Source organism: Methylobacterium sp. P3_A11 (assembly GCF_056403155.1).
On record NZ_JBFUGA010000036.1, the window covers coordinates 1 to 48,570 of the forward strand.

Below are 48,570 nucleotides of genomic sequence, written 5' to 3' on the forward strand. Positions count from 1 at the left end.
CCGCGAAGCCGGCAGCCGCCGGCCCCGCCGCACCCCGGCCCCACGCCGCCGCCGAAGCGAAGCCCGCCGCCGTGCCGGTTGCGACGGCCAAGCCCGCATCGAAGAAGCCCGGTCCGGTCAGTCCCGCGGCCGAACATCGGGCGTTGGAAGCCGTCGAGCCGGTCCGCTAGCGCCTCGGTCCAAACGACAGCGGCCGCGAAGTCACTGCGTCCGAGCCCTCAGAGCCGCCTGGGAATGCTCCGTCCGGGGCGCCCCACCGGCCGGTCGAGGGCCGGCCTGCCCTCCCCCACGGGCGTGAGCCGGCGCAGCCGGAACGGGTGGGCTTCCCCGATCCTCGGCTGGAGCCGTTGCCGATCGAGTCGGGAGGGGGGCGCGGCCCTCGCGACCGGCGTCGCCGTCCTTCCAAACCGGTGCAGCACGATCGGGAACGGCTCTAGGTCACGGCGAGGTCGAGGCGCACCTTGACGAGGCCGGGATCGTCCGGGTCGCGCCCCTGCGCGAAGCCGAGGCGCCGGCAGACCGCCAGCATCGGCCGGTTCTCGGCCAGCACYGTCCCCTCGACCCGGCCGATCCCTTCGGAGCGCGCCCAGTCGATCATCAGGCGCATCAGGGCGAAGGCGAGGCCGGTCCCGCGGGCGTCGCGGCCCACCGCGATGGCGTATTCGCCGCTCTCATGGTTGGCGTCGGCGTGCAGCCGCACGGCCCCGAGCATCCGCTCGCCCCCCGCCGGATCGATCTCGGTGGCCACGAAGGCGATGGCCCGGGCGTAGTCGAGCTGGGTCAGACGGGCCAGGAAGGCGTGGCTGAACTCGCGCACCGGACCGAAGAACCGCAGCCGCAGGTCCTCCGGGTCGAGACCCTTGAAGAAGGTCAGGAACAGGCCTTCGTCCTCGGGGCGCACCGGGCGTACCCGCACCGTCCGGTTCTTGAGGTTGAGCGTCCGGACCCATTCCGCCGGATAGGGCCGGATCGCAAAGCGCGGGTGGCCGCGTCCGCTCTTGCCCTGCTCGGCGCGCCCGATCCGGACCCGCGCGTCGAGCGCCAGCACGCCGGTCTCGTCGGCCAGGAGCGGGTTGATGTCGAGTTCGCGCACCTGCGGCAGGTCGGCGGCGAGCTGGGACAGCTTCACCAGCGTCAGCGCGATCGCCCCGAGGTCGGAGGCGGGCACGTCGCGGTAGGCCTCGAGGCGCCGCGCGACCCGGGTGCGGGCGATGAGGTCGCGCGCCAGAGTCAGGTCCAATGGCGGCAGTCCCAGCGCCCGGTCGTCGATGACCTCCACGGCGGTGCCGCCGCGGCCGAAGACCACCACGGGGCCGAACACCGCATCCTCGGCGAGCCCCGCGATCAGTTCGCGGCGCTGCCCGCGGCGGATCATCGGCTGCACGGCGAAGCCGGTCACCCGGGCGTCGGGTCGCTCGCGGCGGGCACGGGCCAGGATGCGGCCCGCGGCCGCGCGGACATCGGCCTCGCTGGTCAGGTCGAGATGGACGCCGCCGATGTCGGATTTGTGCACCACGTCCGGCGAGACGACCTTGAGCGCCACCGTGCCGCCCGCCGCGATGATCGGCCACGCGGCGGCGGCCGCCGCGTCCTTGTCGGGGGCCAGCGTGATCGGAACGGTCGGGATCCCGTAGGCCTCCAAGAGGCCGGTCACCGCCAGCGGGTCGAGCCAGGCGGCCCCCTGCCGCAGGGCGCCGGCGATGATCGAGCGGGCGCGCGCCGTGTCGGGGGAGAAGTCGCGCGGCAGCGAGTCGGGCGTCCGCATCAGGTCGTCCTGCGCCTCGCGGTAGCGCACGAGGTGCAGGAAGCCCTCGATCGCCTCAGAGTCGGTGGTGAAATGCGGAATCCCGGCCTGCGCGAAGGCCTCGCGCCCCGCTTCCGCATCCCCCAGCGAGACCGCGAAGACCGGCTTCTTGCGGGTCTGGCCGGCGCGGGCGGCCTTGACCGTCTCGGCGATGGCACCGGCCACCGCAGCCGCCTCCGAACGGATGGTGGGCACGTGGATCGCCAGGACGGCGTCGCTCGACCGGTCGGTCAGCAGCGGCGCGAGCGCGGTCGCGAAGGCCGGCCCGGCCGCGTCGATGCCCAGATCGAGGGGGTTGCCGGCGGCGCGGTCCTCCGTTTCGGCGGGCACCGCCAGGGTGCCGGACCGCTCGATCAGCCGGTCCGCGGCGAGGAGGCCGATGCCGCGACCGTTCGACACGATCGCGAGCCGGTGGCCCGGAAACGGCCGCTGGCGCCCCAGGGTCTCCACAGCCGAGAACATCGCGTCGAGGTCCGGCACGGCCAGCAGGCCGGCCCGCCGGAACGCCGCCGCGTAGACCGCGTCCGGACGGGCCAGGGCGCCGGTATGGGTGGCGGCGGCACGCGTATCCGAACGGTGCCGCCCGGCCCGCAGCACCACGACGGGCTTGGCCCGGGCGGCCGCGCGGGCAGCCGACATGAAGCGACGGGCATCCGCGACCCGGTCGAGGCAGAGCAGGATCGCGCGGGTGCGAAAATCCGCGGCGAAGTGGTCGAGGCAATCGGCCACGCCGATGTCGAGCACGCTGCCGAGCGACAGAACCGCCGAGAACCCCGTCCCGTGCCGCGCCCCCCACGCGACGATGGCAGCCGCGACCGTGCCGGATTGCGAGACGAGGGCGAGGTCGCCGGCCTCGGGCGCTGCGGCGAACAGGCTGGCATTGAGCCGGGCGCCCGGAACCGCGAGGCCGGCGCTGTCGGGGCCGAGCAGGCGCAGGCCATGCGCGCGGGCGATCCGGTGGGCGACCGGTCCGGGATCGTCCGGCCCGGATCCGAGCCGGGCCGTGAGGATCACGGCGGCCCCCGCACCGATCGCGGCGGCCTGCGCGACGACCTCGGGGACGCTGGGGGGCGGCACCGCGATCAGGACGAGGTCGGGAATGGCGGGCAGATCCGCGACCTGCGGCACGCAGGGCAGGCCCTCGACGATCGCGTGGTCGGGCTGGACCGGCATGATCGTGCCGGGAAAGCCCGCGCCGCGCAGGCTGTCCAGCACGCTGCGCCCCAGGGAGCCGGGGCGCGCCACCGCCCCGACCAGGGCGATCGAGCGGGGCGCGAGCAGCTTGTCGAACCGGTAGGTGCTCACGGCCGGCGGCTCACGGTACCGCCGTCACGGGATGAGGTCCCGCAGGCCGTTCGTGCCGGCACGCATCTGGTCCCCCTCGCTCATGTCGGGTCGAACGCGGCGCAGCGCGCGCTCACCGTCCTCTCAGATGGCGCGCTCAGACGCGGATGCCAGATGGCGCGCTCAGACGCGCATGCAACACCCGACCGTCGACCGGCACTCGGAAACCGGCCGACCGACCAGAGGCACGGCCCGCAACGTCCATTTGTCCAATATCCAGCACCGTTTATCCATCCTAAGACGTCAGTTGTGGGCGCGTGTAAATTGGTCTTGCCATTAAATTCGTATCACCATAGTAACTGCTCATTAACTACCCTGTATCGGGTCGAGCAGAGACAGATTCCGGCTGGCCGCCCCTCCGACGGGCGGTGGCTCGCCGGGATCGAGAGGAGGTTTTGGGATGGACGCCACGGGTGAAGGGCAACCGGACTATCTCGCGCTGTCCGTCGACATCGTGTCGGCCTTCGTGAGCAACAATCCGGTGCCCGCGCCGGAATTGCCCAGCCTCATCGCGGCCATTCACGCGACGTTGCACGGTCTCGGCGAACCGGCTGCCCCGCCGACCGAGGACCTGCGGCCGGCTGTGCCGATCCGGCGTTCGGTCCAGCCCGACTTCATCGTCTGCCTGGAGGACGGCAAGAAGTTCAAGTCGCTCAAGCGGCATCTGCGCACGCACTACAACATGACGCCCGAGGAATACCGGGAGAAATGGGGCCTCGCCCCAGACTATCCGATGGTGGCCCCGAACTACGCGGCCGCACGGTCCAGCCTCGCCAAGAGCATGGGCCTCGGCCACCAGCGCCGGAAGGTCTGAGGAGCGCGCGTCCGCGTCCACAGCTTTCGGATCGGGGTTAGGTATCGGGCAAGCCGCGCTTGCGAGGGTCACAGGCCCGTCAGCGCTCCCGAGACCCGATGCCCGGCAAGCCCAGCCCCGTCGCCCGCCTGTTCTGGACGGCCGTGATCGGCCTTCCCTTCGGGCTCTGGTACGGCCCGCCGGCCCTGGCGGCGACCGGACTCGCCCTGATCCTTGTCCTGCTCCGGCATCTTGGGCGCCGCCGCCGCTTCCGAGCCCGGGTTCGGCGCATCGCCCGGGCGCACGGCGAGACGCTGGCGCTGCGGCGGCGCCAGGAGAGCTACTGCGACCCCTACGGCAACTGGATCGAGGACGGCTGGCTGCGCGAGCGGGACTATTTCCTGGACCGGACCATCCTGCCGCAGATCGCCTCGCGCTACGCGGACCTCGCCCTCTCGGAGCGCGCGCGGATGCTGGCGATCGTGGAGGCCGAGGCGGCGGCTGTGGCTCTGCCCGAGGAGGACGAGGCACCAGGGGACGGGCTCGCTTACGAGCGCTACTGTGCCGACCGCCTGACCCGGGCGGGATGGCGGGCGCACCGGACGCCGGCGAGCGGCGACCAGGGCGCCGACATCGTCGCGGTGCGGGACGGCCTACGCTTGGTGGTTCAGTGCAAGCGGCTGAGCAAGCCCGTCGGCAACGCCGCCGTGCAGGAGGCCGCCGCGGCGCTCCGCTACTGGGCCGGGGATCGGGCCGCGGTGGTCTCGAATGCCGGCTTCACGCCGGCGGCGCGCCGGCTCGCCACGGCCACCGGCGTCCTCCTCCTGCACCACGACGCCCTCGACGCGATCGACCTGGCGGAGGCGTGACGCGTCAGGCGAGCGGGCCGGGGATGGCGATCTCCGCCTCATTGAGCAGGCGCGCCTCGTGGCGGCGCACGAACAGCCACAGGGCCAGGCCGCCGAACACCACCAGAGCCAGCAGCGTCAGGCCGACCGGACCGACGATGTGTTCGATCTGGCGGCCGCAATAATACGACCCGATGCCCATGCTGCCGGCCCAGACGATGCCGCCGAGGGCGTTGAAGGCGAAGAACCGCCGGGCGTCCAGGCGGTTCACCCCGGCCAGCAGGGCCGCGTAGGCGCGCAGCATCGCGGTGAAGCGGCCGAAGAACACGATCTTGCCGCCGTGCTGGCGAAACAGGTACTGGCCGAGCTTGAGACGCCCGTGATCCAGGGCGATGAGGTGGCCGTAGCGCAGGAGCAGGGGCATGCCCCAGCGCCGCCCCGCCCAGTAGCCGACATTGTCCCCGAGGATCGCCGCGCCCGCGGCCGCGGCGATGACCAAGCCGATGTTCAGGTTGCCGGTGCTGCCGGCATAGACAGCGGCCGAGATCAGCACCGTCTCGCCCGGGCACGGCACCCCGGCGCTCTCGAGGGTGATGATCACGAAGATCGCGATGTAGCCGTAGTTCGCGATCAGCTCGGCGATAGGTAGGTCGTTCAGGAAGGCCATGCGGTCCTCAGGGCCGGTCTCCGGGCAAAGCCCGGCGACACAAGCCGATGGAACGTGGCCTTAAGAGGGCGATCCGGTGCGCGATGCGCTCAGAGGACCTTGAGCAGGGCCTCGGCTCCCGAGGCTTCCGCCTTCGACGGCGTCTCCTCGACGTTCAGGATCCGGACGATGCCGTCTTCGACCAGCATCGAGTAGCGCTTCGAGCGCATCCCGAGGCCGAAGCCCGTGCCGTCCATCTCCAGGCCGATGGCCTTGGCGAAATCGGCATTGCCGTCGGCGAGGAATTCCAGCCCCTCGGCGCCGCTCGCCTTCGACCACGCGTCGAGCACGAACACGTCGTTGACGCTCGTCACCGCAATGGCGTCGATGCCGCGCCCGAGGATCGCGTCCTTGTGGGTGACGAAGCCCGGCAGGTGATTGCGGTGGCAGCTCGGGGTGAACGCGCCGGGCACGCCGATCAGGACCACGCGCCGGCCCTTGAACACGTCGTCCGTGGTGCGCGCGATCGGGCCTTCGGGGCCGATCACCCGGAAGGTGGCCTGGGGCAGGTGGTCGCCGACCTGGATCATCGCGGGTCCCTCGTTGGCGCGCGCTGGAATGGCACGCGTGAGCAGCGCGCCTGACCTAGCGTGGCAGGGGGTGCCTGTCGAGGATCCGGCACGCTCCGGCGTGAACCACCCTCCCGGTCCGATCGGCGGGATGAAGGCTGCCCCCGAGGGCGACGCGGACCGACCTTGGTCTTGTGAGGCAAGGATCGAGACGCGCACAATCTTGGAAGAGGCTTGCTGCGTCCCTTTTGCCCGCTGGACAACCGGAGGACGGGGCGTAGCATGTAGGGATGGCGCATCCTCCGCACCGCAGGCCCGATCCCTCATCGGCAGCGTCGTCGCTGGCCGGGAAAGCCGCGTCGCCGCGCCAGACGGAGATGTCGGGCCCGGACTTCCTCGACGGGCAGTTCCTGGTGGCCATGCCCGGCATGGCGGACGAACGTTTCGCCCGCTCGGTGATCTATGTCTGCGCCCATTCCGCCGACGGCGCGATGGGCATCATCGTCAACAAGGCGGCGACCGACATCAGCATGCCGGATCTGCTGGTCCAGCTCGACGTGGCGCCCGAGGCCGACGCGATTCGCCTGCGCGAGCGGGTCGGCCACATGCCGGTCCTGATGGGTGGCCCGGTCGAAGGACGGCGCGGCTTCGTGCTCCATAGCGACGATTTCCACATCCAGCAATCGACGCTGATCATCGACGACGGCATCTGCCTGACCGCGACCGTGGAGATCCTCCGCGCCATCGCCAGCGGCGAGGGGCCGGCGAGCGCCGTGCTGGCGCTGGGCTATGCCGGCTGGCAGGCGGGGCAGCTTGAGAGCGAGATCATGGCCAATGGCTGGCTCAATTGCCCGGCCGACCCGGCGCTGATCTTCGACGCCGACCTCGATGCCAAGTACGACCTTGCCCTCAGGGCCAACGGCATCGACCCTGCGATGCTGTCGATGACGGCCGGCCGAGCCTGATCCGGCGACCCGGGCCGGAGGCTCGGACGCGCCGTCCGTCCGAGCGGAGCGCAACGACCCGGCAACGCCACGTGGAACGTGGTCCCGCCGGCCAGGCTTACAGTGACGGCCGGTTTACGGCGCCATCCGGGCCGACCGGCGCGGCCGCCTATTCCGGCATCCCGTCGCCGCCGACCGCATCCGGATTCAGGCCCTCGACAGCCGGCTTGGGCCGCGGCCGGCGGGGCGCCACGGCGGCAGTGGGCGCGGCCGTGTTGGCGCCGAGCCGGGTGGCCAGGGCCAGAGCCCGGTTCTCTGTCACCCGAAGGTGGCAGAACCCGTGGGTCCCCTCGCGGGCGTAGGTGCGGCAGAGCTGCTCCCGGTCCGACGAGAAGGCGGCCTGCTCGCTCACGATCGGCCGCACGTCCTCGCGCCGGGCGCGTTGGGTCATCAGCTTGTAATTGTCCCGGACGGCCTTGTCGGCGACGCCCCGGGCCGTGTCGAACTCGCCGGCCCGCGGGATCAGTGTGGCGGCGGCCGGTCCCCACAAGCCCACCGGCGTCGTGGCGCAGTCGGCGGCCGAGAAGGAGCAGACCGGGCTCGACCCAAGGCTCGAGACGAGCACGCCGCCCTCGGTCACGTCGAAGCGCAGCGGGCACTCGGCCCCGGCGGCCTCGAACCGCGGCACGCCCTCGGGCTTGCCTTCGGCGGTGAGCGTCACCGGATTGCCGCCGGCGAGCGGCACCGCACAGGACTCCGCCGGCTGCGAGATCTTGGTGCCCGGCAGCTTGATCCGCGCCGTGACCGCGGTGCCGGACCGTTCGAGCTTCAGGGCCCCGGACAGGCCGTTGAGCTGCAGGTCCTGGCCGATCACGCTGTCCTCGGAGGGCGTCTTCAGCACCACCGGACGGGCCGGCACGGGGGCCGGCCGGGGGGCCTCGGGCGCGGCGGGCTGTCCAGGCTCGCCCGGCGCCGCCGGAACCGGCGTGGGGGCTTCGGGCAGGCCGCGGGGCGGCGCCGGCGGCCGCTCCGGCTTGATGCCGAACAGGCGCTCGAAGAAGTTCTGGGCCTGCGCGGGGGGCGCGGCGAGCATCCCGGGCGCCGCGAGGGCGGCCACCAGGATCGGGAGCAGGAGGCTGCGGGTCGGGCGCATCGGACTCTACGGAGGGGAACACGAAGTGGCGGGGCCACGTGCAACCCCTTGTCGAAACGTTAACACGCCGTCGATGGCGCCGACGTGGCAGCAGAGCAACAAAATGCAGCCACGCCGCCCGGCCGATGGCGGCCGTGCGGCGAGATCCTGCCGGAATGACAAGGAGATGGCACGCGCCGGCGTGCGAAGCCCCGGCGCGCCGGCTTCGCCTTGCGAGCCTGGAACCGGCTTCTTATATCGCCCTCGACGCGGGATTGCGCGCTGGGTTTCAGCCGTTCACGGCCCTTGATCCGGCCCGGGTCCCATACTCACATCACCTCCGTATACCGCCATGGGCCGAGCTGCTTCGGGGCTCGGCGGTCTGCTTGAACGCGACGAAAAGAGGGATCCCGCCATGGGTAAAGTCATCGGCATCGACCTGGGCACGACCAATTCCTGCGTGGCCGTGATGGAAGGCACGCAGCCCAAGGTCATCGAGAATTCGGAAGGCGCGCGCACCACGCCGTCCATCGTCGCCTTCACGGACGACGGCGAGCGGCTCGTCGGCCAGCCGGCCAAGCGCCAGGCGGTCACGAACCCCGAGCGCACGTTCTTCGCCATCAAGCGGCTCATCGGCCGGACCTACGACGATCCGATGACCCAGAAGGACAAGGGCCTCGTGCCCTACAAGATCGCCCGCGGCGATAACGGCGACGCCTGGGTCGAGGCGGACGGCAAGAAGTACTCCCCCTCGCAGATCTCCGCCTTCACCCTGCAGAAGATGAAGGAGACCGCCGAGTCGCATCTCGGCCAGCCGGTCACGCAGGCGGTCATCACGGTTCCGGCCTACTTCAACGACGCCCAGCGTCAGGCCACCAAGGACGCCGGCAAGATCGCGGGCCTCGAGGTGCTGCGCATCATCAACGAGCCGACCGCGGCGGCGCTCGCCTACGGCCTCGACAAGAAGAAGGCCGGCACGATCGCGGTCTACGACCTCGGCGGTGGCACCTTCGACGTGTCGATCCTGGAGATCGGCGACGGCGTGTTCGAGGTGAAGTCCACGAACGGCGACACCTTCCTGGGCGGCGAGGACTTCGACAACCGCATCGTCGAGTACCTGACGGCCGAGTTCAAGAAGGAGCAGGGCATCGACCTGACCAAGGACAAGCTCGCCCTTCAGCGCCTCAAGGAGGCCGCCGAGAAGGCCAAGATCGAGCTGTCCTCGGCCACCCAGACCGAGATCAACCTGCCCTACATCACCGCCGACAACACCGGCCCGAAGCACCTCGCGCTGAAGCTCAGCCGGGCGAAGTACGAGTCGCTGGTCGACGATCTGGTGCAGCGGACGATCGAGCCCTGCCGCAAGGCGCTCAAGGATGCCGGCGTCTCGGCCTCCGAGATCGACGAGGTGGTGCTGGTCGGCGGCATGATCCGCATGCCCAAGATCCAGGAGGTGGTGAAGGCCTTCTTCGGCAAAGAGCCCCACAAGGGTGTCAACCCGGATGAGGTTGTGGCCATCGGCGCCGCCGTGCAGGCCGGCGTGCTCCAGGGCGACGTCAAGGACGTCCTGCTCCTCGACGTGACCCCGCTGTCGCTGGGCATCGAGACGCTGGGCGGCGTGTTCACCCGGCTCATCGACCGCAACACCACGATCCCGACCAAGAAGTCCCAGACCTTCTCGACGGCCGAGGACAACCAGAACGCCGTCACGATCCGGGTCTTCCAGGGCGAGCGCGAGATGGCGGCCGACAACAAGCTGCTCGGCCAGTTCGACCTCGTCGGCATCCCGCCGGCGCCCCGCGGCATGCCGCAGATCGAGGTGACCTTCGACATCGACGCCAACGGCATCGTCAACGTGACGGCCAAGGACAAGGCGACCAACAAGGAGCACCAGATCCGCATCCAGGCCTCGGGCGGCCTCTCGGACGCCGACATCGACCGGATGGTGAAGGACGCCGAGGCGAATGCCGAGGCCGACAAGAAGCGGCGCGAGCTGGTCGAGGTGAAGAACCAGGGCGAGAGCCTGATTCACGCCACCGAGAAGTCGGTGACCGAGTACGGCGACAAGGTCCCGGCCGCCGACAAGGGCGCGATCGAGACCGCGATGGCCGCGCTCAAGACCGCGCTCGAGGGCGAGGACGTCGAAGCCATCAAGGCTCGCACCACGGACCTGATGCAGGCCTCGATGAAGCTCGGCGAGGCCATGTACGCGGCCAACCAGGCGGCCGGCCCCGATGCCGGTGCCGAGGCGGCGGCCTCCGAGAAGAAGGACGACGTCATCGACGCCGACTTCCAGGAGGTCGACGAGAAGGACCAGAAGAAGCGCGCCTGAGGCGCGGTTCGCGTCAGACCGTGCGGGGCCGGAGCGATCCGGCCCTGCCTTTGCTTGACACGCGCTGTTGCGCGGGTGCCGCAGGATGCGGGATATCGCCCGGGTCGGACCCTCGGGCCGCCGGCTCGTGCTAGAGCGCGCGGCGAGAACGCACGGATTGCGAACTGCACAGAGGCCCGCACGCCCTGCGCACGACCGCGTCGCCGACGGCCCGCTCCGGCGGGCTCCGGTGATGGGGTCCGGGGATCACGGCGCCGTCCGGACGCCTCCTGTGAGGCGGCCGCACCGCGCGCCGCGATGAGGGCGCGGTTGGATTGTCCGGAGACGGGGTGGGATGTCGAAGCGGGACTATTACGAGATCCTGGGGGTCACCAAGGTCGCGACGGAAAGCGAGATGAAGGTCGCCTTCCGCAAACTCGCGATGACCTATCATCCCGACCGCAATCCCGGCGACAAGGACGCCGAGATCAAGTTCAAGGAAATCAACGAGGCCTATCAGTGCCTCTCCGACGGACAGAAGCGCGCCGCCTACGACCGGTTCGGCCATGCCGCCTTCAGCCAGGGTGGGGCTGGCGGACCCGGATTCGGCAACGAGTTCGGCGACTTCATGTCGGACATCTTCGACAACTTCTTCGGTGACGGCCGTGGCGGCGGCGGCGCTGCGCGCGGGCGCGGCGGTGCGCCGGGCCGCGAGCGGGGGGCCGACCTCCGCTACAATCTCGAGATCTCCCTGGAGGAGGCCTTCACCGGCAAGGCCGAGACCATCAAGATCCCCACCTCGGTGTCCTGCGAGGCCTGCGACGGCTCCGGTGCCAAGCCGGGCTCGAAGCCCCGGACCTGCCCGACCTGCGCGGGCTACGGCCGGGTCCGGGCGGCGCAGGGTTTCTTCGCCATCGAGCGGACCTGCCCGAACTGCCATGGGCGCGGCGAGATCGTCGACGATCCCTGCACCGCCTGCCAGGGCGCAGGCCGGGTCAACCGCGAGCGCACCCTCTCGATCAACGTGCCGGCGGGCGTCGATGACGGGTTGCGGATCCGTCTCGCCGGCGAGGGCGAGAGCGGGCTGCGCGGCGGCCCGGCCGGCGACCTCTACGTCTTCCTGTCGATCAAGCAGCACGAATTCTTCCAGCGCGACGGCGCCGACCTGTTCTGCCGGGTGCCGATCTCGATGGTGACGGCCGCGCTCTCGGGCGAGATCACCGTGCCGGTGATCGACGGCTCGCAGACGCAGGTGCGCATCCCCGCCGGGACCCAGACCGCCAAGCAGTTCCGCATCAAGGGCAAGGGCATGCCGGTGCTCCGCTCGCGGGAGGTCGGCGACCTCTACATTCAGGTCTTCGTCGAGACCCCGCAGAATCTGACCAAGCGCCAGCGTGAGCTGCTCCAGGAGTTCGATCAGTCGGCCTCCCCGGAGAATCATCCCGAATCCGCGGGCTTCTTCTCGAAGGTGCGCGACTTCTTCGGGAGCGCGGTCCGGCCGTGAGGGCGGATCCGAAATCCCGGCAGCCCGTTATGCCTGCGGCCGGCGTGTCTTGCGTCCTCTAGGCGCCGCGCCGGCTTGACTGTATGACAGCATCGTCCCTTAGCCTTTCATTCTCATTCGGCATCAAGGAATCCAGGACTTGCCGCCGCTCCGCCGTCCCAACGCGAAGGCTCCTGTCGGCAGGAGCGCGATTCTCGGGCCGCGGCGCGACCCCCTGGAGGACGAGGCCCGTTTCCTCCGCTCCTGGTTTGAGCGCCCCCTCGTCACCGGCGCGGTGACGCCGTCGGGCAAGATGCTCGCCCGGACCATGGCCGCCTACGTCGACCCGCGCCGGGATGGTCCGGTCGTCGAACTCGGCCCAGGCACCGGTCCGGTGACCGAGGCGCTGATCCGGCGTGGCGTCGCACCGGAACGCTTGATCCTCGTCGAGTTCAACCCCGATTTTTGCCGTCTCCTGACCCACCGCTTCCCGGGCGTACGGGTGATCCAGGGGGACGCCTACAACATGCGCGCGAGCCTCAAGGACGCGCTGACGCAGCCCGCCGCCGCGACGATCTCCAGCCTGCCGCTGTTCACCAAGCCGCTGGAGCAGCGTCTCGACCTGCTCAACACGGCCCATGACCTCATGCAGCCGGGCGCGCCGTTCGTGCAGTTCACCTACGCGGTGGTGCCGCCGATCCCGGCGCGGTGCGAGGCGGGCAGCTACACCGCCGACCGCTCCAACCGGGTCTGGCTGAACCTGCCGCCGGCCCGGGTCTGGGTCTATCGCCGACCCTGAGCTGAACACGGCCTGAGCGAACAAGTCACGTTCGCGTCAACTTTAAAAGGCCACACCTGAGACAGGGCCGGACGCACCAGCGCCCGGCGTGGAACAGGAGGACGCCGATGTTCACCAAGACCGCACGCGTGCATCTCGCGGCTGCCCTGGCCTGTGGGAGTCTCGCTCTGGCGGCCCCGGCCATGGCCGCCCCCATGGGCAGGGATGCCGGGCTCCAGCAGGCCTCGGGCGATATCGTGACCGTCCAGTACGGCTACGGCCACCGTCACGGCGGCTGGGGTCACCACGGGTTCGGCCCGCGCCGCCATTATGGATGGGGCCACGGCCACCATTACGGCTGGGGTCGCGGGCACCATGGGGGCTGGCGCCATCACGGCTTCGGTGGTCATCGCCACGGCGGCTGGGGTCACCGGCACGGCCACGGCCGCTGGTGACCACACGTCCCGCGGATCGGCGCGGGACCTAACCGGCTCCGATCCGCTCGAGGACCGCTGGCCGGTCCTCGGGAGGGCTTCCGATCCGGTAGGCCTCCCGCAGCGCAGCCTCTGCACGGTCCGCGGACGCTGCGTCGGCCGCGTGGACGACCCCGAGGAGGCCGCTGGACTCGCCGGGCCGCGCAAGGTCCGTAAAACCGACCCTCGGATCGATGCCATCCTCCGGCCGGGTCCTCCCGCCGCCGAGTGCGATCACCGCCAAGCCGACCGCGCGCGTGGCCACGCCCGCAATGGTCCCCTCCCGATGCACCGGCCTCCGAACCGGGGCTTCCGGCAGATATTTTGCCGGCTGGTCCAGCAGGTCGCCCGGTCCCCCGAGCGCCGCGACCATGCGGGCGAAGCGCTCGGCCGCCTGACCCGAGGCGAGGGCCTGCTCCAGCCGTTCGGCGGCGGCGTCGCGGTCCGCCGCCAAGCCGCCGGCCACCAGCATCTCGGCCCCGAGCGTCAGTGTCACCGCGTGGAAGCGCGGCTCGCGGCGCGCGCCGGTCAGGTAGTCGATCGCGTAGGCGACCTCGACGGCGTTGCCGGCGGCGCTGGCGAGGGGCGCGTCCATGTCGGTGATCAGCGCGGCGGTGCGCAGGCCCGCCCCTTCCGCCACCGTGACGATGCTCTCGGCGAGCGCCCGCGCCTCGGGCAGGCTCGCCATGAAGGCGCCTGAGCCCTGCTTGACGTCCATCACCAGCCCGTCGAGCCCCGCGGCCAGCTTCTTCGACAGGATCGAGGCGGTGATCAGGTCGCGGGATTCCACCGTACCGGTCACGTCGCGGATCGCGTAGAGGCGCCGGTCCGCAGGGGCGAGGTCGGCGGTCTGGCCGATGATCGCGCAGCCGACCTGCCCCACGACCCGGCGGAACACGTCGAGCCCAGGCGTCGCGTCGTAGCCCGGGATGCTGCCGAGCTTGTCCAGCGTCCCGCCGGTATGGCCGAGGCCCCGGCCGGAGATCATCGGCACGTAGCCGCCGCAGGCCGCCACCATCGCGGCGAGCGGGAGGCTCACCGTATCGCCGATGCCGCCGGTGGAGTGCTTGTCCAGGACCGGCCCCGGCAGGTCCCAGGCGAGGACGCGGCCCGACTCGGCCATCGCCCGGGTCAGCGCCACCCGCTCCGGCAGCGACAGCCCGCGGAAGAACACCGCCATGGCGAAGGCCGCCGCCTGCCCCTCGCCCACCGTACCGTCGGTGAGGCCGCCCACGAACGCCCGGATCTCCTCCGGGTCGAGGGGTAGGCCGTCGCGCTTGGCGCGGATCGTCTCCTGGGGCAGCCGCACGCTCAGAGGTCCCGCGCCTGCATCAGGGTCTCGAACAGGCTGCTCGCCCCGAGCCGGAAGGTCTTGGGGCTGATCCAGTCCGGCCCCATGATCCGGTCGGCCAAGGCCAGATAGGTGGCGGCATCGCCGACGCTGCGCAGGCCGCCGGAGACTTTGAGGCCGGCGGGGCGGCCGCTCGCGCGGATCTCGGCCAGCATCGCCTCGGCGGCCTCCGGGGTCGCCGAGACCGGGCTCTTGCCCGTGGAGGTCTTGAGGAAGTCGGCCCCGGCCTCCAGGGCGAGCCGGCTCGCCGTTCGGATCGTCTCCGGATCGCCGAGTTCGCCGGTCTCCAGGATCACCTTGAGGGTCGCGGACCCGCAGGTGTCGCGCACGGCCTCGACCATGTCGCGGGCCACGGCCGCATCGCGCCGCAGCAGGGCTCGGTAGGGCAGGACGAGGTCGATCTCGTCCGCGCCGTCGCGCAGGGCCTCGGCGGTGTCGTCCGTGGCGCGGGCGCAATCCTCGCCGCCGGCGGGGAAGTTGATCACCGTAGCGACACGGATGCCGGTGCCGTGAAGCGCCCGGGCGCCCTGCTCGACGAAGCGCGGCCAGACGCAGATCGCCGCGACGGCGCCACGCTTCGCGTCCCGGCAGAGGGCATCGATCCGGGTCTCGGTGCAAGTCTCGCCGAGGTCGGTGAGGTCGAGGAGCGGCAGCGCCCGGCGGGCGATCGCACCGGCTTCGGTGTCAGTCATCGTCGCTCTCTCCCTCGGGCAGGCCGGCCACGAACGCCCCGACCAGGCGGCCGAGATCCGCCGCAGCCCGGGCCGCCACCGCCTTCGTCTCCGCGTGGTGCGGCGCGCCGCCCGCGATCCCGGCGGCCAGGTTCGTCACCACCGAGACCGCCGCCACCGGCAGGCTGAGGAAGCGCGCCAGGATGACCTCCGGTACGGTGGACATGCCCACGAGGTCGGCCCCCAGGAGGCCGGCCATCCGGACCTCCGCGGGCGTCTCGAAGCTCGGGCCGGAGAACCACGCGTAGATTCCCTCGCCCAGGGGCAGGCCGCAGGCTCCGGCCGCCGCCCGGAGCCCTGCCCGCAGATCCGGATCGTAGGCCTCGGTCATCGGCACGAAGCGGGCGTCGCTGGCCTCGCCGATCAGCGGGTTCAGGCCGGACAGGTTGATGTGGTCGGCGAGCAGCACGAGGCTGCCGGGTCCGGTCTCCGGCCGTAGCGAACCGGAGGCGTTGGTGAGCAGCAAGCGCCGGGCGCCGAGGTGCCGGGCGCAGGCGAGCGGCACCCGCATCGCCGCCGGATCGCCGCGCTCGTAGGCATGCGCCCGCCCCTCGAAGACCAGGACCGTCCGCCCCGCGAGGCGCCCGCGGTGCAGGCGGCCGCCATGGCCGCTGACACCCGGCCCGGGGAAGCCCGGGATCGCCGCGTAGTCGAGGGCGGTCGACTCGGTGAGGGCCGCCGCGACGGCGCCCAGGCCGGTCCCGGTCACCACCGCGCAGGCGTAGCCCGCCCCGAAGCCAGCGGCGCGCAGCGTGGCGAGGGCGGCGGCCTCACTCACCCAGCGTCTCCGGCCCGAAGGATTCCGGCAGCAGCTCGGCCAGCGTGAAGGTGCGGGCGACGCCGTCCGGCCCCGCGGCGTGGATCGGCGTATCCGGCCCGGCGAACTCGCGGATGCGCTGGCGGCAGGCGCCGCAGGGCGTCACGAGGCCGGCACCCTCGCCGCAGACCAGGATCGCGGCGATGCGCCGCCCGCCGGAGGCCACCATGGCGGCGATCGCCCCGGCCTCCGCGCAGGTGCCCACGGGATAGGCCGCGTTCTCGACGTTGCAGCCGGCATGGATCGCGCCGCGCTCGTCGCGCAGCGCCGCACCGACCGGGAAACGGGAATAGGGCGCGTGCGCCTGCGCCCGCACTGCCCGGGCCGCCGCGAACAGGGCGGCGAGCCCGTCATCTTCCCGTGCTGAGTCCGCGGCCTGCATGGCCGATCTTTGGCACCCGCCGGGGCACCCTGTCGAGGGTCGGGGGCCGGGTCAGCCCGCCGTCAGCGGACGCTGGTCCCGGCGCCGAGGAGGCTCGCCGCCTGCCGGAGATCCCCGTCGTCCCGTGGGCCGCTCAAGGCGTAGGCCGTGTCGCCGGCGTTCCACGACACGACGTCGCCGTCGTCCGAGCCGGTGAGGGTCGCCGGACCACCGCGGATGCCGCGGGTGGCGAACAGCGACGCCTCGCCGAAGCGCCCGGCCTCCAGGGCGAGTTCGATCCCGGTGCCGTGCCGGGCGGGGAAGACCTGGATGTCGCGGACGCGCCAGCCATCGGGGAGCGCCGGAAGATCGATGCCGGTGGCGGCGCGAAGGCGCCCGCGGTCGTAGACGGGATCGTCGCCCTGGCCGCCGATGCTCTTGCGCAGCTGCGCGACGGCCCGGGCCTGCCGCGCATCCGCGATCAGAACCGGATCGGGCGTGGCCGCCTGGGTGTCGGGAACGCCGAACCGGCCGATCTCGTCATGGGCGAGCCAGCCCGCGCCGACCAGCACCGCGATGGCCGCGGCCCGCTTCAGGCGGGAGGCGACCCGCCGCCAGCGCAGGTTCCGGTCGAAGCGCCGTGCGAGGACGACGTTCCGGTCCGGCCCGGGGCCGGGCACGCGCTCGAAGCAGGCCCGCAGGGCATCGCGATCGTGCATCTCGGCCATCACCCGGGCCGCGGCCTCGGGATGGGCCGCCAGATGCGCCTCGACGTCGAGGCGGCGCATCGGGTCGATCTGCCCGTCGACGAAGGCGATGAGATCGTCGTCTGTGATCGGATCGATCATCGTGAAGTCCTCGAATCCAGCGTGCCCCGGAGGCGGTCCGCCGGTCGCAATCGTCAGTCAGCGCCGGCACCGGGGTGCCGGCCGGTCGTCGGCGCCGTCCTCAGTTCTCCCCGGCGGCGCGCCGGAAGGACCAGGCGGGACGGCTCCGCGGCTCGTCGGACACGACGAGTCTGAGCGTGGACGGCGGCCCGCGCCGCGGATCGGATGGCCTCTCGGACATCCTGGCGGGCTCCGCCTCGCCGGAGGTCCGCTCGGACCGCGTCCCCTCCTCGAAGGCCCGCAGGGCCGCCCGGCCGCGGCCGAGGCGGGACATCAGCGTGCCGATCGGGATGCCGAGCACGGCCGCCGCGTCGGCGTAGGCCATGCCGTCCAGGGTGACGAGGTGAAGCGCGGCGCGCTGCTCCTCGGGCAGCGTGAGGAAGGCCTGCCGGATCTGGGCGAGGCGCACCTGCCCCTCCTGGGCCGGCGGCGCCATGTCCTCGGACATCCGCACCAGCGTATCGGCATGCCGCGCCTCGACCTGCCGTCGGCGCTGCTCGTCGATGAAGGCGTTGTGCAGCACCGTCATCATCCAGGTGCGCAGATTGGTGTTGGGCCGGAGCGTGCCCTGCATCTCCAGAGCCCGCACCAGGGTGTCGTGCACGAGATCGTCCGCCCGCAGCGTGTCGCGGGTGAGAGACCGGGCGTAGCGCCGCAGGGGCACCAGCAGGTCGATGAGGTCCGGGCGCTTGATCTTGTCCGATGCCATGGGGTGTGAACGGCGGCCGCCGGCCGTTTAATCCCGCATGGCGGTCCGGCGTCGCATTCAGGCTTGGTCGAGGGCGGCGGCGATCCCGGAGATCACCCTTGGATCGGTGGGTTCCACCTGCGTGGCGAAGGCGGCCGCGAGACTGCCGTCGCGGGCGATCAGATACTTGTGGAAGTTCCAGCGCGGCGTCTCGGCCGGACGCTCGGCCGCCGCCCAGCGGTAGAACGGGTGGGCGCCCGGCATCTTCACCCGGGTCTTGGCGGTCAGCGGGAAGGTGACGCCGTGATTCTTCCGCGCGGCCTCCGCAATGGCCGGACCGTCCAGGGGCTCCTGGTTGCCGAAATCGGGGGACGGGACGCCGATCACTGTGAGACCCCGGTCGCCGAAGCGGGTCCACAGCGTCTGCAGCCCGGCGAGCTGGCCGGCATACCCACAGGCCGTGGCGGTGTTGACCACGAGGATGGGCCTGCCCGCATAGGCGGAGAGCGGCATCGGCCCGCCCTCCGGCGCCTCGAAGGCGAAATCCGTCGCCCGCGTCGCGTCGGCGGCGCGGGCGCTGCCGGCAAGGCCGGCACCGATGAGGACCAGGAACTCGCGGCGCAAAACGGTCATGGCGGCAGCCTCGTTCCGAATTCAGCTGCGCGAACGCGCCAAGCCGCCCGGTGTTTCTCCCACCGGACCGGTCTTTTCGCCGCAGGGCCACGCCCGATCGGCGGGATCCTCCCCCCTTATCCGGCCCGGACCGAGGCCAGGAAGCGGCGAACCTCCGTGTCGAGCTGCCGGGCCTGGGTCGAGAGGCCGGACGCCGAGCCCAGGACCTGCGCGGCGGCGGCGCCGGTACCCTCGGCGGCACGGGCGACGCCGGCGATGTTGCGCGTCACCGCGCCGGCTCCGACCGCCGCATGCCCGACGTTCCGGACGATCTCCTGGGTGGCCGCGCCCTGCTGCTCCACCGAGGAGGCGATGCCGCTGGCCAGCACGCTGATCTCGTGGATGCGGCCGACGACAACCGTGATCGCCTCGGACGCGTCTCCGGTCCAGGACTGGAGGTCGCCGATCTGCCGCGCGACCTCCTCGGTGGCCTTGGCGGTCTGACCCGCAAGTTCCTTGACCTCGCTCGCCACCACGGCGAAGCCCCGGCCGGCCTCGCCGGCCCGGGCCGCCTCGATGGTGGCATTGAGCGCCAGCAGGTTGGTCTGCGCGGCGATCCCAGAGATGAGGCCGACCACGTCGCCGATCCGGGCGGCGCCCTCGCGCAGGGTCTCCATCAGACCGGCGGATTTCCCCGCTTCGGTCACGGCCGCGCTGGCGAAACCCGCCGAACCCTGCACCTGCCGCCCGATTTCCGTGACGGTGGTGCCGAGTTCCTCGGCCGCCGCCGCCACCGTGTTGATGTTCGAGGCCGCCTGCTCGGCCGCCGACGCCACCGTGGTCGATTGCTGCGCGGTCACCGTGGCGGCCGCGCTCATGCTCTCGGCGATGGATTGCAGCTCGGTCGCGGCCGTCGAGACGGCGCGCACGACGCCGCCGACCGCTGCTTCGAACCCGTCGGCCAGGGCACGCATGGCGTCCTGGCGCTGGATTTCCGAGGCCGCCCGTGCCTGGGCCGCCTCCACTTCAAGGATCTTGGCGCGGGCCAGTCCATCTCGGAAGACGCCCACGGATTCGGCCATCGCGCCGATCTCGTCGCGGCGCCCGGCACCGGGCACTTCGGCGGACAGGTCGTCGGCGGCGAGGCGCCCCATGGCGACCGTGATGGCGCGGATGGGCTTGGCGATCCCGAGTTGCAGGAGCGTGAGTCCGATCAGGGCGACCCCCACCATGCCCCCGAGACCGACGAGGCACGCCAGGCGCATCGCGGTGATCGCCCGCTCCTTGTCCACGGCCCGCTGCCGCATCAGCACCCGTTCGGATTCGGCGATCTCGGCCGCCTTGGCCCGGATGCCGTCCATGATCGCCTTGCCGTCGCCCGAACTTGCCATCCGGCGCGCCGCGTCCCGTGTCGCGGGGTCGCGCATCAGGGCGATCGTGCGTTCGGCGAACTCCGCGTCCCACCGCCCGGCCAGGGCGCGCAGCGCTTCGAGCCGGGCCACCTGAACCGGGTTGTCCACGGTCAGGTGCCGCGCCCTCTCCCAGGCCGCGCGGAACACGTCGCGGCCGGCTTGATCGGGTTCCAGGAAGCCGGGTTCGCCGGAGATCATGTAGCCGCGCAGGCCCGTCTCCCGGTCGATCATCCCGGTGGTCATCCGACCAACCTCCGTGAGYACGGCCTGCGTGTGCTCGGTCCAAGCATCGGCATGCTGTATCCGGCCGATATTCCGTAAGGAAATCACGGCAACGGCGACCATGACGGCCAGCATCAAGGCCATGACAAATGCGATCTTGACGCTGATCCTGAAATCCGACGAACGAAATATCATGCTCTAAGCACCCACCCCAAATTGCGAAGACCTCTCAAGCTTTCGCAATCCTGGATTCGGGTCGTAGGGGAGGCATGTAAACGATATGTTTCAGTCTGCGCAAATTTCTCGCATGCAAGTCATGGCACAATCGAATTACATTAGTAATACGATGCAAATCATCTTCAATCACGGCGCGGTTTATTCAAAATTATTCCATCTCGATATTACACAATACCCCGCAAACGTCGACCATCACTGATACGTCTGCTGCAGATCGATCGTGCAATCCCGGCCGACCCGCTCGTAATTCTCGGCGAGCCAGGCCTGCGCGGCGGCGCGGCCCTTGTCGCGCAGGCGCTTGAACACGGTCCAGCGGGCGTCGAGCTTGGACGCCGCGTTGTAGTCCTCAAGGGCATCGGTGCCGTCGATCCGGTGCACCAAAACCCTCCGGTACTCGCCCTGGCCGAGGGTGCCCTCCTCGATGAGACCGTCCAGGAAGTCGATGGCCCGCAATTCCCGCATCAGGTTGGCGTTGAAGGTGATCTCGTTGAGCCGGTCGCGGATCTCGTTCTCCGTGCGCGGAGTCTCGCGCCGCTCGACCGGGTTGATCTGCACGAGGAGGATGTCGCGGGTCTGGGCGCCGCGGTGCAGGGGATAGAGCGGCGGATTGCCGAGATACCCGCCGTCCCAATATGGCACGCCGTCGATCTCCACGGCGTGGAAGACGGTCGGCAGGCAGGCGGACGCCATCAGGTGGTCGACGGTGAGGCGCTCGCGCTCGAACACCGCGAGCTTGCCGGTCCAGACATTGGTGGCCGAGACGAACAGGCCCGCCGTATCCGCCTCGCGAAGCCGCGCGAAGTCCACCTGCTCGGCGAGGGCCTTGCGCAGCGGATTGATGTTGAGCGGATTCGACACGTAGGGGCTGGGCGCCAGCACCTTCGACCAGAACTCGGCCACCGGATTGCCCTTCCACAGGCTGAACAGGCCGCTGACGAAATGGCGCTGGGTCGGCCCGAGATCGCCGTCGAGGCTGACCTCCCGCCAGAAGCGCTCCAGGCCCTGGCGGGCGCCGTCCGGACCGCCCTTCAGCCAGCCATCCACCAGGACGACGGCGTTCATGGCCCCGGCGCTCGCCCCCGTGACCGCCTCGAACCCGAGGCGCCCGTCCTCGATCAGGGCGTCGAGCACGCCCCAGGTGAAGGCGCCGTGCGCGCCGCCCCCCTGGAGCGCCAGGGCGACCGGCTTCTCGGCCCTGGGGCCGGCGAGCAGGGTTCCCTGCGTCTGCGAAGCCTGCGCGTCGATGCCGTCCGAGACGGGCGACTCGGGCACAGCGGTGGCGGGATTGTGCGGCTCGGTGCCGCCGGATTGCTCGCTCATGTCGGCCTCCTGATCAGGGCGATAGATGGGATGTTGCAGTGCAACAGCAACCGGGAACCAGGGTTGCAGGCCACCCTCTGCCTCGCCTCGACCCGAGCGAATCGGCCACAGCGACGGATGAAAACCCGGTCGCCGCCGCGGCTGTCGCCCGTCGAACGTGCAGCAAACTCGACATCCGCGGCCGGATACGACATGACAGCCGCGATGCTGTCCTGCGCGGCGCCGGCTTGACGCGGCGCCGGGTGATCCGCAGCTAACCCGCGGCAGCCCCGAAGTTCCGGCGAGGCGTGTCCCCGGGACCGGCCCGGCAGCCGTGACGGCTCCGGCACCCCGCGAGGCGCGCACGCGAAGGTCCACGATGGAAGTCATGGAAGCCACCCGTTCCGAAACCACCGCCGAAATCCCCGCCGGCGAGAACCCGCTGGCCGCAGGCGGCCCGGAGATCGCCGGCCCCGCCCCGCGCCACCGCACGGTCGGCGTCACGGTCGGCGAGGGCGAGGGCGCGGTCATGGTCGGCGGCGGCGCGCCGATCGTCGTCCAGTCGATGACCAACACCGACACGGCCGACATCGACGCCACCGTGGCGCAGGTCGCCCAGCTCGCCCGGGTGGGCTCGGAACTCGTCCGCATCACCGTCGATCGCGACGAGGCGGCCGCCGCCGTGCCGAAGATCCGCGAACGTCTCGACCGGATCGGCGTCCACGTACCGCTGGTGGGCGACTTCCACTACATCGGCCACAAGCTGCTCGCCGACCATCCGGCCTGCGCCGAGGCGCTGGCCAAGTACCGGATCAATCCCGGCAACGTCGGCTTCAAGGACAAGAAGGACACCCAGTTCTCGGCGATCATCGAGCAGGCGATCAAGCACAACAAGACCGTGCGGATCGGCGCCAACTGGGGCTCGCTGGACGGCGAGCTGCTCACCCACCTGATGGACGAGAACGCCAAGGCGCCGCGGCCGATCGATGCCCGGGCGGTGATGCGCGAGGCGATGGTCCGCTCCGCGATCAGCTCCGCCGACCGCGCCGTGGAGCTCGGCCTGCCGCAGAACAAAATCATCCTCTCGGCCAAGGTCTCGGCCGTGCAGGACCTGATCGCCGTCTATCGTGAGGTGGCGCGCCGCTCGGATTACGCGATCCATCTCGGCCTCACCGAGGCCGGCATGGGCTCCAAGGGCCTGGTGGCGGCCTCCGCGGCCATCGGCGTGCTCCTCCAGGAGGGTATCGGCGACACGATCCGCTACTCGCTGACCCCCGAGCCCGGCGGCGACCGCAGCGTCGAGGTCAAGGCGAGCCAGGAACTCCTGCAGACGATGGGGTTCCGCACCTTCGTGCCGATGGTGGCGGCCTGCCCGGGCTGCGGCCGCACGACCTCCACGACCTTCCAGGAGCTGGCCCGCGACATCCAGAACTGGATCGTTACCTCCATGCCGGAGTGGAAGAAGTCGTATCCGGGCGTCGAGGGGCTGAACGTCGCCGTGATGGGCTGCATCGTGAACGGCCCGGGCGAATCGAAGCATGCCGATATCGGCATCTCCCTGCCCGGGACCGGCGAGACCCCGACCGCGCCGGTCTTCATCGACGGCAAGAAGGCCATGACCCTGCGCGGCCCGACGCTCGCCAAGGATTTCGAGACGATCGTGATCGACTACATCCAGCGCCGATTCGGCCAGCAGGGCGGCGGCACCCGCACCGCTGCGGAGTGAGTCCGGCCCTCGGGCCGGTTGAGCCCCGAGGCTGGTCGGCGGCCGCGCGGGGCGGCGCCCGTCCGCGTCGTTTCCCCTTCGCACCGCGGGAGAGCGCGGCGGCCGGGCGGAAACCCAGGGCCGCAATCTTCGCAGAGGCACCCGGTTTCCGGCCGCACACGGCCGTGATAGCAAGGCCGCACGATCCCGCGAGCGGTCGGCCCGGTGGCCGGCCCGCACGGTTCGGCGGAGTCTTCGCGTTTTCTGCCCGGCCCTGACTGGCCCCTGAGCCGAACCGCGAAGCGCCGGCCACGTCCGAGCTTCCGACATCCGCATGAGCCACAACTTCGCACCCGGCGTAGCAGCCCAGCCCGCGCCCGACGCCGCGCGCGGCACCGCCGCGGGAGCCGACGGCACCGACAGCCAGGGAGCCGTGCACGGGCCGGCGACCTCCGGCACCCTCGATGCCCCCGAGAAGGCGGAGACGCGCCACGGCCATGCCGGCTTCTGGACGCTCCTCGTCGGCTCCGTCGGCGTCGTCTACGGCGATATCGGCACGAGCCCGCTCTACGCGTTCCGCGAGGCGCTGGTCCCGGCCCGGACCGACGGCATCCTCCTGCCCGAGGAGGTGATCGGCACCGTCTCGCTGATCCTCTGGGCTCTCTTCATGATCGTGACGGTGAAGTACGTCGCGATCCTGCTGCGCATGGACAACAACGGCGAGGGCGGCATCCTCTCGCTCATGGCCTTGGCGCGGAAGGCGCTCGGCGGCTCGCGCATCGTGTTCATGCTGGGATTGATGGGCGCGTCGCTGTTCTACGGCGACGCGGTCATCACCCCGGCGATCTCGGTGCTCTCGGCGGTGGAGGGCCTGAAGCTCGTCACCCCCGCCCTCGACGACTACGTCCTGCCGATCACCGTGGTGATCATCGTCGCGCTGTTCCTCGTGCAGAATCGCGGCACCGCCAAGGTCGCGGCCTTCTTCGGGCCGGCGACGATCGTGTGGTTCGTCGCGATGGCGCTGGCGGCCCTGCCGCACATCGCCCTGCACCCGGAGGTGTTCCGGGCGGTCAATCCCTGGCACGCCGTGGTCTACCTGCTGGGCCACGGCACCGGCGCGCTGGTGGCGCTCGGCGCCGTGTTCCTGGCCGTGACCGGGGCCGAGGCGCTGTTCGCCGATCTCGGCCATTTCGGCCGCAAGCCGATCCAGGTGGCGTGGATCGGCCTCGTCTTCCCGGCGCTGGCGCTCAACTATCTCGGGCAGGCGGCCCTGGTGCTGGAGAAGCCCGACACGGCCGACCCGTTCTTCCAGCTCGTGCCGGCCTGGGGCCTGCTGCCCATGGTGGTGCTCGCCACGATCGCCACCGTGGTGGCGAGCCAGGCGGTGATCACCGGCGCCTTCTCCCTGTCCCGTCAGGCGATCCAGCTCGGCCTGCTGCCGCGGCTGGAGATCCGCCACACCTCCGAGTCGCATGCCGGCCAGATCTACCTCCCGCAGATCAACGGCCTGCTGATGTTCGGCGTCGTCCTGCTGGCGATCCTGTTCAAGACCTCCTCGTCCCTGGCCTCGGCCTACGGCATCGCGGTGACCGGCACGATGCTGCTCACCGCCTCCCTGACCTTCCTGGTGATGTGGCGCATGTGGAAGTGGTCGCCGGTGGCGGCGGCCGCCGTGATGCTGCCGTTCATCGTCCTGGAGTTCCTGTTCCTGCTCTCGAACCTCATCAAGGTGGTGGAGGGGGGCTACGTGCCGCTCCTGCTGGCGGGCGGCCTGATCATCCTGATGTGGACCTGGGTTCGCGGCGTCACGATCCTGTTCAACAAGACCCGCAAGACTGACGTGCCGCTGGTCGAGCTGGTCGGCATGCTGGAGAAGAGCCCGCCCCACCACGTCCGCGGCACCGCGGTGTTCCTCACGAGCGATCCCGAGATCGCCCCGGCGGCGCTCCTGCACAACCTCAAGCACAACAAGGTGCTGCACGAGAAGAACGTGATCCTCACCGTCGAGACGGTGGACACGCCCCGCTCCAACGAGGCCGACAAGGTGCGGATCGAGCCGGTGGGCCCGCATTTCTACCGGGTGGTGATGAAGTTCGGCTACATGGAGACGCCGAACATCCCGAAGACGCTGGTGCTGCTGCGCCGCCAGGGCTTCAAGTTCGACATCATGGCGACGTCGTTCTTCCTGTCGCGCCGCTCGATCCGGCCGGCGGCGCATTCCGGCATGCCGCTTTGGCAGGACCGGATCTTCATCACCCTCGCCAAGAACGCCAACGACGCCACGGACTTCTTCCAGATCCCCACCGGGCGGGTGGTGGAGGTTGGGACGCAGGTGACGGTGTAGTTGGGAAATCCGGCAGACGCGCAGTAATTTCGGTCAAATATTCATGTAATTCCGGTATTTTACCGCCAATATTTATGTAGTCACGTAATAATGTGAAACTCTCAGTCGAATGGCCGCTTAATTTCCGCGGTTGATTCGGATCTGCACATATGAAACATTGCGACTCGCCGTCTACGAGATGATTCCGACGCGTCATCGCGCCTTTTCGAGGTCGAGCCATGGTGATCGCGGAGCGATCTCTCTCGATACAGGGCGGATCCGAGCCAAAGGCGTGCAAGATTACGATGCACGAACCTGAAAACGCGGACGGGATGTGGATCTGCCGCTATACGATTGAATGGCCGAACGCTCCGGAACAGAGCTTCGGCGCTGGCGTCGACGCCTTTCAAGCGCTCCACCTCACGCTCCAGAAAATCGGCATCTCACTATATGCCAGCGCCTATCACAAGGCGGGCACCCTGGTGTTCGACAGGCCCGGGAGAGGCTACGGCTTCCCAATGCCGAAGAATGGACGTGAGCTTTTGATCGGAGACGACAAAATCTTCGACGGGTGAGCACCGGACCCGCGCTCCGGCTGATCAACGCCATCGTCGCGGGCCGCTGCTCTGGTGGAAGATCGCTGGAGCGTGACGGCGCCGGCTCGCCGCGTTCTCAGGGCGGGATCCAGGCCCCTGATCGGCAGAGGTTGATCGGGCAGCACGCGATGGCACGGCCGGACTGGCCACGCCCGACGCGCGGACACAATCTCAGGTTGTTCCCATGAACCCGCACCTCATGTGCGCCGCCGCACGCGGCATGATCTGAGCGCAACCAAGCGAGGATGACCGGCCCTGTCCGTGCGTTGCGCCCAGGGTGAGGCCTGCCTTAGAATGCTTATTATTCTGAGCTCGCGCGTTCACCCGGCGGCACGACCGCATCGGCGGACGTGAGCCGACCAATCCGGCATCGGCCCCAGGCCCGGCTCGGACCCGATCGAACGCCGCTCCGGCGCCGCCAGACAGGACGCATCGATGATCAAACTCACCGTGAACGGGGCTGCGCGCAGCTTCGACGGCGACCCCGACATGCCGCTGCTGTGGTACCTGCGGGACGAACTCGGGCTCACCGGCACCAAGTTCGGCTGCGGCGTCTCGCTCTGCGGGGCCTGCACGATCCACCTCGGCGGCGCGGCGACGCGGGCCTGCATCACGCCGGTCTCGGCGGCCGCGGGCCAGGAGGTCGTCACCATCGAGGGCCTGTCGCCGGACGGCAATCACCCGGTGCAGGTGGCGTGGCGCGACCAGAACGTCGCCCAGTGCGGCTTCTGCCAGTGCGGCCAGATCATGCAGGCCGCCGCCCTCCTGAAGGACACACCGAAGCCGTCCGACCAGGACATCGACGACACGATGAGCGGCAACATCTGCCGCTGCGGCACCTATCCGCGCATCCGCGCCGCGATCCATCAGGCTGCCGGCCAGGCGGCACCCGCCAGCAAGGGAGAGCGCCTGTGATTCAAGAAGCCATTGCCTCGGCCCAGCGGATGGCCGAACGGGCCGCGACCACGCCGACCCTCGCGCCGGTACTCGACAATGTCAGCCGCCGCGGCATCCTCGGCGGCGCCGGCGCCCTCGTCCTGGCGCTGAGCCTGCGCGGCCCGGCCCGGGCCGAGGACGCCAAGGCCGAGGAGCAGAAGTTCGGCGCCGACGGCATGCCGCATGGCTGGCGCGACGATCCGAAGGTCTTCGTGGCCATCGCCCCCGACGGCACCGTCACGGTCACCAACCACCGCTCCGACATGGGCCAGGGCATCCGGACCTCGGTCGCCCTCACGGTCGCCGACGAGCTTGAGGCCGACTGGTCGAAGGTGAAGGTGGTCCAGGCCTGGGGCGACGAGACCCGCTTCGGCAACCAGGACACCGACGGCTCGCGCTCGACCCGCCACTTCTTCCAGCACTTCCGCCATGCCGGCGCGGCCGCGCGGCTGATGCTGATCCAGGCTGCGGCCAAGCAGTGGAGCGTGCCGGCCTCCGAGGTGACCGCCGTCAACCACACCCTGACCCACGCCAAGTCGGGCCGCACCCTCGGCTACGGCGCCGTGGCCAAGGCCGCCGCCGAGCTGCCGGTGCCCACCGACGTCACGCTGAAGGACCCGAAGGACTTCCGCTACATCGGCACCGGCAAGATCGGGCTGATCGACAATGTCGACATCACCACCGGCAAGGCCGTCTACGGCCTCGACACCAAGCTCGACGGGATGCTGTACGCGGTCGTCGCGCGCCCTGCCGTCTACGGCGGTAAAGTGAAGTCCTTCGACGACGGCGAGGCCAAGAAGGTCCCGGGCGTCGTGAAGATCTTCAAGATCGACGGCGGCGAGATCCCGTCCGAGTTCATGCCGCTCGGCGGCGTCGCCGTGGTGGCCAAGAACACCTGGGCGGCCCTGAAGGCCCGGGACGCCCTCAAGATCACCTGGGACGACGGCCCGAACGCCGGCTACGACACGGATGCGTTCCGCAAGGAGCTGGAGGCCGCCGCCCGCAAGCCCGGCAAGGTCGTGCGCACGCAGGGCGACGTCGACGGCGCGATGGCCAAGGCCAAGACCAAGGTCGAGGCCGAGTACTTCGTGCCCCACCTCGCCCAGGCCCCCATGGAGCCCCCGGCCGCGGTGGCCCGGGTGAAGGACGGATTCTGCGAGGCCTGGGCCTGCGTGCAGGGCCCGCAGGCCGCCAACGACCGCCTGATGAAGGCGCTCAAGCTGCCGGACGACAAGGTCAAGGTGAACGTCACGCTGCTCGGCGGCGGCTTCGGGCGCAAGTCCAAGCCCGACTACGTGGTCGAGGCGGCGCTCTGTTCGCAGGCTGTCGGCGGTGCGCCGGTGAAGCTCGCCTGGACCCGCGAGGACGACCTCCACCACGGCTTCTACCACACGATCTCGGTGGAGCATCTGGAGGCCGGCCTCGACGAGAAGGGCATGCCGGTGGCGTGGCTGCACCGCTCGGTGGCGCCGACGATCGGCTCGCTCTTCGCGCCGGATCCCAAGCACGAGCTGCCGCTGGAGCTGGGCATGGGGCTGGTCAACACGCCCTTCAACGTGCCGAACCTCCGGCTGGAGAACCCGGAGGCCGCCGCCCATGTGCGGATCGGCTGGTTCCGCTCGGTGTCGAACATCCCGCACGCCTTCGCGATCCAGTCCTTCGTGTCGGAGCTGGCGCATGCCGCCGGCCGCGAGCCGAAGGAGTACCTGCTGGAGCTGATCGGTCCGGACCGGTCGATCAGCCCGACCGAGATCGGCGACGTCTGGAACTACGGCGAGGACCCCAAGCGCTACCCGATCGAGACCGGCCGCCTGCGCGGCGTGATCGAGGCGGCCGCCAAGGGCGCGGGCTGGGGGCGGCAGATGCCCAAGGGCACCGGCCTCGGCATTGCCGGCCACTACAGCTTCGTCACCTACACGGCGGTGGCGGCCGAGGTGGAGGTCGACGACAAGGGCCAGGTGAAGGTGAAGGCGGTCGACATCGCGGTCGATTGCGGGCCGCAGGTGAACCCGGAGCGCATCCGTTCGCAGATGGAGGGCGCGGTGGTCATGGGGATGGGGCTCGCCCTCACCTCCGAGATCACCTTCAAGCAGGGCCGGGCGGTGCAGAACAACTTCGACGGCTACGAGGTCCTCCGGATCGACGCCGCCCCGAAGGCCGTTCGCGTCCACCTCGTGCCGTCCGGCAGCTATGACGGCCCCCTCGGCGGCGTCGGCGAGCCCGGCGTGCCGCCGGTGGCACCGGCGATCGCCAACGCGATCTTCGCCGCCACCGGCCGGCGGGTCCGGCAATTGCCGATCCGCGATCAGCTGAGCGCCTGAACCGGCATCCGTCGCGATGCGTTGGGGCCGTGGGGGAACCCGCGGCCCCTTCTTTTTGGAAAGAGACCCGACACGATGATGCGTCCCGCCCTGACGGCCTGCCTGACCCTGATCCTGACGGCGGCGCCCGCCCTCGCCTCGCCCTGCGGCGACCGGATCGAGGGCGTCTCCAAGCGGGTCCAGGCCGAGCTGACCCAGTCGATCTCGGCCTCGACCAGCGGCCAGGGCAATGCCGCCAAGCGCGCCGGCGAGGGGGTCACCGGCACGGAGGGCCAGCGGGCGAAGGAAGCCCCGGAGGCCCCGCCGGAGAAATCGGCCCAGGCCGGCCAGGGGGCGGATGCCGCCCAGCAGGCGAAGGTCGCCCTGGAGGAGGCCCGCACGGCGGATTCGAAGGGCGACGAGAAGGCCTGCGAAGCCTCCCTGTCGCGCGCCGAGCAGCAGTTGAAGAAGGCGCCCTGACGGGCGGAATCACCCTCACCTGAGGAGCGCGCGGGCTACGACATCCACAGATCTGGATCGGAAACGGGCGCTTGCAGCGGAGCGCGACGCGCCCCCTCTCCCGTGCGGGAGAGGGTCGGGGTGAGGGGCGAGACGCGTCAGAATCGAGCACGCGGTCGACGGGCGAGCCCGTCGCGCTGTCTGCGGATGCCGCCCATCCCTCACCCTGTCCCTCTCCCGACGGATCTCGGGCCTGCCCGAGATCCGCACTGAGGAGCCCAAGTCGGGCAAGCCCGACTTGTCTGGAGAGGGGACCCGCGCCCGGTCCTGAAACCGCATTGTCAAAGCCGATGCGCGGATCCGCTGGCCCACCGGGCGAGGGGGCGGCCTGAGCCCGCATGACCGAGCGTCCACGGGCGCCGCGATCATCGCCCCAGCGCGCTGATCTCGATCACGAACTTCCGCCGCAGCGCCCGCGAGAAGTCGCCGTAGCCGGCCGCCGCCAGCAGGAACGCGCCCGGTCCGCCGATGACATGGGCGCGGTACCATTGCTCCAGGCTCGTGCGCTCCTGAGGCAGCGGCGTCGCCCGCAATCCGTAGCCGGGCGCCCGGTAGGCTCCGGCCCCGACCACGTCGTTCTCGCCCGGCACCAGGATCGGCAGGCCGTTGACCGTCGCCCCGGTGGCGAGCAGGCCCGCATGCGCCTCCGCGAGGCTGTCGGCATCGGTGCAATTGTCGATGCCGTCCCCCGAGACGTCGACCACGACGCGCTCGGCCGGGAGCGGCAGGGCCGGCAGCACCCCGGCCGTCACCGTCCGGAACATCTGGCCGAGGCAGGTGAACTCGCCCGCCTGCCGGGGCGTCGCACGGACCAGGGCTGCCACGGCCGTCGCGTCGGCCCGGCTGACGATCCGCCGCCAGCCGACCGCGAGGTCGGCCTTGTCGGCCCAGGTCACCATGGCGAACAGGATGCCGCCGGGATTGCCCGTGATGGCACCGACGACGGCGGGATCCTCCAGGGCCTCGGCGATACCCTCCATCTGGAGCCGGAAGCGGGTATCGTCGACGGATTGCGACACGTCCACCGAGACGAGAAGCGCGGTGCCGACGCTGTCCGGCGCGGCGGCGGCTGGAGCCAACCCCAGCAGCAGGAGGCCGGCGGATCGCAGCAGCCCGCGGCGGATCCATCCCGACTCCGTCCGCATCATCGGCATCGGAACTCCCGGAACGCGCGGCCCTCGTGCGCCCGTTAGGGCATGTTTCGGGGCGTTGCGAAACCGGCCTTTCGGGGGGCTCGCCGCTCGGGCCGACGCGCCATCGGGACGATCCGACGCCGCGCCGGCCGGGTCGCGATCGGGCTCGAAGCCCGGCCCCGGTGAGGAAGTTCGTCTCCGGCGGCGGTGGCCCGCTCATCTCGGAGACGGCCCCTCCCCCCGCCCCATCCCGGGGCCGTCGAGGGCGGCCTGAGCGCCGCCCGGAGGACGGCTCAGGCCGCAGCCGCGGCGCCAAGCGCGTGCGGGTTGCCGTTCAGGCCGGCACAGAGATCGTCGATCTCGGCGAGATCCAGCGCGTCGCCGGTCCGGCCCGCGATGGTGTCGATCAGGTGGTCCTGGCGGGGGTCGAACGGATGTCCCTGCATCCGGTAGAACTGGTAATAGCGCAGCGCCGCCAGAACGGTGTCGCGCTCGCGGTCGGTTACGGTGAAGTGCTGCATGGGTAGTTGCTTCCCCTTGTGGCTTCAACGAACGCTCGGGTGGGCCGCGACGCCGAAACCGAGCTTGGCTGTTGTAACCCGTGGGCAACGCCCCGACCAGTTCTTGACAGCTCGCGGGGAAGTGATTCGCGGCATTTAAGATTTTGATCCTCGCCGGAATAGCCGCGACACGAATCGAAAACGCGAGCCTCCGCAATACCTTGCCGCCCCCGTGCCCGCAGGCGCCGGGCGGCGGCGCGTCAGGCCGCCCGGCGCCGCGACGCCGATCCRGCGCGGGCTCCCCGCCCCGCCTGTCGTTCCACCCGCCTACAGCCCGCGTTCGGACAGGTAGCGGGGCAGCACCGCGCTCGCCGGCCCGTAGCGAGCGTCGTCGAAGGCGTCGGCGTTGTCCGATGGCTCCAGGTTGATCTCGCAGGTGGGGATCCCGAGGGCACGGGCTTGCCGCACGTAGCCGGCCGCCGGATAGACCGCCCCCGACGTGCCCACCGCCACGAACAGATCGGCTTCGCCCAGCGCCGCCTCGATGGCGTCGCCGTGCAGGGGCATCTCGCCGAACCAGACCACGTCCGGCCGCATCCGGCCCTGCGTGCCGCAGGCGGGGCAGGTCTCCGCACGGGTGAGGTCCGTTCGCCAGGGCGTGACGGCCCCGCAGGCGCAGCAGCGCGCCTTGAGCAACTCGCCGTGCATGTGGATCACCGCCCGCGAGCCCGCGCGCTCGTGGAGGTCATCGACGTTCTGCGTGCACAGGAACAGCCGGCCGCCCCGTTCGGCGAGCCGCGCCTCGGCCCGGACCAGGGCGTCGTGGGCGGCATTGGGCACGGCCGCGACCACGCCGCGGCGGCGATGATCGTAGAAGTCGAGCACCGTGTCGGGATCGGCGGCGTAGGCCTCCGGGGTGGCGAGCGTCATCGGGTCGAACCGCGCCCAGAGGCCGCCGCGGTCCCGGAACGTGCCAAGGCCGCTCTCGGCCGAAACGCCGGCCCCGGTCAGGACGAAGAGGGCTTCGGGACGTCCGGTCACGGGTAGCCTCCCGGCAACCGCCCGAACGCCCGGGCGGGATGGCCGGATATGTCCGGTCGTTGGCCACGCGGTTGCTTTCGCACGCGATCACGAGGGCGGATGCTGCCCTCGCATCCACGCCTCGGGAGGCCGCTTATGTCCGATGTTGCGCTGCTGGTCATCGATGTCCAGGAGTCCTTCCGCCACCGACCGTTCTGGTGCGAGACCGATGTCCCGCGCTTCACCGGGCATCTGCAAGCGCTCATCGACGGCGCCGTGGCACGCGGGATCCCGGTGCTGCAGGTGTTTCACGTGGCGGAGACCGGGCCTTTCTCGCCGGAATCGGGCCATGTCCGGACCCTCGAGGGCGTCGCCATCGCGCCGACGGCGGTCTTCCAGAAGCGTCGCCACAGCGCCCTGGTCGAGAGCGGCCTCGCGGGCTGGCTGACACGGCACGGCATCCGCCGCCTGATCGTATCGGGCGTCCGGACCGAGCAGTGTTGCGAGACAACCACCCGCCAGGCATCCGACAGCGGCTGGGAGGTCGATTACGTGACGGACGCCACCCTGACCTTCGCGATGACCCATCCGGACGGCCGCCGCTTCAGCGCCGACGACATCAAGGCGCGCACCGAGCTTGTGCTGGCCGATCGCTTCGCCCGGATCGCCACGGTCGCGCAGGCGCTCGCCGGCCGCGACCTGCCGGTCGCCGCATGAGCGGGGCGGGGCGGCGCATCGCGGTCCTCGTGGTCCTGCCGCCGCGCGCCCTGCTGCTCGACATCGCTGGACCGCTGGAGGTCCTGCGGATCGCGGACTCCGTACAGAACCGGGCCGGCTTCGCGGTGACCTACGCGGCGCCGCAGCGGCTGACCCACAGCTCGATCGGGCTCGACCTGGGCGGGGCCGGACCGCTGCCCGAGGCGATCGCCGATGGGACGGTCGTGCTCCTGCCGGGCTCTGCGACGCGCAGTCTCGGGATCGAACCGGATTCCGAGGCCGACGCCGCCGCGGAGGCCGCGATCGTCGCGTGGCTGCGCCGTGCCATCCGGCCGGGCCACATCGTCGTGACGATCTGCGAAGGCGCTCTGCTGGCGGCGCGCGCCGGGCTGCTCGACGGCTACGCCTGCACCACCCATCACGCCAGTTGTGCCCGTCTGCGTGCGGCGGCGCCCCGGGCGACGGTGATGGAGAACCGGCTGTTCGTGCAGGATCGCGACCGGTTCAGCAGCGCCGGTGTCACCGCCGGCATCGACCTGATGCTGCATCTCGTGGCGGACTGGGCCGGCCCGGCGACGGCGGTCGCGGTGGCCCGGACCCTCGTCGTGTACATGCGGCGCGGCCCCGCCGATCCCCAGCTCTCACCCTGGCTCGAGGGGCGCAGCCACCTCCACCCGGCGGTGCACCGGGCGCAGGACGCGATCACCGCCGATCCCGCCTGCGCTTGGTCGCCCGCCCTGCTCGGCCGGATGGCCGGGGCGAGCCCGCGCAACCTCGCGCGGCTGTTCAGGGTCCACGCGGGCATGACGATCACGGACGCCGTCAACCGCGCCCGGATCGCGCTGGCCCGGGACCTGATCACCCAGACCGATCTCGACCTGGAGCGGGTCGCAGAGCGGGCCGGCTTCGGCTCCGCCCGGCACATGCGGCGGGTGTGGCGGCAGTTCCACCCGACCGCGCCGTCCGGCCTGCGATCTGCGGAGGCACGCTAGATTCGGCCCGGCGGCTGTGACCTCCTTCCGGTATCGCGAATCGGCGCGGACGATGCATGCACCCGGCCCGAGGCGCGCCCGGCCGCGCGGAGGAGTAAGCGTCATGCCCGAATTCGACCTCGCGATCCGCGGCGGCACGGTGGTCACGGCGAGCGACACGGTCCGGGCCGATGTCGGCGTGCGCAGCGGGCGGATCGTGGCGGTGGCGGAGGGCATCGCCGATGCCGCCCGGGTGATCGACGCCTCCGGCCTGCTGGTCCTGCCCGGCGGCATCGACAGCCACGTTCACATCGCCCAGGAATCCGGCCCCGGCATCGTCATGGCCGACGACTTCGCCAGCGCCACCCGGGCGGCGGCGGCCGGCGGCAACACCTGCGTGATGCCCTTCGCGCTCCAGCCCCGGGGCGCCTCCCTGCGCGGCGCCGTCGACGCCTACCGGGCCAAGGCCGAGGGCCAGTGCCACGTCGACGTGGCGATCCACATGATCATCTCGGACCCGAGCGAGGCGGTGCTCGGCCAGGAGCTGCCGGCTTTGGTCGCCGACGGCTACACCTCGTTCAAGGTCTTCATGACCTACGACGACCTCGTGCTGAACGACCGCCAGCTCCTCGACGTGTTCCACGTCGCGCGGCGGCAGGGCGCCCGGGTCATGGTTCACGCCGAGGGCTACGACGCGATCCGCTACCTCAGCGAGCGACTGGAGCGGGCGGGCGAGACCCGACCCTACGGCCACGCCCTGTCGCGCCCCGAGATCGTCGAGCGGGAGGCGGCCCACCGGGCGATCAGCCACGCCGAGCTGATCGACCTGCCCATCGTGATCGTCCACGTCTCGGGCCGCGAGGCCACCGAGCAGATTGCATGGGCTCAAGGACGGGGCCTGAAGATCCGGGCCGAGACCTGCCCGCAATACCTGACGCTGACGGCCGAGGACATGAAGGGCCTCGGCCAGGAGGACCTCATGGCGGGGGCGAAGTACGTCTGCTCGCCGCCGACGCGAGACGTCGCGAGCCAGGAGGCGGTGTGGTCGGGGATCCGGCGCGGGATCTTCGACGTGGTCTCCTCCGACCATTGCCCGTTCCGCTACGACGACCCGCAGGGCAAGCTGAACCCGCGGGGCAAGACCTCCTTCCGCTGGATCCCGAACGGCATCCCCGGCATCGAGACGCGGCTGCCGGTGTTCTTCTCGGAGGGGGTCTCGAAGGGGCGGATCAGCCTCAACCAGTTCGCCGCGCTGACCGCCACGAACCACGCCAAGCTGTACGGGCTCTACCCGCGGAAAGGGTCGATCGCCCCGGGCTTCGACGCCGACCTCACGCTGTGGGATCCGAACAAGCGCGAGACCATCCGCCAGGCGAACCTGCACCACGGCTCCGACTACACGCCCTGGGAAGGTTTTGCGGTGACCGGCTGGCCGGTCATGACCATCGCGGGCGGGCAGGTCATCGCGGAGGACGGCCGGGTCCTGTCCGAGCCGGGCCGCGGGCGGGTCCTCGACCGGGCCGTCGATCCGGCCGAGCGGCGGGAGGCCTGACGGCCGGGCTGGCCCATCGCTTGCGTGATCTCCGGGGGGAGCCTCACATGGATGTCGAGCTGATCGGCCTGACCAAGCGCTACGGCGCGGCCATTGCGGTCGACGGCATCGACCTGAAGGTGCCGTCCGGCGCCTATTGCTGCCTGCTCGGCCCCTCCGGTTGCGGCAAGACCACGACGCTCCGGATGATCGGCGGCCACGAGCGCGCGAGCGCGGGCGACGTGGTGATCGGCCCGCAGGCCGTGGGCGACGCGGCCCCGGCCGAGCGCGGCACCGCGATGATGTTCCAGAGCTACGCGCTGTTCCCGCATCTCGACGCGCGCGACAACGTCGCCTTCAGCCTGAGGATGCGCGGTGTCGGCAGGGCGGAGCGCCGGGCCAAGGCGATGGCGATGCTCGACCTCGTGCAGATGGGCCACCTCGCCGGACGCCTGCCGGCCCAGCTCTCGGGCGGCCAGCAGCAGCGCGTGGCGCTGGCCCGCGCCCTCGTCACCGGCCCGAAGGTGCTGCTCCTCGACGAGCCGCTCTCCGCCCTCGACCCGTTCCTGCGGGTGCGGATGCGGGTGGAGCTGAAGCGGATCCAGACTGAGCTGGGCCTCACCTTCATCCACGTCACCCACAGCCAGGAGGAGGCGATGGCGCTCTCCGACCTCGTGGTGGTGATGAATGCCGGCCGGATCGAGCAGGCCGCCGACCCGCGCACCGTGTTCGAACGCCCGGCCACCGCCTTCGTGGCGCGGTTCATCGGCGGCCACAACGTCATCCGCCTGCCCGACGGGCTGATCGCGGTGCGCGCCGACCGGATGCGCCTCGGATCCGAGGCCGGTCCCGACGCGCTGTCGGCTCGGGTGGTCGCCGTCGAGTACCAGGGGACCAGCGTCCATGTCGGCCTCAATGCCGACGGGCTGGAGCGGGCGCCGGAGAACCCGGCCGCGCTGACCGTGATCCTCAGCGACGCGGCGTTCGCCGCCCGCCCGCTCCGGCCGGGCGACTCGGTCCCGGTCGGTTGGGACGCGGCCGCCGCCCACCCCCTCGATGCGTAACCCACGGAGACGACCATGGACCTGTTCCCGAGGCCGACCCGGCGCACGCTGCTGAAGGGGGCCGCAGCGCTGGCGACCACGCCGGTGACCGGCTTCCCGGCCGTGCACGCCGCCGAGCCGGTGACCCTGCGCTACCTCGGCACCGCGGTGAACCAGTCCGCCGACATCGCCCGCAAGGTGAAGGAGGATCTGGGGCTCACCATCGAGTACATCCCCGTGGTCACCGACGAGGTGACCAAGCGCGTCGTCACCCAGCCGAATTCGTTCGACCTGGTCGACACCGAGTATTTCAGCCTCAAGAAGATCCTGCCCGCCGGCAACCTCCAGGGCATGGACGCCAAGCGGATCACCCTCGCCGACAAGATCTCCACCGTGTTCACGAAGGGCGAGGTGGCCGGCAGGAAGATCGGCGACCAGGGCACGGCGCCCAGGAAGGTCTTCTATCTCGAAGGCCCGGACTCCAAGAAGTTTGCCGGCGAACAGACCGGCTGGATCTCCCTGATCCCCACCGTCTACAACGCCGACACGCTCGGCATCCGGCCGGACCTGATCAAGATCCCGGTGACGAGCTGGAAGGAACTGCTGAACCCGGCCTTCAAGGGCAAGGCCTCGATCCTCAACATCCCGTCGATCGGCATCATGGACGCCGCCATGGTGGTGGAGGCCACCGGCGACTACACCTATGGCGACAAGGGCAACATGACGAAGCCCGAGATCGACCGCACCATCAAGGTGCTGATCGAGGCCAAGCGCGCCGGCCAGTTCCGCGCCTTCTGGCAGGACTTCAACGAATCCGTGAACCTGATGGCGTCCGGCGAGACGGTGATCCAGTCGATGTGGTCGCCCGCCGTCACCAAGGTCCGCGCGCAGGGCGTGCCCTGCACCTACCAGCCGCTCAAGGAGGGCTACCGGGCCTGGGCCTCGGGCTTCGGCATCCCCAAGACCCTGAGCGGCAGGAAGCTCGATGCCGCCTACGACTTCATCAACTGGTTCCTGTCCGGCTGGGCCGGGGCCTACCTCAACCGGCAGGGCTACTACTCGGCCGTGCTGGAGACCGCCCAGGCGAACATGCAGCCCTACGAGTGGGCCTTCTGGATGGAGGGGAAGCCCGCCGAGAAGGACATCCTCGGCCCCGACGGCACCCTGATCGAGAAGGCCGGAGCCACCCGCGACGGCGGGTCCTTCGACGCGCGGATGGGGTCGGTCGCCTGCTGGAACGCCGTGATGGACGAGAACACCTACATGGTGCGCAAGTGGAACGAGTTCATCGCGGCGTGAGGGCGGATGGCGCCTTCCCGCCCGCCCTCCTCTGCGGGCAACCGGAATCGCCCATCCTGCGCGAGCGCTCGGCCGCCGGACGGAACGCGGGTTCCCTCTCCCGTGCGGGAGAGGGACAGGGTGAGGGATGCGACCTCTCCGGACAGCCCAGGCCCCTCACCCCAACCCTCTCCCGCACGGGAGAGGGGGTGCGTCGCGCCGCGCAGGAGCCGGTGTGTGACCATCGGAGCCCGCGGCGGATGAAGGATGCGTCGCCGCGCCGGGGGCGCGCCCTATGACCGATCTCGCCCTGCCCGCCGCCACGTCCGCCGCGCCGGTCGCGAACTCGGCCGCGTCGCCACGGCCCCGCCGCCGCGTCCTCGCCTACCTCCAGGCCGCCCCGCTGGCCCTCGTCTTCCTGGTCTTCCTCGTGGTTCCGCTGGTCCTCACCGGGATCGTGTCGCTCTGGGAGTACAACGAGTACGAGATCATCCCGGCGCTGACCCTGCAGAACTACGCCGACGTGTTCGACGGCTGCCTGTCGGCCGACCTCTGCACGACGGTGCGCACCTACCTGTCGACGGTGAAGTTCGTCGTGCTGACGCTGGCGATCACCCTGCCGCTCGGCTTCGCGATCGCCTACTTCCTGGCCTTCCACATCCGCTCCGGCACGGTGCGGATGGGCCTGTTCCTGCTGTGCACGATCCCGTTCTGGACCTCGAACGTGATCCGCATGATCTCGTGGATCCCGCTGCTCGGCCGCAACGGCCTCGTCAACGACACGCTCCGCACCCTCGGGCTGATCCGCGCGCCGATCGACGGTCTGCTCTACTCCGACTTCGCGGTGGTGCTGGCCTTCGTGCACCTCGACACGGTGTTCATGATCGTGCCGATCTTCAACAGCCTCGCGCGCATCGACCGGCGGCTGATCGAGGCGGCGCGGGATTGCGGCGCGTCCGGCGCGCAGATCCTCTGGACCGTGATCCTGCCGCTGGCCAAGCCCGGCATCGCCATCGGCACGATCTTCGTGACGACACTGGTGATGGGCGACTTCGTCACCGTCGGCGTCATGGGCGGCCAGCAGATCGCCAGCGTCGGCAAGGTGATCCAGGTGCAGATGGCCTACCTGCAATTCCCGGCGGCCGCCGCCAACGCGATGGTGCTCCTGGCCGCCGTGCTGCTGATGATCCTGGGACTCACCCGGATGATCGACCTCCGGCGGGAGCTGTAGCGATGGACCGGCCCCGCGGCTTCGCCTTCTACGGGCTGGCCGGCATCTTCGCCCTCTACGTCCTGTTCCTCTACGGGCCGACGCTGACGATCCTCGCCCTCAGCTTCCAGGGGCCGTCGGGCGGACTGACCTTCCCGATGAACGGGGTCTCGACCCACTGGTTCGCCAAGCTCTGGGCGGGCGTCGGCGTCGTCGACATCTGGGCGGCGCTGCGGCGGTCCCTGGCCCTCGGCCTCGTGGTGATGGCGCTCACCGTCACGCTCGCCTTCTATGCCGGCCTCGCCTTCCGGAAGGGGTTTCGGGGGGCCGGCCTCGTCTTCGCGCTGGCGGTGTCGAGCCTGATCGTGCCCTCGATCGTGGTCTCGCTGGGCATCGGCCTGGAGTTCCGGCTCCTCGACGACGCCGTCAAGGCGCTCGCCGCCGCCACCGGCTGGGGGGGGTTCCTGCAGGATCACGGCACGCTGATGGGCCTCTACAGCTCGGCGCTGGGGGCGCACCTCACCTGGACGCTGCCCTTCGGCCTGCTGATCATATTCGCCGTCTTCAACCGGTTCGATCCGGCCTACGAGGAGGCCGCCCGCGACCTCGGCGCCAGCGGCCCGCAGACGCTCAGGCACGTGGTGGTGCCGATCCTCGCCCCGGCGCTGGTCGGCGTCGCGCTGTTCGGCTTCACCCTGTCGTTCGACGAGCTCGCCCGCACCAGCCAGGCGATCGGCGGCCGCAACACCCTGCCGCTGGAGCTTCAGGGCCTGACCACCACGGTGACGACCCCGGAGATCTACGCCCTCGGCACGGTGACCACGGCCGTCTCGGCCCTGGTGATCGGCACGGCGCTCGGCCTGACCCTGTGGCTGCAGAAGCGCCGGGCAAGGCAGGCGCTGGCGGGGTTGCGTCCGTAGCGCGACGCGAGCAGAGCGGCTCGGACGACGTCGCTCACGCTGGCGTAGCTGCCGGATTTCACCCGCGCCTCGACGCGGTCCTGCAGGTCGCCGAGGGTGACGGTGACCGGCTTGCTGGCGCGCATGGAGCCCTCTCGTCTAAGCAGGTCGTGTATGACGATGTCATACACACTGATCGAGAATCCAGCGGCACCGCATGTTGCCCCGGGGGCCCTTGATCAGCGCTGTCCTGAGGCGCTGCCGCATTGCCAATCCGCCCCCGTCCGTGTAAGCGCACGGCGCGCCCCCGAGACACCCTTGGAGGCAGGGGCGCGCCGGGAAGGATGTGGCCGTCCGCCAGGGGCGGCCTTTTCGTTTTCCGGCTCCAGTTATCGTAAGGATCACGCCATGAGCGCAGTGAAGACGCTTGAGGCCGTGGCACGCGACCGGGTCGGCAAGGGGGCCGCCCGGGCCGTTCGTCGCCAGGGCCAAGTTCCCGCGGTCGTCTATGGGGGCGGCCAGCCGCCGCAAGCCATCGCCATCGACCTCATCCGCACCCGCACGCTGATCTACGCGGGCGGCTTCAAGACCACGCTGTTCGAGATCAATGCCGGCGGCAAGAAGGTTCGGGCGATCCCGCGCGACTTCCAGCTCGATCCGGTCTCCGGCGTGCCGCTGCACGTCGACTTCCTCCGCGTCGTCTCGGGCCAGACCGTCACCGTCGAGGTGCCGGTGCACTTCGTCAACGAGGACGCGGCCCCCGGCATCAAGAAGCTCGGCGGCACCCTCAACATCGTGGCCCACACGCTGAGCCTCGACGTCGCCCCCGACCAGATCCCGGACGCGATCGAGGTCGACCTGACCGGCCGCGCGATCGGCGACGTGATCCACGTCTCCGACATCAAGATCCCGACCGGCACCTACACCGGCGAGCAGACCGACCCGGTGGCCAACATCGTGCCGCCGACCGTGCTGGGCGCCGAGGTGGAGGCCGAGGAGGCCGCCATCGCCGAGGCGCAGTCGGCCGAGGCCGCCGAGGAGAAGGCCGAAGCCGAGGACGCCGAGGACGAGAAGAAGGACGGCGAGGAGGCCTGAGCCTCGTCGCACCGCACCGCACGATCGAGAGCCCCGGCCCTGCGCCGGGGCTCTCTTCGTTTCGGCGTGCCGTCAGGGATAGAGGCGCGCGCGGCTCCAGCCGTCGCCGGTCCGGGTGAAGCGGACCCGGTCGTGCAAGCGGAAATCGCCGTTCTGCCAGAACTCGAGGGTGACCGGTTCGATGCGGAAGCCGGTCCAGTGCTCCGGCCGGGGGATCGGCCCGTCGCCGTAGCGCGCGGACAGTTCGGCCACCGCATCCATCAGGGTCGCGCGGTCGGCGAGCGGGCGCGATTGCTGGCTGGCGATGGCGCCGAGCCGGCTCTCGCGGCGGCGGCTCTGGAAATAGGCGTCCGCCTCCTGGGCGCTCACCGGCGCGATCGCGCCCCGAGCCCGCACCTGACGCCGCAGGCTCTTCCAGTGCAGCACCAGGGCGGCCTGCGGGTTCTGCGCCAGCTCCTCACCCTTGGTGGACTGCGTGTTGGTGTAGAAGACGAAGCCGCGGGCATCGAAGCCCTTGAGCAGCACCATCCGCACGTCCGGCAGCCCGTCCGACCCGGCGGTGGCCAGCGCCATGGCGTTCGGATCCTCGGGTTCGGCGGCCTCCGCGTCCTTCATCCAGGCGGCGAACAGCGCGACGGGGTCGTCGTTGAGGGTGAAGTCCGACGGCGTCGGGTCAGAGGTCCTTAACTGATCCACGGCATGACTCCTGACTGCCGCGTCCAGGGCCTGAGGGGGCACCGACATCGGCATGTTCGGTCGAGCGAATAGCCCGTCGAGAGTCAGGTGTAATGCGGCGATGCGCGTGTAAAGGGCCAAGCCGGCGGCTGCGTATGCGCGCCTCGGTGTCGGCCCTGTCGGTGACGATGGCGCTCTGCGGCTGCAGCCAGCCGCTGCTTGTCTTCCGGGGTGATCCCCCGGCGGCGGCGCGCGTGGTCGAGGAGCCGGCCATCACCGGCAGCATCGAGAAGCGGCCCGTAAGTTTCGGGGATGACCTCGGCGAGGAGGATTGGCGCCGGGCGCGCGCCGCGCTGAGCGTCGCCCTCGATCCGCAGGGCAACGGCCGGCCGGTCAAGTGGGACAATCCCGAGACCGGCCTGCACGGGTCGGTCAACCCCACCGGCCTGCCTTACGTCTCGGACGACCAGATCTGCCGCAACTTCCTCGCATCGGTTGTCGGGCCGGCCCGCAGCCGCTTCGTCCGCGGCACCGGCTGCAAGCTCTCGGGCGGTCCGTGGGCGCTCAAGCGCATCCGGACCGCAAGCGGAACCGGACGCTCCTGAAAGACGCCTGCGTCGCCCGGTCTCACCCGCACGGAACCGTGCGGGGTATGAACCGCGGCGCCGCCCTCAGTAGGGGTGGCCGTAATAGGGCCGCATGCGCAGGCGCGGCTGCGCCGCCGGCGGGGCCGCATAGCGGGCCGCAGACTCAGGATCGTAGGTGCGGATATACGGGTCGAGGGCCGGATCCCGGTAATTGCCGTTGTTGACCCCGGCCGAGCGGTCGTTGCCGCTGAGCGCCGCGTAGGGCGAGAGCCCGCTGCCGCTGTCGCCGCCGCCGCCACCACCACCCCAGGCGAAGGCGGCCACCGGACTGGCAATCAGGAGCATCGCCGCGAGGGGCATCGTCAGGGTCTTGCGCGTCATGTCCTGTCTCCGCATCACGTCATTGTCAGGCGAACGGTCCAGCCGAAGGTGGGGTTCCCCCGCGCGAACCACCACCGTCTCGCGACCTTGTACCACCACGGGCCAACAGGCGTTTATTAAGAGGCATGAGATTCGTTTTTTTCGGTTCATCGAATAGAAATCGTCGCTTCCCTAAAACTTCAAATGGTAGACAGCCGTCGGGCCTTGCTTGATCGTGGCGCGGCGCAACAGATTTCGAGCCCGCGACGACCGTATCCGTGGTCGATGCCGGGCGCATCTCGGGTCCTGGCCGCCGTGAACGTCGAGACGCAATCCGACAGGCGTGACGTGGAGCTGACCCGCTGATGGAGCGGGCGATCGGAGGCATGGACAGGCCATCGACCGCGGGCGGCAGGGCTCCGGCCCGGGCGGAGCCGTCGGCCCTCGGGACGGCCGCCCGCACCCGGACGGTCACCGTGCGCCTCGACCGCCGGGCGCTGCGCGGCTGGCATATCCGTCTTCTCGACCAGCTCGGGCAGCGTCCCGATTACCGGATCCGCGTGGTCTGGGTCGAGCATTCGGGCGGCCTGCCGCCGAACGCGGAACTGCTGTTCCGGCTGGAGGCCGCCATCCACGGCCTGCCCCGGCCGGGCCTGGCCACCGCGGCGGAGCCGGTGGCCCTCGCCCCCTACGAGGCGAGCCCCGAGGGCGAGGAGCCGGACGGGAGCGGCGCCGCGGACCTCGTCCTCGACCTCTCGGGCGGCTCCGCGGATCCGGGAGCGGCGCCGGTCTGGCGGCTGGACTACGATGGGATGCCGGGCGAGGCAGGCCTCCTCACCGCGCTGTTCGCCCACGGGACCCCGGTGGCAGCCCTGCGCGGTCCGGACGGCAAGCCGGTGGCCGTGGGGCGGCTGGGCGCGGAATCGCACACCGTGATGCTCGCCGCCTTCGAGGGCTACCTCGCGCGGACGATCACGCTGATCCTCGCCGCCCTCGACGGTGCCGCCTCGACGGAACTGCCCGACGGCGCCGGGGGGGTCCTGCAGCCCGCAGCCGCCTACGATCTCAACGGTCTCGGCGCCCGGAGGCGGGCCGCCGGGGGGCTGGCCCGGCAGATCGCCCGGAGGCTCTACGCACTTTGTTTCCACGGTCCGCACTGGCGGGTGGGCTGGCGGCGGCTCGCCGGCCCCGACCTGATCGACCTGCGCCGGCATCCCGAGGGCGGCTGGCAGGTCCTGCCCGACGACGGACGGCGCTTCTACGCCGACCCCTTCGCGATCGCCCGGGGGGGCGCCGTGACCCTGTTCGTGGAGGAGTTCGACTATCGCCGGGGGAAGGGCGTGATCGCGGCGGTGGAATTCGGGGAGACCGGACCCCGCGGCCGTCCGGAGCCGGTGCTCGAACTCGAGACCCATCTCTCCTACCCGTTCGTGTTCGAGGCGGACGGACAGGTCTGGATGATCCCGGAATCCCACGCCTCCGGGACGATCGACCTCTACCGGGCGACCGATTTTCCCCGGGGCTGGGTCCACGAGGCCGTGCTCCTCGACGGCGTGGTGGCCGGGGACGCGACCCTGCTGCATCACGGCGGCCGCTGGTGGATGTTCGCCACGGTCCGGGCCGGCGGGGGCAGCTATTCCGACACCCTGCATCTCTGGCACGCGCCGCATTTTCGCGGACCCTGGACCCCTCACCGGCACAACCCGGTCCTGATCGATGTCGGCTCGGCCCGGGCCGCAGGCCCGATCGTGGCGCGCGACGGCGGCCTGATCCGGCCCGTCCAGGATTGCCGCCAGGGTTACGGCGCGGCGCTCGGCCTCGCCCGGATCCTGCGCCTCGACGAGGACGGCTACGCGCAGCGGGTCGAGACCCGTCTGCGACCCGGGGCGGCCTGGCCCGGCACGCGCCTGCACATGCTGAGCGCGGCCGGCGGCTTCGAATTCATCGACGGCTCGCACCGGGCGCGCTCACGGCTCCTGGGCTAATCCCGCCCGACTGATCCCGCCGGGAGCACCCGCCGGGACCCGTCGGTGCCGAACGGCACCTGCACACGGCTCGCATCCCGGCCCCGTGCGCGCTAAGCGGGTGCTCCACCTGCGCCGATCCAGCAGCACCGCCGGGACGATCACCATGGCGAGCCCCGTCGAACATGCGAGCTTCTTGCCGCCGGTCCTGACCTTCCTCACGGCCGCGGTGATCGGCGTGCCGATCTTCCGGCTGATCGGCCAGAGCGCCGTGCTCGGCTACCTCGTGGCCGGCGTGCTGATCGGGCCGTCGGGCCTGTCGCTGATCGCCGAACCCGAGACGGCGGCGCGCGTCGCCGAGATCGGCGTGGTGCTGCTGCTCTTCATCGTCGGCCTGGAACTGCACCTGTCGCAGCTCGTCTCCATGCGGCGCGACATCTTCGGCCTCGGCACCGCCCAGCTCGTCGTCTGCGCGCTGGTGCTCGGCGGCGCCGGCGTGGTGGCGGGCCTCAGCTTCGGCGCCGCCGCGGTGATCGGCCTCGCGCTGGCCCTCTCGGCCACCGCGGTGGCGCTGCAGCTCCTGGAGGAGCGCGGCGACCTCGGCAGCGCCTACGGGGGGCGCGCCTTCGCGGTGCTGCTGTTCCAGGACCTCTCGGTGGTGGGCATCCTGGCGCTGATGCCGCTGCTGGCCTCGGCGGGCGGGGCGACCGATCCCGCCTGGCTCGGGGAGGCGGCGGCCTCCACCGGCAAGGCGCTGGCGGCGATCCTGGCGGTGGTGCTGGTCGGCCGCTACGGCCTGAACCCGTTCTTCCGGCTGCTCGCCGCGAGCGGCGCCCGCGAGGTGATGACCGCGGCGGCCCTGCTGGTGGTGCTCGGCACGGCGCTGCTCATGGAGCAGGTCGGCCTGTCGATGGCGATGGGCGCCTTCCTCGCCGGGATCCTGCTGGCCGAGTCGAACTTCCGCCACCAGCTCGAGGCCGATATCGAGCCGTTCCGCGGCATGCTGCTCGGCCTGTTCTTCATGAGCGTCGGCATGTCGATCGACGGCACCCTCGTGCGGGAGGTCTGGCCGGCCCTCTTCGGCGCGACGCTGGCGGCGATCCTGGTCAAGGTCGCCCTCGTGGCCGGCCTGTTCCGGCTGTTCGGGTCGGATACGCTCGGGGCGCTGCGGGGCGCCGCCGTCCTGGCGCCGGCCGGCGAGTTCGCCTTCGTGCTGCTGCCGCAGGCGGAGGATCTCGGCCTCACCGGCGCCACGGCGACGCGCTTCGCCGTGGCGCTCGCCGCGCTCACCATGCTGATCGGGCCGATCGCCGCCAAGGGTCTCGACAAGCTGATCGAGCGGCGCGCCGCGCGGAGCACCCTCGATCTGGAGGAGCCCTCGAGCGAACTCACCGACAGCGGCGACGCCCGGGTCCTGGTGATCGGCTTCGGCCGCTTCGGCCAGGTGCTGACGCAGGTGCTCATGGCCGAGGGCATCCCCGTCACGGTGATCGACAAGGACGTGGAACAGCTGCGCGCCGCCTCGCGCTTCGGCTTCCGGATCTATTACGGCGACGGCACCCGCCTCGACGTGCTGCGTGCCGCCGGCATCGGCCGCGTCGAGCTGGTCTGCATCTGCGTGGACGACCGGGAGGGCGCCCTCAAGATCGTCGACATCGTGCACGAGGAATTCGCCAGCGTGCGGACCTTCGTGCGCGCCTACGACCGCCTGCACGCGGTGGAGCTGATGAATCGCGACGTGGACTACCAGATCCGCGAGACCGCGGAATCGGCCCTCACCTTCGGGCGGGCGGCGCTGGAGGGGCTCGGTCTGTCGCCGGAGGCCGCGCTCGCCCGGGCCGACGACGTGCGCAAGCGCGACATCGCCCGCCTCGTCCTGCAGCAGGCGGGCGCCCTGCCGGACGGCTCCAGCTGGATGCGCGGAGCCGCGGCGGGGTTGAAGCCCGAGCCGCTCACCGTCCCGGTGCGGCCCGCCCGGGCGCTCAGCATCGAGACCCGCGACCTCGTGGGCAGCGACCGGCGCGAGGCGGCGGAGAGGCTCCTGGAGAAGCCGGCCCTCGCCCCGCAGGACACGGAGGCCGGGGACGGCGAGGCCGATCCCGAGGCGGAGCTGGAGGCGGAAGGCAGCGCCCGCGATGCGTGACGGCGCGGATGTCTGACGGTCCGCCCGGGGCGGAGGCCGGCCGCTTCGTCACCGGCTCGATCCTGCGGCACGTGGTGGTGATGGCCGCCACCGGCTCGGTGGGGCTGATGGCGATCTTCGTCGTCGACCTGCTGTCCCTGCTCTACGTCTCGACCCTCGGCGATCCGCACCTCACGGCGGCCGTCGGCTTCGCCGGCATCGTGCAGTTCTTCGCGACCGCGGTGAACATCGGCCTGATGATCGCCGCGGGAGCCCTGGTCGGGCGGGCCGTGGGCGCGCGCGACCTCGCGGCGGCGCGACGCCTGGCGACCTCCGCGCTGGTCCTCGGCAGCCTCGTGGCGGCCGTCATCGCGGTGCTGATCGCGCTCCTCGCCGAACCGCTCCTGACCTTGATCGGCGCCCGCGACGAGGCGCTGCGCGTGGCCGTCCTGTTCCTGCACATCACCCTGCCCTCGAATCTCCTGCTCGCCGCCGGCATGCTGTTCACCGGCCTCCTCCGCGCGGTCGGCGAGGCGCGGCAGGCGATGTCGGTCACTCTGGCCGGCGCCGTGGTCACCGCGATCCTCGACCCGCTCCTGATCTTCGGGCTCGGCCTCGGCGTGCCAGGGGCGGCGATCACGGTCTGCGTCGCGCGCGCGACCTTCGTGGCGGTGGGCGTGCACGGCGTCGCCCGCCACGGGCTCCTCGGGCGGCCGCGCCTGGCCGACCTGCCGGCCGACGCGGCCGCCCTGGCAGGGGTCGCGGGACCCGCCGTACTCACGAACCTCGCGCCCTCGGTGGCGAGTGCGTTCCTGGCGCGCCTGTTTGCCGGCTATGGTGCCGATGCGGTCGCCGCGGCTTCGGTGATCGACCGCCTGACGCCGGTGGCCTTCGGCGGCCTGTTCGCCCTGTCGGGGGCGATCGGGCCGATCCTGGCGCAGAACTGGGGCGCCGGCCGGTTCGACCGGATGCGGGGCGTGCTGCGCGCCGCGGTCCGGGTGACGCTGGCCTACGTCGCCGTCGTCTGGCTCATCCTGGCCCTCGCCCGCGGCGCGCTCGCGGCGCTGTTCGGCCTGCACGGCGTCGCGGCCGATCTGTTCGGCTTCTTCTGCCTGGTGGGCGGCGCGATCTGGTTCTTCAACGGGCTCCTGTTCCTCGGCAACGCCGCCTTCAACAACCTCGGCTTTCCCCTGCGCTCGACGCTGCTGAACTGGGGGCGTGCGACCCTCGGCACGATCCCGCCGGCGATGCTGGGGGCGACGCTCTACGGCCCCCGCGGCGTGGTGGCCGGCATGGGGCTCGGATCCCTGGTCTTCGGCGCGCTCGGCCTCCTGCTCGCGCGCC

43 protein-coding genes are annotated in these 48,570 nt (G+C 71.0%); 25 read left to right on the plus strand and 18 right to left on the minus strand.

Features of this window, described 5'->3' with window-relative positions; all coding sequences use genetic code 11:
- Positions 1-433 precede the first annotated feature (433 nt).
- A complete protein-coding gene (locus AC1DXK_RS13280; protein ID WP_457108110.1) occupies positions 434-3,109 on the minus strand; it encodes a bifunctional acetate--CoA ligase family protein/GNAT family N-acetyltransferase in 2,676 nt (891 codons plus the stop codon).
- A gap of 439 nt (positions 3,110-3,548) precedes the next feature.
- Here AC1DXK_RS13280 and AC1DXK_RS13285 point away from each other — a divergent pair, with 439 nt between their 5' ends.
- Both AC1DXK_RS13285 and AC1DXK_RS13290 read left to right on the plus strand, forming a co-directional pair.
- Positions 3,549-3,962: a Ros/MucR family transcriptional regulator gene (locus tag AC1DXK_RS13285; RefSeq protein ID WP_457108111.1), complete on the plus strand. Its 414-nt coding sequence runs from the start codon at positions 3,549-3,551 to the stop codon at positions 3,960-3,962.
- Positions 3,963-4,060: 98 nt separating this feature from the next.
- Positions 4,061-4,810 (plus strand): restriction endonuclease, encoded by a 750-nt coding sequence (locus AC1DXK_RS13290; protein ID WP_457108112.1) that lies wholly within the window; start codon positions 4,061-4,063, stop codon positions 4,808-4,810.
- A 4-nt stretch (positions 4,811-4,814) separates the two neighbouring features.
- Here the strand turns inward: AC1DXK_RS13290 and AC1DXK_RS13295 are convergent, their stop codons facing one another.
- Entirely contained in the window at positions 4,815-5,456 is a 642-nt protein-coding gene (locus AC1DXK_RS13295; protein ID WP_091777964.1) for a DedA family protein, read from the minus strand.
- A gap of 89 nt (positions 5,457-5,545) precedes the next feature.
- Positions 5,546-6,025 (minus strand): peroxiredoxin, encoded by a 480-nt coding sequence (locus AC1DXK_RS13300; RefSeq protein ID WP_457108113.1) that lies wholly within the window; start codon positions 6,023-6,025, stop codon positions 5,546-5,548.
- A gap of 356 nt (positions 6,026-6,381) precedes the next feature.
- Between AC1DXK_RS13300 and AC1DXK_RS13305 the strand changes: the two genes are divergently transcribed.
- Positions 6,382-6,969 (plus strand): YqgE/AlgH family protein, encoded by a 588-nt coding sequence (locus AC1DXK_RS13305; protein WP_457108114.1) that lies wholly within the window; start codon positions 6,382-6,384, stop codon positions 6,967-6,969.
- 148 nt (positions 6,970-7,117) lie between these two features.
- On the opposite strand, the gene AC1DXK_RS13310 is transcribed toward AC1DXK_RS13305, so the two are convergent.
- Complete coding sequence (locus tag AC1DXK_RS13310; protein ID WP_457108115.1) at positions 7,118-8,101, minus strand: hypothetical protein; 984 nt, start codon at positions 8,099-8,101, stop codon at positions 7,118-7,120.
- 394 nt (positions 8,102-8,495) lie between these two features.
- Here AC1DXK_RS13310 and dnaK point away from each other — a divergent pair, with 394 nt between their 5' ends.
- From dnaK to AC1DXK_RS13330, 4 genes are all read left to right on the plus strand, one after another.
- On the plus strand, positions 8,496-10,412 hold the full coding sequence (dnaK, locus tag AC1DXK_RS13315) for a molecular chaperone DnaK (RefSeq protein ID WP_457108116.1): 1,917 nt from the start codon (positions 8,496-8,498) through the stop codon (positions 10,410-10,412).
- A 334-nt stretch (positions 10,413-10,746) separates the two neighbouring features.
- Positions 10,747-11,895: a molecular chaperone DnaJ gene (gene dnaJ / locus AC1DXK_RS13320; RefSeq protein WP_457108117.1), complete on the plus strand. Its 1,149-nt coding sequence runs from the start codon at positions 10,747-10,749 to the stop codon at positions 11,893-11,895.
- A gap of 139 nt (positions 11,896-12,034) precedes the next feature.
- Entirely contained in the window at positions 12,035-12,673 is a 639-nt protein-coding gene (locus AC1DXK_RS13325) for a class I SAM-dependent methyltransferase (protein WP_457108118.1), read from the plus strand.
- Between the two features lie 107 nt (positions 12,674-12,780).
- Positions 12,781-13,107 carry a hypothetical protein gene (locus AC1DXK_RS13330; RefSeq protein ID WP_457108119.1) on the plus strand — a complete coding sequence of 109 codons (327 nt, stop codon included), beginning with the start codon at positions 12,781-12,783 and terminating at the stop codon, positions 13,105-13,107.
- A 28-nt stretch (positions 13,108-13,135) separates the two neighbouring features.
- On the opposite strand, the gene deoA is transcribed toward AC1DXK_RS13330, so the two are convergent.
- The 9 genes from deoA to AC1DXK_RS13375 all read right to left on the minus strand — a co-directional run bounded on the left by deoA (position 13,136) and on the right by AC1DXK_RS13375 (position 21,763).
- Positions 13,136-14,434, minus strand: coding sequence for a thymidine phosphorylase (gene deoA, locus AC1DXK_RS13335; RefSeq protein ID WP_457108120.1), 1,299 nt, complete (start codon positions 14,432-14,434; stop codon positions 13,136-13,138).
- Positions 14,435-14,436: 2 nt separating this feature from the next.
- Positions 14,437-15,168, minus strand: coding sequence for a deoxyribose-phosphate aldolase (gene deoC / locus AC1DXK_RS13340; protein WP_457108121.1), 732 nt, complete (start codon positions 15,166-15,168; stop codon positions 14,437-14,439).
- Positions 15,161-15,985: a purine-nucleoside phosphorylase gene (locus AC1DXK_RS13345; RefSeq protein WP_477298004.1), complete on the minus strand. Its 825-nt coding sequence runs from the start codon at positions 15,983-15,985 to the stop codon at positions 15,161-15,163. Before AC1DXK_RS13345 ends, deoC begins: the two co-directional genes overlap by 8 nt.
- Positions 15,978-16,406: a cytidine deaminase gene (locus AC1DXK_RS13350; protein WP_457108123.1), complete on the minus strand. Its 429-nt coding sequence runs from the start codon at positions 16,404-16,406 to the stop codon at positions 15,978-15,980. Before AC1DXK_RS13350 ends, AC1DXK_RS13345 begins: the two co-directional genes overlap by 8 nt.
- Before the next feature lie 62 nt (positions 16,407-16,468).
- Positions 16,469-17,233: an anti-sigma factor gene (locus AC1DXK_RS13355; RefSeq protein ID WP_457108124.1), complete on the minus strand. Its 765-nt coding sequence runs from the start codon at positions 17,231-17,233 to the stop codon at positions 16,469-16,471.
- 100 nt (positions 17,234-17,333) lie between these two features.
- The gene (locus AC1DXK_RS13360) at positions 17,334-17,981 is read right to left on the minus strand and encodes a sigma-70 family RNA polymerase sigma factor (RefSeq protein ID WP_457108125.1); all 648 of its coding nucleotides are present in this window, start codon (positions 17,979-17,981) and stop codon (positions 17,334-17,336) included.
- 57 nt (positions 17,982-18,038) lie between these two features.
- Positions 18,039-18,593, minus strand: a complete 555-nt coding sequence (locus AC1DXK_RS13365; protein ID WP_457108126.1) for a glutathione peroxidase — start codon at positions 18,591-18,593, stop codon at positions 18,039-18,041.
- Positions 18,594-18,709: 116 nt separating this feature from the next.
- The gene (locus AC1DXK_RS13370) at positions 18,710-20,401 is read right to left on the minus strand and encodes a methyl-accepting chemotaxis protein (protein ID WP_457108127.1); all 1,692 of its coding nucleotides are present in this window, start codon (positions 20,399-20,401) and stop codon (positions 18,710-18,712) included.
- A 234-nt stretch (positions 20,402-20,635) separates the two neighbouring features.
- Positions 20,636-21,763, minus strand: coding sequence for a patatin-like phospholipase family protein (locus AC1DXK_RS13375; protein WP_457108128.1), 1,128 nt, complete (start codon positions 21,761-21,763; stop codon positions 20,636-20,638).
- A 358-nt stretch (positions 21,764-22,121) separates the two neighbouring features.
- Between AC1DXK_RS13375 and ispG the strand changes: the two genes are divergently transcribed.
- The 6 genes from ispG to AC1DXK_RS13405 all read left to right on the plus strand — a co-directional run bounded on the left by ispG (position 22,122) and on the right by AC1DXK_RS13405 (position 30,082).
- Complete coding sequence (gene ispG / locus AC1DXK_RS13380) at positions 22,122-23,468, plus strand: flavodoxin-dependent (E)-4-hydroxy-3-methylbut-2-enyl-diphosphate synthase (protein WP_457108129.1); 1,347 nt, start codon at positions 22,122-22,124, stop codon at positions 23,466-23,468.
- Between the two features lie 313 nt (positions 23,469-23,781).
- On the plus strand, positions 23,782-25,791 hold the full coding sequence (locus AC1DXK_RS13385; protein ID WP_477298007.1) for a potassium transporter Kup: 2,010 nt from the start codon (positions 23,782-23,784) through the stop codon (positions 25,789-25,791).
- Between the two features lie 218 nt (positions 25,792-26,009).
- Complete coding sequence (locus AC1DXK_RS13390) at positions 26,010-26,345, plus strand: DUF6968 family protein (RefSeq protein ID WP_457108131.1); 336 nt, start codon at positions 26,010-26,012, stop codon at positions 26,343-26,345.
- Between the two features lie 456 nt (positions 26,346-26,801).
- A complete protein-coding gene (locus tag AC1DXK_RS13395; RefSeq protein ID WP_457108132.1) occupies positions 26,802-27,281 on the plus strand; it encodes a (2Fe-2S)-binding protein in 480 nt (159 codons plus the stop codon).
- Between the two features lie 29 nt (positions 27,282-27,310).
- Positions 27,311-29,623 (plus strand): xanthine dehydrogenase family protein molybdopterin-binding subunit, encoded by a 2,313-nt coding sequence (locus AC1DXK_RS13400; protein ID WP_457108135.1) that lies wholly within the window; start codon positions 27,311-27,313, stop codon positions 29,621-29,623.
- A 75-nt stretch (positions 29,624-29,698) separates the two neighbouring features.
- Entirely contained in the window at positions 29,699-30,082 is a 384-nt protein-coding gene (locus AC1DXK_RS13405; RefSeq protein ID WP_457108133.1) for a hypothetical protein, read from the plus strand.
- Positions 30,083-30,486: 404 nt separating this feature from the next.
- Here the strand turns inward: AC1DXK_RS13405 and AC1DXK_RS13410 are convergent, their stop codons facing one another.
- The 3 genes from AC1DXK_RS13410 to AC1DXK_RS13420 all read right to left on the minus strand — a co-directional run bounded on the left by AC1DXK_RS13410 (position 30,487) and on the right by AC1DXK_RS13420 (position 32,795).
- Complete coding sequence (locus AC1DXK_RS13410) at positions 30,487-31,266, minus strand: DUF1194 domain-containing protein (protein ID WP_457108136.1); 780 nt, start codon at positions 31,264-31,266, stop codon at positions 30,487-30,489.
- Between the two features lie 281 nt (positions 31,267-31,547).
- Complete coding sequence (locus AC1DXK_RS13415) at positions 31,548-31,775, minus strand: hypothetical protein (protein WP_457108134.1); 228 nt, start codon at positions 31,773-31,775, stop codon at positions 31,548-31,550.
- A 306-nt stretch (positions 31,776-32,081) separates the two neighbouring features.
- The gene (locus AC1DXK_RS13420) at positions 32,082-32,795 is read right to left on the minus strand and encodes an SIR2 family NAD-dependent protein deacylase (protein ID WP_457107119.1); all 714 of its coding nucleotides are present in this window, start codon (positions 32,793-32,795) and stop codon (positions 32,082-32,084) included.
- Positions 32,796-32,930: 135 nt separating this feature from the next.
- Here AC1DXK_RS13420 and AC1DXK_RS13425 point away from each other — a divergent pair, with 135 nt between their 5' ends.
- The 8 genes from AC1DXK_RS13425 to AC1DXK_RS13460 all read left to right on the plus strand — a co-directional run bounded on the left by AC1DXK_RS13425 (position 32,931) and on the right by AC1DXK_RS13460 (position 41,518).
- Positions 32,931-33,491: an isochorismatase family protein gene (locus tag AC1DXK_RS13425; protein ID WP_457107118.1), complete on the plus strand. Its 561-nt coding sequence runs from the start codon at positions 32,931-32,933 to the stop codon at positions 33,489-33,491.
- The gene (locus tag AC1DXK_RS13430; protein ID WP_457107117.1) at positions 33,488-34,483 is read left to right on the plus strand and encodes a GlxA family transcriptional regulator; all 996 of its coding nucleotides are present in this window, start codon (positions 33,488-33,490) and stop codon (positions 34,481-34,483) included. Before AC1DXK_RS13425 ends, AC1DXK_RS13430 begins: the two co-directional genes overlap by 4 nt.
- A 103-nt stretch (positions 34,484-34,586) precedes the next feature.
- Positions 34,587-36,014, plus strand: coding sequence for a dihydropyrimidinase (gene hydA / locus AC1DXK_RS13435; RefSeq protein WP_457107116.1), 1,428 nt, complete (start codon positions 34,587-34,589; stop codon positions 36,012-36,014).
- A gap of 47 nt (positions 36,015-36,061) precedes the next feature.
- Complete coding sequence (locus tag AC1DXK_RS13440) at positions 36,062-37,057, plus strand: ABC transporter ATP-binding protein (RefSeq protein ID WP_457107115.1); 996 nt, start codon at positions 36,062-36,064, stop codon at positions 37,055-37,057.
- 15 nt (positions 37,058-37,072) lie between these two features.
- Complete coding sequence (locus tag AC1DXK_RS13445) at positions 37,073-38,335, plus strand: ABC transporter substrate-binding protein (RefSeq protein ID WP_457107114.1); 1,263 nt, start codon at positions 37,073-37,075, stop codon at positions 38,333-38,335.
- Positions 38,336-38,609: 274 nt separating this feature from the next.
- Positions 38,610-39,545 (plus strand): ABC transporter permease, encoded by a 936-nt coding sequence (locus AC1DXK_RS13450; protein WP_457107113.1) that lies wholly within the window; start codon positions 38,610-38,612, stop codon positions 39,543-39,545.
- Positions 39,546-39,547: 2 nt separating this feature from the next.
- On the plus strand, positions 39,548-40,444 hold the full coding sequence (locus tag AC1DXK_RS13455) for an ABC transporter permease (protein ID WP_457107112.1): 897 nt from the start codon (positions 39,548-39,550) through the stop codon (positions 40,442-40,444).
- A gap of 387 nt (positions 40,445-40,831) precedes the next feature.
- Positions 40,832-41,518, plus strand: a complete 687-nt coding sequence (locus AC1DXK_RS13460; protein ID WP_457107111.1) for a 50S ribosomal protein L25/general stress protein Ctc — start codon at positions 40,832-40,834, stop codon at positions 41,516-41,518.
- 72 nt (positions 41,519-41,590) lie between these two features.
- Here the strand turns inward: AC1DXK_RS13460 and pdxH are convergent, their stop codons facing one another.
- Entirely contained in the window at positions 41,591-42,214 is a 624-nt protein-coding gene (pdxH, locus tag AC1DXK_RS13465) for a pyridoxamine 5'-phosphate oxidase (protein WP_457107110.1), read from the minus strand.
- A 134-nt stretch (positions 42,215-42,348) separates the two neighbouring features.
- On the opposite strand from pdxH, the gene AC1DXK_RS13470 reads away from it, so the two are divergent.
- On the plus strand, positions 42,349-42,798 hold the full coding sequence (locus AC1DXK_RS13470) for an RT0821/Lpp0805 family surface protein (protein WP_457107109.1): 450 nt from the start codon (positions 42,349-42,351) through the stop codon (positions 42,796-42,798).
- 66 nt (positions 42,799-42,864) lie between these two features.
- Here AC1DXK_RS13470 and AC1DXK_RS13475 read toward each other — a convergent pair whose 3' ends face one another.
- Positions 42,865-43,161 (minus strand): hypothetical protein, encoded by a 297-nt coding sequence (locus AC1DXK_RS13475; RefSeq protein ID WP_477298013.1) that lies wholly within the window; start codon positions 43,159-43,161, stop codon positions 42,865-42,867.
- 344 nt (positions 43,162-43,505) lie between these two features.
- Between AC1DXK_RS13475 and AC1DXK_RS13480 the strand changes: the two genes are divergently transcribed.
- The 3 genes from AC1DXK_RS13480 to AC1DXK_RS13490 form a co-directional block, all read left to right on the plus strand.
- Complete coding sequence (locus AC1DXK_RS13480) at positions 43,506-45,125, plus strand: glucosamine inositolphosphorylceramide transferase family protein (protein WP_457107107.1); 1,620 nt, start codon at positions 43,506-43,508, stop codon at positions 45,123-45,125.
- Between the two features lie 145 nt (positions 45,126-45,270).
- Entirely contained in the window at positions 45,271-47,247 is a 1,977-nt protein-coding gene (locus AC1DXK_RS13485; protein WP_457107106.1) for a monovalent cation:proton antiporter-2 (CPA2) family protein, read from the plus strand.
- A gap of 8 nt (positions 47,248-47,255) precedes the next feature.
- On the plus strand, positions 47,256-48,570 hold a 1,315-nt coding region (locus AC1DXK_RS13490), incomplete at its 3' end, for an MATE family efflux transporter (protein ID WP_477298015.1).

Excerpts from the sequence above, each read along its gene's own strand:
- AC1DXK_RS13445 (WP_457107114.1), top strand. The coding sequence starts at position 37,073 with ATGGACCTGTTCCCGAGGCCGACCCGGCGCACGCTGCTGAAGGGGGCC.
- AC1DXK_RS13475 (WP_477298013.1), bottom strand. The coding sequence starts at position 43,161 with ATGACGCGCAAGACCCTGACGATGCCCCTCGCGGCGATGCTCCTGATT.
- AC1DXK_RS13460 (WP_457107111.1), top strand. The coding sequence starts at position 40,832 with ATGAGCGCAGTGAAGACGCTTGAGGCCGTGGCACGCGACCGGGTCGGC.
- AC1DXK_RS13400 (WP_457108135.1), top strand. The coding sequence starts at position 27,311 with ATGGCCGAACGGGCCGCGACCACGCCGACCCTCGCGCCGGTACTCGAC.
- AC1DXK_RS13485 (WP_457107106.1), top strand. The coding sequence starts at position 45,271 with ATGGCGAGCCCCGTCGAACATGCGAGCTTCTTGCCGCCGGTCCTGACC.
- AC1DXK_RS13290 (WP_457108112.1), top strand. The coding sequence starts at position 4,061 with ATGCCCGGCAAGCCCAGCCCCGTCGCCCGCCTGTTCTGGACGGCCGTG.
- AC1DXK_RS13385 (WP_477298007.1), top strand. The coding sequence starts at position 23,782 with ATGAGCCACAACTTCGCACCCGGCGTAGCAGCCCAGCCCGCGCCCGAC.
- AC1DXK_RS13365 (WP_457108126.1), bottom strand. The coding sequence starts at position 18,593 with ATGACCGTTTTGCGCCGCGAGTTCCTGGTCCTCATCGGTGCCGGCCTT.
- AC1DXK_RS13300 (WP_457108113.1), bottom strand. The coding sequence starts at position 6,025 with ATGATCCAGGTCGGCGACCACCTGCCCCAGGCCACCTTCCGGGTGATC.
- AC1DXK_RS13470 (WP_457107109.1), top strand. The coding sequence starts at position 42,349 with ATGCGCGCCTCGGTGTCGGCCCTGTCGGTGACGATGGCGCTCTGCGGC.
- ispG (WP_457108129.1), top strand. The coding sequence starts at position 22,122 with ATGGAAGTCATGGAAGCCACCCGTTCCGAAACCACCGCCGAAATCCCC.
- AC1DXK_RS13430 (WP_457107117.1), top strand. The coding sequence starts at position 33,488 with ATGAGCGGGGCGGGGCGGCGCATCGCGGTCCTCGTGGTCCTGCCGCCG.
- AC1DXK_RS13410 (WP_457108136.1), bottom strand. The coding sequence starts at position 31,266 with ATGCGGACGGAGTCGGGATGGATCCGCCGCGGGCTGCTGCGATCCGCC.
- hydA (WP_457107116.1), top strand. The coding sequence starts at position 34,587 with ATGCCCGAATTCGACCTCGCGATCCGCGGCGGCACGGTGGTCACGGCG.
- AC1DXK_RS13375 (WP_457108128.1), bottom strand. The coding sequence starts at position 21,763 with ATGAGCGAGCAATCCGGCGGCACCGAGCCGCACAATCCCGCCACCGCT.
- AC1DXK_RS13480 (WP_457107107.1), top strand. The coding sequence starts at position 43,506 with ATGGAGCGGGCGATCGGAGGCATGGACAGGCCATCGACCGCGGGCGGC.
- AC1DXK_RS13350 (WP_457108123.1), bottom strand. The coding sequence starts at position 16,406 with ATGCAGGCCGCGGACTCAGCACGGGAAGATGACGGGCTCGCCGCCCTG.
- AC1DXK_RS13310 (WP_457108115.1), bottom strand. The coding sequence starts at position 8,101 with ATGCGCCCGACCCGCAGCCTCCTGCTCCCGATCCTGGTGGCCGCCCTC.
- AC1DXK_RS13455 (WP_457107112.1), top strand. The coding sequence starts at position 39,548 with ATGGACCGGCCCCGCGGCTTCGCCTTCTACGGGCTGGCCGGCATCTTC.
- AC1DXK_RS13355 (WP_457108124.1), bottom strand. The coding sequence starts at position 17,233 with ATGATCGATCCGATCACAGACGACGATCTCATCGCCTTCGTCGACGGG.
- AC1DXK_RS13305 (WP_457108114.1), top strand. The coding sequence starts at position 6,382 with ATGTCGGGCCCGGACTTCCTCGACGGGCAGTTCCTGGTGGCCATGCCC.
- AC1DXK_RS13405 (WP_457108133.1), top strand. The coding sequence starts at position 29,699 with ATGATGCGTCCCGCCCTGACGGCCTGCCTGACCCTGATCCTGACGGCG.
- AC1DXK_RS13395 (WP_457108132.1), top strand. The coding sequence starts at position 26,802 with ATGATCAAACTCACCGTGAACGGGGCTGCGCGCAGCTTCGACGGCGAC.
- deoC (WP_457108121.1), bottom strand. The coding sequence starts at position 15,168 with ATGACTGACACCGAAGCCGGTGCGATCGCCCGCCGGGCGCTGCCGCTC.
- AC1DXK_RS13295 (WP_091777964.1), bottom strand. The coding sequence starts at position 5,456 with ATGGCCTTCCTGAACGACCTACCTATCGCCGAGCTGATCGCGAACTAC.
- AC1DXK_RS13360 (WP_457108125.1), bottom strand. The coding sequence starts at position 17,981 with ATGGCATCGGACAAGATCAAGCGCCCGGACCTCATCGACCTGCTGGTG.
- AC1DXK_RS13425 (WP_457107118.1), top strand. The coding sequence starts at position 32,931 with ATGTCCGATGTTGCGCTGCTGGTCATCGATGTCCAGGAGTCCTTCCGC.
- dnaJ (WP_457108117.1), top strand. The coding sequence starts at position 10,747 with ATGTCGAAGCGGGACTATTACGAGATCCTGGGGGTCACCAAGGTCGCG.
- AC1DXK_RS13330 (WP_457108119.1), top strand. The coding sequence starts at position 12,781 with ATGTTCACCAAGACCGCACGCGTGCATCTCGCGGCTGCCCTGGCCTGT.
- AC1DXK_RS13390 (WP_457108131.1), top strand. The coding sequence starts at position 26,010 with ATGGTGATCGCGGAGCGATCTCTCTCGATACAGGGCGGATCCGAGCCA.
- AC1DXK_RS13285 (WP_457108111.1), top strand. The coding sequence starts at position 3,549 with ATGGACGCCACGGGTGAAGGGCAACCGGACTATCTCGCGCTGTCCGTC.
- AC1DXK_RS13440 (WP_457107115.1), top strand. The coding sequence starts at position 36,062 with ATGGATGTCGAGCTGATCGGCCTGACCAAGCGCTACGGCGCGGCCATT.
- dnaK (WP_457108116.1), top strand. The coding sequence starts at position 8,496 with ATGGGTAAAGTCATCGGCATCGACCTGGGCACGACCAATTCCTGCGTG.
- AC1DXK_RS13415 (WP_457108134.1), bottom strand. The coding sequence starts at position 31,775 with ATGCAGCACTTCACCGTAACCGACCGCGAGCGCGACACCGTTCTGGCG.
- AC1DXK_RS13450 (WP_457107113.1), top strand. The coding sequence starts at position 38,610 with ATGACCGATCTCGCCCTGCCCGCCGCCACGTCCGCCGCGCCGGTCGCG.